Source organism: Microbacterium sp. A93, assembly GCF_051842835.1.
The window spans coordinates 512,781-569,829 of record NZ_JBPXMT010000001.1 but is presented as its reverse complement, the minus strand read 5'-3'; the positions used below and the strand labels follow the sequence as shown (position 1 = coordinate 569,829).

The 57,049-nt window shown below is 62.6% G+C and carries 54 protein-coding genes and 1 tRNA gene (2 of these 55 only partly in view); 38 read left to right on the top strand and 17 right to left on the bottom strand.

Going from position 1 to position 57,049, the window contains the following annotated elements; translation table 11 throughout:
- On the bottom strand, nt 1-62 hold the start of the coding sequence (locus ACSU1G_RS02840; protein WP_439278373.1) for a GNAT family N-acetyltransferase. Its footprint begins 478 nt before the window's first position; the window shows 62 of its 540 coding nt (coding positions 1-62); it begins with the start codon at nt 60-62; its stop codon lies off the left edge, out of view.
- Nucleotides 59-697 (bottom strand): MBL fold metallo-hydrolase, encoded by a 639-nt coding sequence (locus ACSU1G_RS02835; protein ID WP_439278372.1) that lies wholly within the window; start codon nt 695-697, stop codon nt 59-61. Before ACSU1G_RS02835 ends, ACSU1G_RS02840 begins: the two co-directional genes overlap by 4 nt.
- Nucleotides 698-850: 153 nt before the next feature.
- Here ACSU1G_RS02835 and ACSU1G_RS02830 point away from each other — a divergent pair.
- The 5 genes from ACSU1G_RS02830 (at nt 851) to ACSU1G_RS02810 (ending at nt 5,395) form a co-directional block, all read left to right on the top strand.
- Nucleotides 851-923 (top strand) — tRNA-Glu (locus ACSU1G_RS02830).
- A gap of 558 nt (nt 924-1,481) precedes the next feature.
- Entirely contained in the window at nt 1,482-2,723 is a 1,242-nt protein-coding gene (locus ACSU1G_RS02825; protein WP_439278371.1) for an ABC transporter substrate-binding protein, read from the top strand.
- A gap of 94 nt (nt 2,724-2,817) precedes the next feature.
- A complete protein-coding gene (locus tag ACSU1G_RS02820) occupies nt 2,818-3,750 on the top strand; it encodes a carbohydrate ABC transporter permease (protein ID WP_439278370.1) in 933 nt (310 codons plus the stop codon).
- On the top strand, nt 3,747-4,574 hold the full coding sequence (locus ACSU1G_RS02815; protein WP_439278369.1) for a carbohydrate ABC transporter permease: 828 nt from the start codon (nt 3,747-3,749) through the stop codon (nt 4,572-4,574). Before ACSU1G_RS02820 ends, ACSU1G_RS02815 begins: the two co-directional genes overlap by 4 nt.
- Before the next feature lie 71 nt (nt 4,575-4,645).
- Nucleotides 4,646-5,395: a helix-turn-helix domain-containing protein gene (locus ACSU1G_RS02810; RefSeq protein ID WP_439278368.1), complete on the top strand. Its 750-nt coding sequence runs from the start codon at nt 4,646-4,648 to the stop codon at nt 5,393-5,395.
- 23 nt (nt 5,396-5,418) lie between these two features.
- Here the strand turns inward: ACSU1G_RS02810 and ACSU1G_RS02805 are convergent, their stop codons facing one another.
- Together ACSU1G_RS02805 and ACSU1G_RS02800 are read right to left on the bottom strand one after the other, a co-directional pair.
- Entirely contained in the window at nt 5,419-6,138 is a 720-nt protein-coding gene (locus ACSU1G_RS02805) for a ThuA domain-containing protein (protein ID WP_439278367.1), read from the bottom strand.
- Between the two features lie 44 nt (nt 6,139-6,182).
- Entirely contained in the window at nt 6,183-7,136 is a 954-nt protein-coding gene (locus ACSU1G_RS02800; RefSeq protein ID WP_439278366.1) for an aldo/keto reductase, read from the bottom strand.
- Nucleotides 7,137-7,374: 238 nt separating this feature from the next.
- Between ACSU1G_RS02800 and ACSU1G_RS02795 the strand changes: the two genes are divergently transcribed.
- The 3 genes from ACSU1G_RS02795 (at nt 7,375) to arfB (ending at nt 10,103) form a co-directional block, all read left to right on the top strand.
- A complete protein-coding gene (locus ACSU1G_RS02795) occupies nt 7,375-8,592 on the top strand; it encodes a Gfo/Idh/MocA family protein (protein ID WP_439278365.1) in 1,218 nt (405 codons plus the stop codon).
- Nucleotides 8,582-9,439, top strand: a complete 858-nt coding sequence (locus tag ACSU1G_RS02790; RefSeq protein ID WP_439278364.1) for a sugar phosphate isomerase/epimerase family protein — start codon at nt 8,582-8,584, stop codon at nt 9,437-9,439. The genes ACSU1G_RS02795 and ACSU1G_RS02790 overlap by 11 nt, the downstream gene beginning before the upstream one ends.
- A 241-nt stretch (nt 9,440-9,680) precedes the next feature.
- Entirely contained in the window at nt 9,681-10,103 is a 423-nt protein-coding gene (gene arfB, locus ACSU1G_RS02785; RefSeq protein WP_439278363.1) for an alternative ribosome rescue aminoacyl-tRNA hydrolase ArfB, read from the top strand.
- A gap of 23 nt (nt 10,104-10,126) precedes the next feature.
- On the opposite strand, the gene ACSU1G_RS02780 is transcribed toward arfB, so the two are convergent.
- Nucleotides 10,127-11,137, bottom strand: a complete 1,011-nt coding sequence (locus tag ACSU1G_RS02780) for a LacI family DNA-binding transcriptional regulator (protein ID WP_439278362.1) — start codon at nt 11,135-11,137, stop codon at nt 10,127-10,129.
- A gap of 155 nt (nt 11,138-11,292) precedes the next feature.
- On the opposite strand from ACSU1G_RS02780, the gene ACSU1G_RS02775 reads away from it, so the two are divergent.
- The 4 genes from ACSU1G_RS02775 to ACSU1G_RS02760 are packed head-to-tail and all read left to right on the top strand — an operon-like array spanning nt 11,293 to nt 16,377.
- Nucleotides 11,293-12,567 carry a sugar ABC transporter substrate-binding protein gene (locus ACSU1G_RS02775; protein ID WP_439278361.1) on the top strand — a complete coding sequence of 425 codons (1,275 nt, stop codon included), beginning with the start codon at nt 11,293-11,295 and terminating at the stop codon, nt 12,565-12,567.
- Between the two features lie 34 nt (nt 12,568-12,601).
- On the top strand, nt 12,602-13,561 hold the full coding sequence (locus ACSU1G_RS02770) for a carbohydrate ABC transporter permease (RefSeq protein WP_439278360.1): 960 nt from the start codon (nt 12,602-12,604) through the stop codon (nt 13,559-13,561).
- Nucleotides 13,558-14,433, top strand: a complete 876-nt coding sequence (locus ACSU1G_RS02765) for a carbohydrate ABC transporter permease (protein ID WP_439278359.1) — start codon at nt 13,558-13,560, stop codon at nt 14,431-14,433. Before ACSU1G_RS02770 ends, ACSU1G_RS02765 begins: the two co-directional genes overlap by 4 nt.
- 39 nt (nt 14,434-14,472) lie before the next feature.
- A complete protein-coding gene (locus ACSU1G_RS02760) occupies nt 14,473-16,377 on the top strand; it encodes a glycoside hydrolase family 127 protein (RefSeq protein WP_439278358.1) in 1,905 nt (634 codons plus the stop codon).
- A gap of 40 nt (nt 16,378-16,417) precedes the next feature.
- Here the strand turns inward: ACSU1G_RS02760 and ACSU1G_RS02755 are convergent, their stop codons facing one another.
- Entirely contained in the window at nt 16,418-17,788 is a 1,371-nt protein-coding gene (locus ACSU1G_RS02755; RefSeq protein WP_439278357.1) for a PLP-dependent aminotransferase family protein, read from the bottom strand.
- Between the two features lie 194 nt (nt 17,789-17,982).
- Here ACSU1G_RS02755 and ACSU1G_RS02750 point away from each other — a divergent pair, with 194 nt between their 5' ends.
- The 9 genes from ACSU1G_RS02750 to ACSU1G_RS02710 all read left to right on the top strand — a co-directional run bounded on the left by ACSU1G_RS02750 (nt 17,983) and on the right by ACSU1G_RS02710 (nt 27,994).
- Nucleotides 17,983-18,831 (top strand): nitrilase-related carbon-nitrogen hydrolase, encoded by an 849-nt coding sequence (locus ACSU1G_RS02750; protein ID WP_439278356.1) that lies wholly within the window; start codon nt 17,983-17,985, stop codon nt 18,829-18,831.
- Nucleotides 18,832-18,836: 5 nt separating this feature from the next.
- On the top strand, nt 18,837-20,258 hold the full coding sequence (gene hydA, locus ACSU1G_RS02745) for a dihydropyrimidinase (protein ID WP_439278685.1): 1,422 nt from the start codon (nt 18,837-18,839) through the stop codon (nt 20,256-20,258).
- A gap of 28 nt (nt 20,259-20,286) precedes the next feature.
- Nucleotides 20,287-21,303, top strand: a complete 1,017-nt coding sequence (locus ACSU1G_RS02740; RefSeq protein ID WP_439278355.1) for a TIGR03842 family LLM class F420-dependent oxidoreductase — start codon at nt 20,287-20,289, stop codon at nt 21,301-21,303.
- Nucleotides 21,304-21,316: 13 nt separating this feature from the next.
- Nucleotides 21,317-22,240, top strand: coding sequence for an ABC transporter permease (locus ACSU1G_RS02735; protein WP_439278354.1), 924 nt, complete (start codon nt 21,317-21,319; stop codon nt 22,238-22,240).
- Nucleotides 22,237-23,073: an ABC transporter ATP-binding protein gene (locus ACSU1G_RS02730; RefSeq protein WP_439278353.1), complete on the top strand. Its 837-nt coding sequence runs from the start codon at nt 22,237-22,239 to the stop codon at nt 23,071-23,073. The genes ACSU1G_RS02735 and ACSU1G_RS02730 overlap by 4 nt, the downstream gene beginning before the upstream one ends.
- Nucleotides 23,070-23,837, top strand: coding sequence for an ABC transporter permease (locus ACSU1G_RS02725; protein ID WP_439278352.1), 768 nt, complete (start codon nt 23,070-23,072; stop codon nt 23,835-23,837). Before ACSU1G_RS02730 ends, ACSU1G_RS02725 begins: the two co-directional genes overlap by 4 nt.
- A 76-nt stretch (nt 23,838-23,913) precedes the next feature.
- Nucleotides 23,914-25,062 carry an ABC transporter substrate-binding protein gene (locus ACSU1G_RS02720; RefSeq protein WP_439278351.1) on the top strand — a complete coding sequence of 383 codons (1,149 nt, stop codon included), beginning with the start codon at nt 23,914-23,916 and terminating at the stop codon, nt 25,060-25,062.
- A 63-nt stretch (nt 25,063-25,125) separates the two neighbouring features.
- The gene (locus ACSU1G_RS02715) at nt 25,126-26,460 is read left to right on the top strand and encodes an aspartate aminotransferase family protein (protein WP_439278350.1); all 1,335 of its coding nucleotides are present in this window, start codon (nt 25,126-25,128) and stop codon (nt 26,458-26,460) included.
- Nucleotides 26,461-26,500: 40 nt separating this feature from the next.
- The gene (locus ACSU1G_RS02710; RefSeq protein WP_439278349.1) at nt 26,501-27,994 is read left to right on the top strand and encodes a CoA-acylating methylmalonate-semialdehyde dehydrogenase; all 1,494 of its coding nucleotides are present in this window, start codon (nt 26,501-26,503) and stop codon (nt 27,992-27,994) included.
- Nucleotides 27,995-28,015: 21 nt separating this feature from the next.
- Here the strand turns inward: ACSU1G_RS02710 and ACSU1G_RS02705 are convergent, their stop codons facing one another.
- The 4 genes from ACSU1G_RS02705 to ACSU1G_RS02690 are packed head-to-tail and all read right to left on the bottom strand — an operon-like array spanning nt 28,016 to nt 31,501.
- A complete protein-coding gene (locus ACSU1G_RS02705; protein WP_439278348.1) occupies nt 28,016-29,248 on the bottom strand; it encodes an MFS transporter in 1,233 nt (410 codons plus the stop codon).
- The gene (locus ACSU1G_RS02700; protein WP_439278347.1) at nt 29,245-29,793 is read right to left on the bottom strand and encodes an ArsR/SmtB family transcription factor; all 549 of its coding nucleotides are present in this window, start codon (nt 29,791-29,793) and stop codon (nt 29,245-29,247) included. The genes ACSU1G_RS02705 and ACSU1G_RS02700 overlap by 4 nt, the downstream gene beginning before the upstream one ends.
- Before the next feature lie 59 nt (nt 29,794-29,852).
- The gene (locus ACSU1G_RS02695) at nt 29,853-30,947 is read right to left on the bottom strand and encodes a DUF4349 domain-containing protein (protein ID WP_439278346.1); all 1,095 of its coding nucleotides are present in this window, start codon (nt 30,945-30,947) and stop codon (nt 29,853-29,855) included.
- Nucleotides 30,944-31,501 carry an RNA polymerase sigma factor gene (locus ACSU1G_RS02690; protein WP_439278345.1) on the bottom strand — a complete coding sequence of 186 codons (558 nt, stop codon included), beginning with the start codon at nt 31,499-31,501 and terminating at the stop codon, nt 30,944-30,946. Before ACSU1G_RS02690 ends, ACSU1G_RS02695 begins: the two co-directional genes overlap by 4 nt.
- 222 nt (nt 31,502-31,723) lie before the next feature.
- On the opposite strand from ACSU1G_RS02690, the gene ACSU1G_RS02685 reads away from it, so the two are divergent.
- The 7 genes from ACSU1G_RS02685 to ACSU1G_RS02655 all read left to right on the top strand — a co-directional run bounded on the left by ACSU1G_RS02685 (nt 31,724) and on the right by ACSU1G_RS02655 (nt 39,279).
- Entirely contained in the window at nt 31,724-32,740 is a 1,017-nt protein-coding gene (locus tag ACSU1G_RS02685; protein ID WP_439278344.1) for a TerC family protein, read from the top strand.
- A 154-nt stretch (nt 32,741-32,894) separates the two neighbouring features.
- A complete protein-coding gene (gene leuC, locus ACSU1G_RS02680; protein ID WP_439278343.1) occupies nt 32,895-34,355 on the top strand; it encodes a 3-isopropylmalate dehydratase large subunit in 1,461 nt (486 codons plus the stop codon).
- A 2-nt stretch (nt 34,356-34,357) separates the two neighbouring features.
- Nucleotides 34,358-34,954, top strand: coding sequence for a 3-isopropylmalate dehydratase small subunit (gene leuD / locus ACSU1G_RS02675; RefSeq protein ID WP_439278342.1), 597 nt, complete (start codon nt 34,358-34,360; stop codon nt 34,952-34,954).
- Between the two features lie 79 nt (nt 34,955-35,033).
- Nucleotides 35,034-36,401 carry a UDP-N-acetylglucosamine 1-carboxyvinyltransferase gene (murA, locus tag ACSU1G_RS02670; RefSeq protein ID WP_439278341.1) on the top strand — a complete coding sequence of 456 codons (1,368 nt, stop codon included), beginning with the start codon at nt 35,034-35,036 and terminating at the stop codon, nt 36,399-36,401.
- A 5-nt stretch (nt 36,402-36,406) separates the two neighbouring features.
- Nucleotides 36,407-37,162, top strand: a complete 756-nt coding sequence (locus ACSU1G_RS02665; RefSeq protein ID WP_439278340.1) for a lysophospholipid acyltransferase family protein — start codon at nt 36,407-36,409, stop codon at nt 37,160-37,162.
- A complete protein-coding gene (locus ACSU1G_RS02660; RefSeq protein WP_439278339.1) occupies nt 37,152-38,285 on the top strand; it encodes an NAD(P)H-dependent glycerol-3-phosphate dehydrogenase in 1,134 nt (377 codons plus the stop codon). Before ACSU1G_RS02665 ends, ACSU1G_RS02660 begins: the two co-directional genes overlap by 11 nt.
- Complete coding sequence (locus ACSU1G_RS02655; RefSeq protein ID WP_439278338.1) at nt 38,191-39,279, top strand: D-alanine--D-alanine ligase family protein; 1,089 nt, start codon at nt 38,191-38,193, stop codon at nt 39,277-39,279. Before ACSU1G_RS02660 ends, ACSU1G_RS02655 begins: the two co-directional genes overlap by 95 nt.
- A gap of 8 nt (nt 39,280-39,287) precedes the next feature.
- Here ACSU1G_RS02655 and ACSU1G_RS02650 read toward each other — a convergent pair whose 3' ends face one another.
- On the bottom strand, nt 39,288-39,800 hold the full coding sequence (locus ACSU1G_RS02650) for a DUF3515 family protein (protein ID WP_439278337.1): 513 nt from the start codon (nt 39,798-39,800) through the stop codon (nt 39,288-39,290).
- 23 nt (nt 39,801-39,823) lie between these two features.
- Here ACSU1G_RS02650 and thiL point away from each other — a divergent pair, with 23 nt between their 5' ends.
- Nucleotides 39,824-40,819, top strand: a complete 996-nt coding sequence (gene thiL, locus ACSU1G_RS02645; RefSeq protein ID WP_439278336.1) for a thiamine-phosphate kinase — start codon at nt 39,824-39,826, stop codon at nt 40,817-40,819.
- On the opposite strand, the gene rsmD is transcribed toward thiL, so the two are convergent.
- Complete coding sequence (gene rsmD, locus ACSU1G_RS02640) at nt 40,789-41,367, bottom strand: 16S rRNA (guanine(966)-N(2))-methyltransferase RsmD (protein ID WP_439278335.1); 579 nt, start codon at nt 41,365-41,367, stop codon at nt 40,789-40,791. The two genes, thiL and rsmD, sit on opposite strands and share 31 nt — an antisense overlap.
- Before the next feature lie 44 nt (nt 41,368-41,411).
- Here rsmD and ACSU1G_RS02635 point away from each other — a divergent pair, with 44 nt between their 5' ends.
- The 6 genes from ACSU1G_RS02635 to mutM all read left to right on the top strand — a co-directional run bounded on the left by ACSU1G_RS02635 (nt 41,412) and on the right by mutM (nt 46,531).
- Nucleotides 41,412-43,592, top strand: a complete 2,181-nt coding sequence (locus ACSU1G_RS02635; protein WP_439278334.1) for an ATP-dependent DNA helicase RecG — start codon at nt 41,412-41,414, stop codon at nt 43,590-43,592.
- Nucleotides 43,593-43,619: 27 nt separating this feature from the next.
- Nucleotides 43,620-44,120 (top strand): pantetheine-phosphate adenylyltransferase, encoded by a 501-nt coding sequence (gene coaD, locus ACSU1G_RS02630; protein ID WP_439278333.1) that lies wholly within the window; start codon nt 43,620-43,622, stop codon nt 44,118-44,120.
- A gap of 135 nt (nt 44,121-44,255) precedes the next feature.
- On the top strand, nt 44,256-44,753 hold the full coding sequence (locus ACSU1G_RS02625) for a YceD family protein (RefSeq protein WP_439278332.1): 498 nt from the start codon (nt 44,256-44,258) through the stop codon (nt 44,751-44,753).
- A gap of 2 nt (nt 44,754-44,755) precedes the next feature.
- The gene (rpmF, locus tag ACSU1G_RS02620) at nt 44,756-44,965 is read left to right on the top strand and encodes a 50S ribosomal protein L32 (RefSeq protein WP_439278331.1); all 210 of its coding nucleotides are present in this window, start codon (nt 44,756-44,758) and stop codon (nt 44,963-44,965) included.
- Nucleotides 44,966-44,982: 17 nt separating this feature from the next.
- Nucleotides 44,983-45,675, top strand: coding sequence for a ribonuclease III (gene rnc, locus ACSU1G_RS02615; RefSeq protein WP_439278330.1), 693 nt, complete (start codon nt 44,983-44,985; stop codon nt 45,673-45,675).
- On the top strand, nt 45,668-46,531 hold the full coding sequence (gene mutM / locus ACSU1G_RS02610; protein WP_439278329.1) for a bifunctional DNA-formamidopyrimidine glycosylase/DNA-(apurinic or apyrimidinic site) lyase: 864 nt from the start codon (nt 45,668-45,670) through the stop codon (nt 46,529-46,531). Before rnc ends, mutM begins: the two co-directional genes overlap by 8 nt.
- A 51-nt stretch (nt 46,532-46,582) precedes the next feature.
- Here the strand turns inward: mutM and ACSU1G_RS02605 are convergent, their stop codons facing one another.
- Nucleotides 46,583-47,146, bottom strand: coding sequence for a DUF6434 domain-containing protein (locus ACSU1G_RS02605; RefSeq protein ID WP_439278328.1), 564 nt, complete (start codon nt 47,144-47,146; stop codon nt 46,583-46,585).
- Between the two features lie 80 nt (nt 47,147-47,226).
- On the opposite strand from ACSU1G_RS02605, the gene ACSU1G_RS02600 reads away from it, so the two are divergent.
- Both ACSU1G_RS02600 and ACSU1G_RS02595 read left to right on the top strand, forming a co-directional pair.
- The gene (locus ACSU1G_RS02600; RefSeq protein ID WP_439278327.1) at nt 47,227-48,120 is read left to right on the top strand and encodes a hypothetical protein; all 894 of its coding nucleotides are present in this window, start codon (nt 47,227-47,229) and stop codon (nt 48,118-48,120) included.
- A 127-nt stretch (nt 48,121-48,247) separates the two neighbouring features.
- Complete coding sequence (locus tag ACSU1G_RS02595; RefSeq protein ID WP_439278326.1) at nt 48,248-49,381, top strand: hypothetical protein; 1,134 nt, start codon at nt 48,248-48,250, stop codon at nt 49,379-49,381.
- Between the two features lie 20 nt (nt 49,382-49,401).
- On the opposite strand, the gene ACSU1G_RS02590 is transcribed toward ACSU1G_RS02595, so the two are convergent.
- From ACSU1G_RS02590 to ACSU1G_RS02575, 4 genes are all read right to left on the bottom strand, one after another.
- The gene (locus tag ACSU1G_RS02590) at nt 49,402-50,721 is read right to left on the bottom strand and encodes a permease (protein ID WP_439278325.1); all 1,320 of its coding nucleotides are present in this window, start codon (nt 50,719-50,721) and stop codon (nt 49,402-49,404) included.
- Complete coding sequence (locus ACSU1G_RS02585; protein WP_439278324.1) at nt 50,718-51,413, bottom strand: ABC transporter ATP-binding protein; 696 nt, start codon at nt 51,411-51,413, stop codon at nt 50,718-50,720. The genes ACSU1G_RS02590 and ACSU1G_RS02585 overlap by 4 nt, the downstream gene beginning before the upstream one ends.
- A gap of 86 nt (nt 51,414-51,499) precedes the next feature.
- Nucleotides 51,500-52,576: a GNAT family N-acetyltransferase gene (locus ACSU1G_RS02580; RefSeq protein WP_439278323.1), complete on the bottom strand. Its 1,077-nt coding sequence runs from the start codon at nt 52,574-52,576 to the stop codon at nt 51,500-51,502.
- Nucleotides 52,573-53,667 carry a GNAT family N-acetyltransferase gene (locus tag ACSU1G_RS02575; RefSeq protein WP_439278322.1) on the bottom strand — a complete coding sequence of 365 codons (1,095 nt, stop codon included), beginning with the start codon at nt 53,665-53,667 and terminating at the stop codon, nt 52,573-52,575. The genes ACSU1G_RS02580 and ACSU1G_RS02575 overlap by 4 nt, the downstream gene beginning before the upstream one ends.
- A gap of 798 nt (nt 53,668-54,465) precedes the next feature.
- Here ACSU1G_RS02575 and smc point away from each other — a divergent pair.
- Nucleotides 54,466-57,049, top strand: partial view of a chromosome segregation protein SMC gene (gene smc, locus ACSU1G_RS02570; protein WP_439278321.1) — the 5' portion only. 980 nt of this gene lie beyond the right edge of the window; only the first 2,584 of its 3,564 coding nucleotides appear in the window; its start codon is at nt 54,466-54,468; its stop codon lies beyond the right edge, outside the window.

The window sequence follows — 57,049 nt, the reverse complement described above, 5'->3', positions numbered from 1 at the left end:
GTGTCGACCATCTCTCTGAACCGCAGTCGTTCGGTGGGACCTGGCAGTAGGCGTCGGGTCACAGGTCGATGGTGTCGCCGGGATCGAGCTCGAAGAACTCCCCGCCGTTCTGTTCGGTCGCCCACTTCAGTCGGGCGCGGTGCATGTTGCGTCCGATCACCGAGAGCGTCATATCGTGCACGCCGAAGGCGCGGCGAGGCTTCACCGCGAGTACGAAGTCCATGGCCTCGCCGATCTTCAGCCACGGAGCGCCCAGGGGAGCGGCCAGCGTATCGACGTCGACTCCCTCCGGTGCCGCGTAGGAATCTCCGGGGTAGTACAACTCGTCGTTGATCAGTACACCCACGTTCTGCACTGCGGGTAACGATGAGTGGATGATGGCGTGCTCACCGCCGAAGAAACGCAGGGTGAATCGCCCGGCGGTGACGGTATCGCCGGGGGAGACGACGCTGATCTCGTAGTCAGTGGCCGCTGCTGCGACGCCGGCCGGCGCGTAGATCGGGATTCCGGGGGCAGCGCGGAGGATGCGTTCGAGATGCTCCGGGGTCCAGTGGTCTGGGTGCTCGTGAGTGATGACAAGGCCCACTACGTTCGAGAGCTCATCGAGCGGCGTGGTGAATGACCCGGGATCGATGATCAGTGCGTCTCCGCTCTCATCGATTCGGAGGGCGGCATGTTCGTGCTTCGTTACGCGCATAGTGAGAGTCAACTCCTTCGAGAGCTGTCCGGCAAACCTGCTTCTCGGATGACGCGCCCGGGATCCGACTTCTGACCGCCTCGATTTGGCGGAGCAGAAAACCTCGTGGCATACTTGAACAGTTGTCGCGGGACGGAAACGTTCCGCAAGCCTGGCCCCATCGTATAGCGGCCTAGTACGCTGCCCTCTCACGGCGGTAACACGGGTTCGAATCCCGTTGGGGTCACAACACTGAAAAGCCCTCGATTTCTGAACTCTCAGAAATCGAGGGCTTCTTCGTTTCTCAGCGCGACCAGCGCCGCGTCCGTTATCGGCGGCTTATCGGCCAAAACGGGGCACCCGCCGCGATCGGCACATTTTGGATCGAGCGAGGCCTCCGAGCCAGAGCGTTAACTCATGCGTCCGACGACCTCAACCATGCGCTGCACAACGATACCCGGAGCAGGCTATTTACACCGGAATAGCGCCACCGAACAGTACAGAATGCAGGCATCTGACCCACCATCGAGGACGAGGCAATCGATACAGCGCAGAACGCACAATGGCAGAGCGCCTGTCGCCCGGTTCCCTCGAATGGTGGATGATCGCGATCGGTGCAGGTGGATGAGCCTGCACGTCCAACAATTCGCTTTTCACCTTTTTTGAGGCGGGAATAGCCAATCAGTGCAGCGACCACCGAGATTAGATTCGAACGGAACCGAATCGCACCACACCGAGATGCGATGTCCCGCTTAGCGGCTTCGGGGGAACGGTACTCACGCAATCACAAGGACGAGGAAGTCACATGAAGATTATGAGGAAAGCGGCTGTGGCCGCTCTGGCGGTTTCTCTTGCTGTCGCCATGACCGGCTGCCAGGCGGGGGCCGATGAAGGGAAGACCACTCTGAGTTGGTTCTCCTGGGACTCGGAATCCGAGGTTGTTGGCGTGATCGAGGAGTTTGAACGACAGAACCCCGATATTGTGATCGATTTCTCACACGCGCCGCCAGCCGTTGAATACAACGACACCCTGCAGAAGCGCCTCCTCGGCGGAACGGCAGCTGATGTTTTCATGATCAACGGTGAGAACCGGGGCGACCTCATCGCGGGCCAGTTCGTTCTGGACCTCACCGACCAACCGTTCATGGACCTCCAAGCACAGCGAGACAATGGCTACAGCGCCGAGGGACACGATTTCGGGCTCACGACGTTCTCCTGGGGTGCCGGTCTCGTCTATAACGTGGAGATGCTGGAGTCGGTCGGCATGACTACTCCGCCGCAGACATGGGACGAGTTCATCGCGCTGTGTGACAGCTTGAAGGCCGCCGGGTACACGCCGTTCTACGAATCGCTCCCCGGTTCAGTTTCCTACTTCCTGGCAGCGATGATCGGGCAGGACTTCTCCCAGAAGGGCGGCGACGTGGATGCTCGGATCTTCGACGGTACGAGCACTTTTGAGGAAGAACTGACCGATGTCTTCACGCTGTACAGTGACTTCTACGCGGCTGGTCTCGGCTCTCAGGCCAACGTTGGACTGAGCCAACAGGAGGCGTTGACGGCATTCGCTACCGGACAGGTGGCTATGATCCCCACAGGACCGTGGGATGTCGCGACCATCGAGGAGGCCGCGCCCGACATGGCCTTTGACATGATGGGAACGCCTGGCGTAGTCGAAACTCAGGCGTTCTTTGCTGGTTCGTCGGGTGCGTCATACGCGATCAATGCCAAGACGAAGAATCTCGAAGCTGCCGAGACCTTCCTCACCTTCTTGTCCAGCGCCAAGGGCGCGGAACTGTACAACGAGGGCGCGGGCGAGATCACCACGACAACAAACTTCGAGGCAGTTGTCGACCCCAGGGTTGAGCCGCTTGCAGAGGCACTGCGTGAAAGTAACGTCTACTGGCCGGTCATCGGGTGGAAGAGATTTCAGGGCGAGCTGAATACCGTGTTCATGGCCGTGACGCAGGAGCTTGCAATGGGTAAGATCACTCCCGCCGAGGCGGCGAAGGCACTCGACGAAAAGCTGACAACGCTCGACGCTGAGTAATTGCGCTCATAGGGTGACTCTGCAGTGTGTGGGTGGAGCGATCCTCCCCACACACTGTGGATCACCATTCTGGCCATGGAAAGGTCACAGAGTAATGCTGAAAGATTTCGGCCGCACGCGAACACATATCGTCACACCGCGGAACACCCAATGGCGAAGCATCGCCGCCAACCAATCGTTCCTCATTCCAATCACGATTGTGCTAATCGGCCTTGTACTGTTGCCGCTCGCGCAGACCTTTTATTACAGTCTGACAAACTTCAACGGGTACTCAACAGAGATGGACTTCGTCGGTTTCAGGAACTATCTGCGACTCTTCTCTGACCCCGCGATGACCTCATCGCTGTGGTTCACCGCCCTATACACGATCGGGTGCGTTGTCATTGTAACGGCGCTGGCTGTCCCCACCGCGGTTATCCTCAACAACAACTTCGTCGGCCGAAACTTCGTTCGTTCGGTCTTCTTCTTCCCTTCGATTCTCAGCATTGCCATCCTCGGTCTGGTGTGGGGATTCCTTTTGTCTCCACTGGCATCCGGTTTGATCAATAACATCCTGGGCACGATTCTCGACATCACGCCGATCCCATGGCTATCCGAGACCGCGCTTGCTCAAGCTTCGGTTATCTTCGTTGGAGTGTGGGTGCAAACGGGATGGCACGCCATCTTGTATCTGGCATATCTTCAGTCGATTCCTACCGACTACTACGAAGCGGCCACACTTGACGGGGCAACTCCGATCCAACAGTTCTTTAGCATCACCGTTCCGCTGCTGGTGCCCGCGATCTCGATAAGCTCACTGTTGCTCGTGACGGCGGGGCTCAAGGTGTACGACCTTCCATACACCCTCACGAACGGCGGACCCGGATACTCGACGTTCACCGTCACCCAAGCGATCATCCAAAACGGAATCAGCCAAGGGAAGGTCGGCCAGGCCTCCGCGCTCTCGATCGTATTCATGCTCGCTGTCGTACTCGTGGTTGCGGGCCAACTCTTCTTCTCGCGGCGTTTGGAAGGTCGTCTCAAGTGAAAAAGTCGCAGCGTCTGCGCTCAGCCGTCCTGAGCATCGTCATGATTCCTATTGCATGCGTCGTAGGGATCCCGTACTACTACATCTTGATCAACACGTTCAAGACCCAGCAGGAGACGGCTGCATCGCCCTTGGGCCTGCCGTCAGGGTTGAATTTCGAAAACTACCGCACGGCATTCGAAACGGTACCGATCGCCCAGAGCTTCGCGAATACGGTCTATGTCACCCTCTTCTCAATCCTTCTCATGCTAATCGTCGGTTCGATGGCAGCATTTGCCCTCGTCATGCGCAAGTCTCGGTTTAACAAGCTTTTCGGATTCCTCCTACTCATCGCATTCACCGTTCCATTCCAAACGATACTCATCCCGATCTATCTCTCCATTGCCAAACTGGGGCTGGTTGACTCGCTCAACGGTCTCATCGTGGTATATAGCGGAGGATCGATCTTCTGCTACTTCCTTATTCAGGGATACATGAGAACGGTGCCGCACGAGATTATCGAGGCTGCCAGGATTGATGGTGCCGGAACATTCGCTATCTTCTGGCGAATCATGCTCCCGTTGATCAGGCCGATCCTCGTTACGGTGGCGGTATTCCAGGTGATGTGGGTGTGGAATGATTTCCTCACACCCCAGGTCTTTTTGACTTCGTCAAAGAACAACACTCTCGTGCTCGAGGTATATTCGGCGGTGGGAGAGTTCTCCGTCAACTGGCCGCTGTTTCTGACGATCAGTGCAATTGCCCTTATCCCGATGGTCATCTTCTTCGTATTTATGCAGAAGCACATCATCAGCGGTCTGGTCAGCGGGGCGGTTAAAGCATAGCCGCGAAGGGCTCCAACGCTGGAAGGCTAGGCTCATCCTTAGCGGAAGCAGATGATCCGGAGGTTTCCTTGTTGGAGAGGGTACGTAACGACGAGCGGCGTAAGGCCCTCTTCCGGAGCCTTGACGAGCATTCGCACTTCAACCAGCTCTTCGACCATTTGCCAGGCGTGCACTTCTTCGCCAAGGATGTTGATGGGCGGATCCTGTTCGCCAACCGAGGCCTTCTGAACCTGTACGGATACGAGTCAGAAGCTCAGTTCATTGGCCGCACCGACTTTGACATTCTTCCGGTGCGGTTGGCCGAGAAGTTCAGACTCGATGATTTACGCGTGATGGAAACAGACCGTCCGCTGCTGGGTATCGTTGAACTTTTCTTGAACCCCCAGGGGATTCCCGATTGGTACATCACCGACAAGCTTCCACTGCGTTCGAGCAAGGGGGAGGTGCTTGGAGTCATGGGAACGATCCGCGTTCACCGCGAATCAAAGGGTCAGCAGAAGGCGGTTCTGGATGTTGACACGGCCGTCGCTCATCTTCGGGACACCTTCATGGAGAACGAGCCGATGTCGAGTCTTGCTGAACGTTGTGGGCTGTCCACGAGGCAATTCGAGATCAAGTTCAAAGCGGTGTACAACACGTCTCCGAGCCAGTTTCGCATTAGATTGAGAGTGATGCGGGCCTGCGAACTTCTTCGTGAGACGCATCTCAGCGTCGCGGACGTCGCCATCGGGAGTGGCTTCTATGACCAGAGTGCTCTTGCCCATCATTTCAAGACCATCATGGGCTACACGCCGCTTCAGTACCGTAAACGGTACAGCTGATCCCGCGTCAGAAATTCACGTTCTCAGTATTGATGGCGATCGCGCCGAAGTAGCCACTGCACCGCGTTCTCGAGTAACTGGCGATGGCCAGGAGAATCGAACGAACGCCGGTCGTGTCCGAGCGCGTCGTAGACAACGCGCGCGCCCGCATTCTCACGGGCCCAGATGAGCGGGTGCGTCGATCCTTCGTAGTCGTGGGAGGCGAGCGCAACGACATCCTCCGCCACACGAAGGTATGTGTAGAACTCGTCATCCACACTGAAATCGGCTATCCCGGCGACCAATGCATGCTCTCCCCCGTGGATCAGTACGGTCCCCGGGCCATACTCCGGGTGCATCGTGGTGCCGGGAATCCACCTAGCGCCGACGAGCTTCTCCCAGTCTTCGTTCTCGGCGAAGCTCGCGGCTGCAGCGTGCATCACCAGCATTGCGCCACCCTTCGACAGAAAACGAGCGACACCGGCCTGCACATCGGCTACTGAAATGTCGTTATGGCCCGGGACCGGTGATTCGCCGAAGTTCACGACGAGGAGATCGACATCCGGGGCTACGTTAGCGAGCACACTATGCACCTCTTCGGTGATTTTGACGTCGAGGCCGAGGGTCTTCATTATTCCTGACAGGCGTTGTGTGGTCTCGGCGAACGGGTGCCACGGGTCGGCATAAGCTCCCGCACCCGAGACGATCAGTGCTCGTGCCCGATCCGTCTCGTTGGCTCCTACAGTGTCCTTGTGCTGGCGCATTCTTGATCCTTCAGAAGGCTGGGTCCGGGAAGATGGAGCGCCCATCACCATGGTGCGTCAAGCTCCTTGCGCAGCTCGGGAGGAAGTACGATCCGGCTCCCTCGCAGAGCGATGTCCAATTGGTCTACCGTGCTGGCACCGATTATTGGCAGAACTCGAGGTGTGCCACCGGACAGCCACGAAGTGACCAGTTGGGTGCGGCTTATCCCGAGACGTTGCGCGACATCGCTGAGCACGCTGAGGCGGCGCGTCGTTCCGGGGTGCTCGAATGCATCGGAGATTGCGCGGTCTGCTCGGTCGTAAGCGCCGGAGAGTAGCGGCGAATACGCCCACAGCACTATCTCGGGATTATCGTCGACATAGTCAAGCACGTCATCGGTAACCCACCCGAAACGGTGGTCGTGGTCGTGGTCGCGCACGAACGGTCGCGGTTGCAAGTAGCTGTATCGAAGCTGAAGCGCTGTCGGAGGCAGCTTTTCGGCGGCAAGTGCCAGTCCTCGCGCCCGCTCAACACGCCAGAGAGCCGTGTTCGAATAGCCCCAGCCGAGCGCTTTGCCGTTGGTAACTAATCCGCTGAACGCGGCCACCGTTTCCGGCTGATCAGCGAGACGGTCATCGCGATGAGCCCAGAAGAGGTCGACGTGGTCGGTACCCAGGCGCCGCAAGCTTTGGGCCAGCCCGTCGGCAATAGTTGCCGCACTTAATCCTTCGGTTGTGAACGGCTCGCCAGGCGAGGTGATTGGTTCGCACCCAACTTTTGTCGCAATCTTCACCCGCTCCCGCATCCCAGGGCGTTCGGCCAACCAGCGGCCCAGAGTCGATTCGCTCTGCCCACCATGACCGTGCGCCTCGTTCCAATAGGAGTAGCAGTTGGCGGTATCGATCCAGCTGCCACCTTCATCGACGTAGCGGTCAAGAATTCTGAAGGCGGTCGCCTCGTTGACTGATGTTCCATAGTTCATTGCTCCGAGCACGATAGGTGGCGTCGTCGGTGTCATCGAGCGTTCCAATCTTCCAAGTCGACGGTTCGAAAGGCGATTCGTCGTGTTCCCAAACTACGCGTTGAGGTCACATGCCGGATTGGTTGTTAGCGGTGTAAATCAGGCGAATCACGGTCTCGAACAAGACGCATTTCACCTTTTTTACGGTGACTTCAGCCAAGCTCTGGCGAGGGCCTGCTACTAGCTTCAGAGATGGCGCGAGAACAGCTGGCGCGAAATGAAGAATGGAGCTGGAATGGTGTCGGGGAAGAAACTGCGAGTAGGAATTGTCGGCCTCGAATTTGGTGCCGAGTTTATTCCGATCTACCAACAGCACCCGAATGCCGAAATGTACGCGATCTGCCAGCGCACGCAATCCAAACTCGACGAGGTCGGCGACAAGTTCGGGGTCGAGACTCGCTACACCACTTACCAAGACATGCTTGATGACAAGCTCGTCGACGTTGTGCACGTTAATACTCCGCTGCAGAATCACGCCGATCACGTCGTCGCTGCCCTTCGGGCCGGCAAGCACGTGGGCTGTACCATCCCGATGGCTACGAGCGTCGAAGACTGCAAGCGAATCGTTGACGCGCAGCAGGAAACTGGCCTCACCTACATGATGATGGAGACGGTCGTGTATAGCCGTGAGTTCCTCTTCGTCAAGGAACTCTATGAAGCTGGTGAGCTTGGAAAGCTGCAGTTCGTCCGTTCCTCGCACCACCAAGACATGACCGGATGGCCGGAATACTGGGACGGCATGCCACCGATGTACAACGCAACGCACGCGATTTCGCCGGCGTTGGCAATCGGCAACAATCAGGCAGCGGCTGTGCAATGCCTCGGGTCGGGAACGGTATTTGAGCGGATGCGTGAGCGCTACGATTCGCCGTTCTCTGTGGAGAGTACGCACATTACGTTCAAAGATAGCGACGTTGGTGCCGAAGTGACCCGAAATCTATGGGCCATGGCTAGAGAGTATCGCGAGAGCTTCGATGTGTACGGTGCCACTCGATCGTTTGAGTGGACGCAGATCGCGGACGAGAACCACGTCATCCATACAGGTGAGACCCCTGTGCGCGTTGACGTGCCGGACTACGCGCACCTGCTGCCCGAGGAAATCCGATCTTTCACCACGGCGGGCGTTTACACGGCCGAAGGAGAGGAAACTCACCGTTCATTCGTGCAGGGTGGTGGTCATGGTGGTTCTCATCCTCACCTGGTGCACCAACTGCTGATGTCGATCCTGGGTGAACGCGAGGCATACCCGAACGCACGCCAGGCCGCCAACATCACGTGTGCAGGTATTCTGTCCCACGAGTCGGCTCTTCAGGGGGGCGTGCGCATTGAGCTCCCCGAGTGGACTTTCGAGCCTGACTCGAACCCCATCGTGATCCCGCTCGATGAAAGCATTGAGCCGCAGTGGGCGAACGCACCGCTACCCAATTCAACGGGAGGATTCCATGTTGACTGACCTTCCAGTGGGTATTAGTACCTTCGTGCTCGCCTCTCCGTTTGACGAGAAGCACTTCGCTCTTTTCAGCGATGTCAAGGCGATGGGCTACGACCTTGTCGAGGTGTGCATCTCGGACTTTGATCTCTCAGCCGACGCACTCGCTGCTGCCGCGACTGATGCGGGGCTTTCGCTGTCGATCAGTGCCGTCTTCGGAGAGGGAAGGGACCTCTCCCACTCTGATCCGGACCAGCGCGCGGCAGGCGTCACTCATCTGCTCGATGCGGTGAGATTTGCCGCGGAGGTGGGCGCTCGCATCGTCTCTGGGCCTCTGTATGGGAGGCCGGGGCGGAGCCCCGCGCGCTCGGAGAACAAACGAGTCTTGCAACGGGAGTGGGCTGCTGAAGGAATCCGCGTCGCTGCCGATGTGGCTCGAAATTCCGGTGTCGTACTCGCGATTGAAGCTCTGAACCGGTTCGAGACTGATCTGGTCAATACTGTGGCTCAGGCGCTTGAGCTCTGTGACTTGGTGGATCGCGACAACGTTGGACTGACTCTCGATACGTTCCATATGAATATTGAAGAGAAGAATCTTGGGGACGCCATCCGCGTGGCAGGAGACCGGATCTTCAGTTTCCAGGCATCGGAGAGCGACCGGGGAACGCCAGGAACCGGTCTCGTTGATTGGTCGGATGCCTTTGCTGCACTGGTCGAGATCAACTACCACGGGCCTATCGTCGTCGAGTCGTTTCGGTCGGATGAGCCTGAAACGGCTCGTGCAGTCGCCATCTGGCGTCCGGTGGCCGAGTCGATGGACAGTCTTGCCCGCGAGTCGGTGCGGTTTGTGCGCCAATCGTTAACGCATTAGTACTCGGTCGGCACGAATACTCACACCGCCGCGCAGGGGGCCGCGCTTGTCGCCGAACTCGCTCCGTCCGGCGCAGCGGCTGCCGTCCTCACGGCATCCTCTGGCGGTAAAGTGATGGTCGAAGCTCGCGCCGTCCTCGATTCTCTCGTCACACGTCTGCGCGCGTGTAGCGAGTGTCGGTGAAATCGAGGGCTTCTTCGTTTCTCAGCGCGACCAGCGCCGCGTCCGGCATGCTTGATACATGGATCTGGAGATTTCACCCGCCCTCACGATTCCGGCGTCGGAACTCGAGTGGCGATTCTCCCGGTCGTCCGGCCCCGGCGGTCAACATGTCAACACCTCAGACAGTCGCGCCGAGCTGCGCTGGAGCGTTACGGATTCAGTCGTGCTCTCTGACGACCAGCGGATGCTGCTGCTCAGCCGGCTCGGGAGACGCCTGATATCCGGGGCGATCGCCGTGACGGCATCCGAGCAACGCTCTCAGTTGCGCAATCGCGAGATCGCTCTGGACAAGCTCGCCGAGCTCGTCAGGGCGGGGCTCGCTCCGGCGCCTGCCCGCCGTCGTGCGACGAAGCCGACCAAGGGCTCGGATCGGCGTCGCTTGGCAGCCAAAGAACAGCGTTCGGCCACGAAGCGGCAACGGCAGCGCCCGAACGCTGAGTGATACAGCCCGCGGGGCGGACAGGCTCAGGTGGTCTCGCGCGGAACGACCCGGCACGACAGTGACTCGATGCCGGAACGGGAATCGCCGTTGATCGCTTCGAACAGGCGACGGGCGGCGAGGGCACCGAGGGCTTCAAGATTCATATCGACGCTGGTCAGGTGCGGTCGTGCCCCGGTCGTGAATACCTCCCAGTTGTCGTACCCCATGACGGAGACCCGTTCGGGTACTGCCCAACCGGCCTCACGCAGGGTATCGAGAACACCGCGCGCGATCTGATCGTTGCCGCACAGAATTCCGTCGATATCGGGGTGGTGCTCGATCAGTTGTGCCGCGGCATTACGACCCCATTGCTCGGTCCAGGAGCCGAACTGCGCGTGCCCGATCAGCGACAGGCCATGCTTGTGCAGGGCTGACTCGATCCCGCTGACGCGATCGTGCGATGCCGCGTAGCCATGCTCCCCGGTGATGTGCGCGATCCGGCGGCGACCACGGGCGACGAGGAAGTCCACGGAATCGGCGCCTCCCTGCACATTGTCCGGGACGAGCGAGAGGTCATTGCTGTCAGTGGAGGGGGCGTAGGCATATACAACCGGAACAGGCAGATCGCCTCCCAGCGATGGGCGGGGGTCTGTGCGCGGGCCAACCACGATCAGGCCATCGACTCTGCGGCTCAGCAGTGCGTCCAGGTGGTGCTGCTCGCGGATAGCATCGCCTCGGGCATCGCAGAGGAAGACCGAGGTCTTGCCCTTGCCGAACGCATCTTCGGCGCCCATCAGGATCGGCAGCGAGAAACGTCCGTCGAGGTCTCCGGTGATGAGGCCAACGGTTCCGGTCTGGCCAGCGAGCAAACCGCGAGCAAGCGCGTTTGGAGTGAACGAAATCTTCTCGGCAGCGACGAGCACGCGTGCTCTGGTGTCGGGATGTACCTGATCGCGGCCATTCAGTGCCTTCGAGGCAGTGGCGACCGAGACTCCGGCAAGGGCTGCGACATCGCGGAGGGTGGCGCGGGGTGCTCGTTTGTCACCAGGACTCACTACGCCACTCCTTCGTTTCGGTGTAGTCGACAATACACGGATTGACCAGAATAGAAGACGGTGATATGTTCGCCGAAAACCTTTTCGGTAAGTTTCGTGAAGGTTGCTCTCTTGAGTACTCATCGATCAATGACGATTCCAGACAAGGAAGTCACATGCCAGTGAAATTCCCGCGCATCAGCGGTGTCCGCTCACGATCCGTCGCTACCGGAGCGATCGCCGTCTCGGCAATGCTCGTGCTCGCCGGCTGCACGCCGAGCGCATCGGGCGGAGCATCCGGAGATGGCGAAACCATCACCGTTTGGCACTACTTCAGCGATGAGAACCAGGTCAAGGTTCTCACCGATTACAAAGAACTCTTCGAGTCGAGCAACGACACGGTCACCGTGGAGAACGTCTTCGTTCCTTACGATCAGCTGAACTCGAAGTTGATCACCTCCGTCGGTTCGCAGACCGGCCCTGACGTCGTCGTGTTCAACGGTGCCGACGCCTCGACGCTGGCACTTGCCGGTGCGCTCGCGCCGATGACCGAGCAGTGGGATTCCTTCTCCGACAAGGCCGAGTTCCCCGAGTCGGTCGTGCATTCTCTTGAGGATGACGTGTACGCCGTTCAGGGCTACGTCAACCTGCTCGGGCTCTGGTACAACCAGGACGTCCTCGACGAGCTCGGCGTGACGCCGCCGACGACCTTGGATGAGCTCAACGCAGCCCTCACTACCGCGACCGCTGCTGGCAAGGGCGGGATCACGCTGTCCGGGCTTCCGCAGTCGCAGGGTGAATGGCAGGCCTACCCGTGGTTGTCGAGCTTCGGCTTCAGCTATGACGATCCGCAGGCAGCTCCTTTGGAAGAGGCCTTCACGATGGTGCAGTCCTGGACCGAATCCGGCGCGCTCACCCGTGAGTCTGTGACGTGGGACCAGACGGTCCCGTTCCAGACCTGGGCAGCAGGAGATATCGCCTTCGCGCAGAACGGCAACTGGCAGCTGGGAACGGCCCGCAGCGATGCGGACTTCGAGTTCGGCGTCGTCCCGCTCCCGGTCGGTTCCGACGGCCAGGTGTACCTCGGCGGCGAAGGCGAAGCGATCGGTGCGTTCAGCAAAAACCCCGACCTGGCATGGAAGTACCTCGAGGAGACGTACTTCAGTGCAGAGGGCCAGGCCATCGCGCTGGACGGTGTCGGCAGCATTCCGGCACGTCTGGATGCGGCATCCGCACCCGAGGTGACCGAAGACCCGATCCTTGCAGCCTTCGCGCAGTCGCTCGAGAAGAACGGCGCGAACTACCCGGCACCCGCCGTTCCCGCAGAGGCCGTGGCCGACCAGCAACTCGTCGTCGGACAAATCTGGAGCGCCGTCATCGGTGGCCAGCTGACTCCAGCAGAAGCGGCGAAGAAGCTCGTTGCCGATCTCGAGCCACTGCTCGCCAAGTAATCCAGTAGTCCAACGAGAACGAGGCAGGAAGCCCATGTCAGCACAACTGACGGCCGCAGAGCCGTCCGCGCGCACTACGGCGTCGCGGAGTCGGCCACCCCGATCCGCATGGCACCGCAGCGCGGCGCGCCGGAAGAAGCTCGGCTTCGCCGTACCGGCAGGGGTCTTCCTCCTCGTTTTCTCGTTCTTCCCTCTCGCCCAGCTGGGGCGTATGAGTCTCAGCGATGTGAACTCACGTACCCTCAACCAGCCATGGAAGTTCGTCGGCACCGACAACTTCGCAGGAAGTGCTGCACAGGGCTCGCTCCTGCCAGCGCTCGGCAACACGGTCGTGTTCGTCCTCATCGTCACGCTGATCGGATTGATCGGCGGTCTTGCCGCGGCAATCCTGCTGAGCACGAGCACCTGGCTGAGCGCCTTCGTGCTCGGACTGATGGTCTTCATCTGGGCACTGCCACCGGTTGTCAACGGCAGCGTCTGGAAGTTCCTTTTGGGGGATGCGGGCCTCATCAACTCGGTCATCACCGGGATCGGGCTGTCCGCCGATGCGGTTCCGTTCCTGTACGACGAGCGATTCGCCTTGCTCTCGGTCGCGATCGTGAACTCCTGGGCTGTCGTGCCCTTCAACGCTCTCGTGTACCGCGCGAGCATCCTCGGCATCTCCGCTGAGACGTTCGAGGCCGCACGAATCGATGGCGCGAACCGCTGGCAGGAGATCTGGCACATGATCGTCCCCGCGGTGAAGCCAGCAACGCTCGTGCTTACGGTGCTCACGATCGTGTACGCATTCCGTTCCTTCGACTTCATCTTCGTGATGACGTATGGGGGACCGGGAATCTCGACCAACACCCTGCCGTTCCTGAGCTACCTGCAGGCGTTCGTCCGGTTTGACTTCGGAATGGGAGCGGCCACCGCCGTCATCTCTGTCCTGCTCGTCCTTGTCCTCGCCGTCATCTATGCACGCAACGTTCGCAAAGAGGAGGCCAGCTCGTGAGCACTCTGACACCCACCGTGCTGCTCGTTACCGGGGGCAAGACTCCGCGTCGGCCTCGCCGCAAGTTCGAGCCCGTCGCAGGTCCCCTGCGAATCGTGTTGCTGCTGATCTACGCGGTGCCGATCCTCTTCATCGTGCTGACCTCGTTGAAGAGCTCGAGCGATGTGATCTCTTCGCAGTCATCGTTCCTCTTCACCCCGACCTTGGATGCGTACACCTCGGTGTTGCAGAACCAGGGCCTGTTCGTGGCAATGCAGCAATCAATCGTGATTGCTGCCGGAACCACCGCACTCACCCTGCTGATCGCGATTCCGGCCGGCTACGGGCTTGCCCGCGTTGATTCGCGAATCACGACCATCGGTCTCGGACTTCTGATCGTGCTGCAGATGGTGCCACAGACAGCTAACGTCATCCCGCTCTACCAGATCTTCGGTTCTTGGGGCCTGCTGGATCAAAACATCGGTGTGATCGTGGCGGACACAGCCATGCTCGTTCCTTTCGCGATCTTGCTGCTGCGCCCGTTCTTCCGGGCTGTGCCGGAAGCGCTGGAGGAAGCCGCATCCATCGATGGCGCGAGCACGATCCGCACTTTCTGGTCGGTGATGTTGCCAATCGCGCGTAACGGTGTCGCCACGACCGGAACCCTCGTCTTCCTGATGTCGTGGGGCGAGTTCCTCTACGCAGTCAACTTCTTCCTCTCGCCTGGCAACTACCCACTGAGCGCCTTGCTCGCCCAGCAGGTCTCTGCCTTCGGCATCAACTGGCCGGGGCTGATGGCACTCGCCGTCATCACCTCGATCCCGATTCTCATCCTCTTTGTCTTCACCTATCGGCTGCTGCGTGAAGGACTTACGCTCGGCGCCGTCAAGTAGACGCCCTTCTTCTTCAATCATCTTCAGCTGGAGACCACTATGCCCATCAGTACCGCACACGCTGCCGCTGCCCTCCCCGTCGCCCCCTCCCACGGCGCACTTCGCCCGCTCGCGCTTTCACAGGTGCGCATTGACAGCGGATTCTGGGCCGACAGGCAGGAGCTGAATGCATCCGCCATCATCGAACACTGCGAGAACTGGATGGAGAAGGTCGGCTGGATCGGCAACTTCGACGCAGCTGTTGAAGGCCGTCTTCCGGCGGACCGGAGAGGACGCGAGTTCTCGGACTCCGATGTCTACAAACTGATCGAGGCGATGGCATGGGAGTTCGGCCGCACGCAGAACGATCGTCTGGATGCGCGCCTGCGCGCTCTGGTCGCTCGTATTGAGCCGGCCCAGGAGTCTGATGGCTACCTCAACACCCGGTTCGGTCGGGTCGGTCAGGAGCCGCGCTACTCCGATCTGCAGTGGGGCCACGAGCTGTACTGCTACGGACACCTCCTGCAGGCAGCTGTCGCACGCGGCCGTACGGTGGGCGAAGATGCGCTGGTACAGATCGCTCGCCGCGCCGCAGACCACCTCTGTAAGGTGTTCGGCGTCAACGGTATCGAATCGGTCTGTGGACACCCCGAGGTCGAAATGGCCCTCGTCGAATTCGGTCGTTACACGGGAGAGACCCGCTACATCGACCAGGCCCGTCTTTTCGTGAACCGACGTGGGCACGGGGTGTTGGGTGACATTGAGCTCGGGCGCAGTTACTACCAGGACGACACGCCGGTGCGTGACGCAGAGGTGCTGCGTGGCCACGCAGTGCGGGCCGTTTACCTCGCAGCCGGCGCCGTCGACCTCGGCATCGAAGACGAAGAACCCGGGCTGATCGACGCAGTCGCAGCCCAGCTCGATCGCACCGTCGCCCGGCGCACGTACCTGACCGGGGGCATGGGCGCGCATCACGAGGGCGAATCGTTCGGAGCGGACTTCGAACTTCCCAGTGACCGCGCGTATTCCGAGACCTGCGCAGGCATCGGTTCGATCATGCTCAACTACCGGCTTCTGTTGGCGACCGGTGAAGAACGTTACGCCGATCTGATTGAGCGCACACTGTTCAACGTCGTCGCCACATCGCCGGCCGCCGATGGCCGGGCCTTCTATTACACGAACACGCTGCATCAGCGAGAGCCCGGATCAACCCCGGCACTCGACGAAGCGAGTCCGCGTGCCTCCTCGAGCCTTCGTGCGCCATGGTTCGATGTCTCCTGCTGTCCCACGAACGTTGCGCGCACCCTCGCATCCCTCGGCTCATACTTCGCCACCTCCACGGACCAGGGCGTGCGGATTCATCAGTATGCGAGTGGTGTCGTCGAAGCATCCCTTGAAGGTGGCACCGTTGCAGTAACGGTGGAGACCAACTACCCCCACGACGGTGAGATCAAAGTCGTCGTGACCCAGTCGATCGATGCGGAATGGGAACTCTCGCTGCGCGTACCAGGGTGGGCACATGCAGGCGCAGCGCTAAGAGACGGCGTTCAGGACAAGCCCGTCCGCCCAGGCTCGGCGAAGATTCGACGCGTGTTCGCCGTCGGCGACGAGATCGTACTCAGCCTCCCGATGACCGCACGCTGGACTACACCCGATCCTCGCATCGACGCGCTTCGTGGCCAGCAGGCGGTCGAGCGGGGTCCCGTGGTGATGTGCCTTGAATCGACGGATGCCGCCTTTGCCGCCAGCGTCGACGAAGTGCGTGTGACCGGGGAACTGACCGAGGTCGACGGTGTGGTGAGCGTCGGCGTGCGACACATGATCCCGGCGGACCACGCCTGGCCCTACGAGGTCGCCTCCGTGGAGATCTCGGCGGAGACGCACAGCGTGCCACTGCTGCCCTATTACTCCTGGGCCAACCGGGGACCCTCATCGATGCGTGTGTGGCTGCCGACCGTCGCCTGATCGACCGGCACGTAAGTGAAGTCCGGGGGAGCGTGCCGGGTCACGCCCAGCGCGCGGTGAGCGTGTGCACGCCGTTCGCACTCGATCTCATCGCCGACCCGATGGCATCGGCGATTGGGGAGACATCCTCACGAATCGCTCCGGCCGTGACACGGATGTGAGCGGGCTGAAACTCGTTGCGCGGCAGGAATGGCGTACCCCCAGCGACGCGGATGCCGGATGCGGCGAGCTGCAAGATGGCATTTTGTTCGTCGTCGACCGCCAGCCAGGTGTTGATGCCGTCGGCTGCGGGGGATGTGACGCCGACAGCGGCGAGGGCGCTGGACAGCTCGCGCTGGCGTCGTGCGTATTCGGCTCGGGCGGCGTCGACCTGGGCGATGCTGGTCTCGTCGACGAGCAGCTCGTGGAGGATGGTCTGCAGCATGCGGCTCGTCCAGCCGGGGCCGAGCATCCGGCGCGCCACGATCCGGTCGATGATCTTCGTAGGCCCTCCGAGAGCCGCAATGCGCAGATCGGGACCGTGCGACTTGGAGTAGCTGCGCACATGCAGCACCTGATCGGGGATCCATCGGCCCAGGCTGACGTCATCGGCCAGGCTGATCTCACCCGAATGGTCGTCTTCGATGACGATCATTCCGCTCGCCGTCGGACTGTCTCGCAGCAGTAGGGCGAGTTCCCGGGCCCGATCCTCGGTCATCGATGCGCCGGTCGGGTTGTGCGCTCGAGGCTGCAGTACGGCGGCGACCGGCGACTGAAGGAGAGCGGCCGCGAAGGAGCTGGGCACGGGCCCGTGAGCGTCGACGGCGACGGGAACAACGGCCAGGCCGAGCTGATCGAGGAGGTCGAGGAACGGCGGAAATGTGGGACTCTCCACGATAATCCTGTCGCTGAAACGAGCGATCTGCTCGAGACTGCGGGAGATCGCATCGAGGGCACCGTTGACCACGGTGAGCGACTCAGCGCGATACGGCCATGAATTCTCGAGAACAGCGAGCAGTTCCGGGATGACCGGAAGATCCTGATAGCTGGAGGTCACTGCACGTTCCGACACCCGTGCGAGTGCGGGGCCGAGCGCGGGGAGAAGATCGGGGTCGGGGGTACCCCGGGATAGGTCGATGCGCGTCGGTAGGTCACGACCCGCCATCACTTGACTCCGCGCGGGGAGCCAGTCGTGCCTCGGGCCGAGCACGAACGTACCGCCGCGGCCGCGCGAGACGATCAGGCCTGCGGCGCCCGCCGCTCGCCACGCATGACTGACAGTGGCCGGGCTCACGCCCAGTGCTCCGGCAATCTCGCGCACCGTTGGGAGACGCTCTCCCGGGGCCAGGCGTCCCGTCGTGACCAACCGGCCGAGGGCTGCGGCGATGCCCGCGGGGTTGCGCTGTTCGATCTCATCGATCAAAGGATGCATGGGGCAAAGCTCGCATATCTCTTGCTTGGAAGCTGCTTGCACGACAGGATCATTAATACTTGCGTCACGCGAAGTAACAGAACAGAAATGTTCAGGTCTAAGAATAACAAAACCGGACGACGTCGTCTGGGATTCGACTTAACCGCATCGGTGCCGGCTGGAATGGCCGTCCCGAGCTGAACGTGGAGGTCACGATGACCGTTGTACGAGCAGCCATTACACAGACGACATGGACGGGCGACAAGCCGTCCATGCTCGACAAACACGAGAAATTCGCGCGGGATGCCGCGGCCGACGGAGCGCAGGTCATCTGCTTCCAGGAACTTTTCTACGGTCCGTACTTCGGCATCACGGAGGACATCAAATATTACGACTACGCCGAACCGGCGGACGGACCCATCGTGCAGCGATTCGCCGCGCTCGCGAAGGAACTGAAGCTGGTCATGGTTCTTCCCATCTACGAGGAAGACCAGCCGGGGGTCTACTACAACACCGCAGTCGTCGTGGATAACGACGGAACAATCCTGGGCAAGTACCGCAAACACCACATCCCGCACCTGGAGAAGTTCTACGAGAAGTTCTATTTCCGCCCGGGAAATCTCGGCTATCCGGTGTTCGACACAGCGGTCGGACCCATCGGGGTCTACATCTGCTACGACCGGCACTTCCCCGAGGGATGGCGTGAACTCGGCCTGGGAGGAGCCCAGATTGTGTTCAACCCGAATGCGACCAAGCCGGGTCTCTCGAACCGGCTGTGGGACCTGGAACAGGCGACTGCGGCCGCCGCGAACGGCTACTTCGTTGCGGCCGCCAATCGTGTCGGGCGTGAGGACAACGAGTACGGCGACGAAGCTGTCACCTTCTACGGCACCAGCCAGTTCGCCAATCCGCAGGGGAACTTCGTCGGAGAGCGCGGCAGCAGCGAGCACGAAGAGATCGTCATCCGCGACCTTGACCTGGACATGATCCGCGAAGTGCGCAACAACTGGCAGTTCTATCGCGATCGTCGCCCAGACAGCTACACCCGGATCACGGCACCGTAGGGAGAATCATGAAGACACTCATCAAGAACGGAACCGTGGTCAACGCCACGGGAACATCGATCGCCGACGTGCTTATCGACGGTGAGACGATCGCCGCCGTGCTCGCGCCGGGGTCCACACTGCTCGGCTTCGATATCGAGCGCAATGTGGACACCGTCATTGATGCGACCGGCAAGTACGTCATCCCGGGCGGCATCGATGCGCACACCCACATGGAGATGCCCTTCGGCGGAACGTTCGCGAGCGACACCTTCGAGACCGGGACTCGAGCTGCGGCCTGGGGCGGTACGACGAGCATCGTCGACTTCGTTGTGCAATACCCCGACGAGAACGTGATCGATCGCTACCAGGCCTGGCAGGAGAAGGCCGCAGGCAACTGCGCGATCGACTATGGCTTTCATCAGATCCTCTCGGATGTTCAGGACAGCTCGCTCACGGCGATGGATGAACTCATCGAAGAAGGTGTCACGAGTTTCAAGCTCTTCATGGCGTACAAAGGTGTGTTCCTCTCGGACGACGGACAGATCTTGCGCGCGTTTCAACGCGGGGCCTCCAACGGCGCGATGATGATGATGCACGCCGAGAACGGTGCCATGATCGACGTTCTCGTCAAGCAGGCTCTCGAAGCAGGAAACACCTCGCCGTACTTTCACGGCGTCACGCGCCCGTGGCAGGCCGAGGAGGAAGCCACGCATCGTGCGATCATGATCGCCGATCTCACCGGCGCACCCCTCTACGTCGTGCACGTCTCCGCGAAGCAGGCCGTCGAACAGATCGCCGCTGCGCGCGACCGCGGGCTCAACATCTTCGGCGAGACCTGCCCGCAGTATCTCTATCTCTCGCTGGAGGATCAGCTGGGTGCCGAGGGCTTCGAAGGCGCGAAGTGGGTGTGCTCGACGCCACTGCGCTCGAAGCATGAGGGCCACCAGCATCACATGTGGCAGAGTCTGCGCACGAACGACATCCAGATGGTCTCCACCGATCACTGTCCGTTCTGCATGAAGGATCAGAAGGAGATGGGCATCGGAGATTTCTCCAAGATCCCCAACGGCATCGGCTCCGTCGAGCATCGCATGGACCTGATGTACCAGGGCGTGGTGACCGGGCAGATCTCGCTGCCGCGCTGGGTGGAGCTGACGTCAACGACTCCTGCGCGCATGTTCGGCATGTACGGCAAGAAGGGTGTGATCCAGCCAGGTGCCGATGGTGACGTCGTGATCTACGACCCGAACGGGCATACCTCGATCGGGCTGAACAAAACCCATCACATGAACATGGACTATTCCGCATGGGAGGGCTTCGAGATCGACGGCCACGTCGACACTGTCCTCTCGCGGGGCCGGGTCATCGTCGACGACAAGCAGTACATCGGATCGAAGGGCGACGGCAGGTACATCAAACGCGGACTCTCGCAGTACCTGATCTGACCTTCACTCCCTTACCCGAAGGATTCGCATGGATTTCGGAGCAGTACTCCAGACCAACCCGCCGTCCGCACGTACTGTGCAGCTGGCGAAGCTCGCCGAGGCGCACGGATTCAGCCACGTCTGGACCTTCGACTCGCATCTGCTGTGGCAGGAGCCGTACGTGCTTTATAGCCGCATCCTGGCGGAGACGAACAAGATCATCGTTGGTCCGATGGTCACCAACCCGGCGACGCGCGACTGGACGGTCACCGCATCGACATACGCAACCCTCAACGAGATGTACGGCAATCGCACGATCTGCGGCATCGGCCGCGGGGACTCCGCTGTTCGGGTGATCAACGGCGCTCCGACGACGCTCAAGACGCTGCGGGAATCGATACATGTCATCCGCGAACTCGCGAACAGCAGGGCAGTCGAGTACAACGGCGTCACTCTGCAATTTCCGTGGAGTAAGGGCTCAACACTCGATATGTGGGTTGCCGCGTATGGTCCGCTCGCGCTCAAGCTCGCCGGCGAAGTCGGTGACGGGTTCATCCTGCAGATGGCCGATCTCGATGTGGCCGAGTGGATGATCAAGACGGTACGCGCTGCCGCGGAGAAGGCCGGTCGGGATCCGCTGGCGGTGAAGTTCTGCGTCGCAGCTCCGATGTACATCGGTGAGGACTGGTCGCATATGCGCGACCAGTGCCGCTGGTTCGGCGGGATGGTCGGCAACCACGTCGCGGACATTGTCGCCAAATACGGCGAGGGCTCGCCCGTGCCGAAAGCGCTCACCGACTACATCAAGGGTCGGGAAGGATACGACTACAACGAGCACGGTCGCGCGGGCAACACGCACGCCGACTTCGTGCCGGACGAGATCGTCGAACGATTCTGCTTGCTGGGCACGGCCTCCGATCATGTGGAGAAGCTCAAGGCGCTCGCCGAACTCGGTGTCGACCAGTTCGCCGGCTATCTGCAGCACGACAGCAAAGAGGAGACGCTCCGCGTCTACGGCGAGACGGTCATCCCGGCGCTCTCCGAGCACATCGTGGCGACGGCATGAGGCAGACGCGGCAATGACTGACGTTCGTACCCTGACACCGGCGCTGCGCCGGACCCGAGGCCGACCAGCACGCGAACTCTCGCGCTGGGGAGCAGGAGTGCTCGGGATCGTCGCCGTCGCACTCATCTGGGAGCTCATCAAGCTACTCGGTCCGCCCGATGGACTCGTGCTGTTCGGGGTTCGGGTGCTTCCTCGAACGAGCGACCTGGCGATGCCGCACATCTGGGACATGCTCACCCGGCTCTTCGAACCCGTCACCGCAGCAGCCGGTGCGCGTCCGCTCTGGCTCGAGGTCGTTGTCGCGGCGACTCTGACCCTGGGCATCGCGGCCGCCGGCTGGCTCGTCGGGCTGGTTGTCGGCGTCGCGCTCGCGCTCGTCATGCAGCGCTGGCGGCTGGCGGAGTGGGGCTTACTGCCGTGGATCGTCCTCAGCCAAACGATTCCGCTCATCGCCTTCGCTCCCGTGGTACGAAGCTGGGGATCGCGTATCGAGATTGGTGCGTTCGAGTGGCAGGACTGGATGTCTGTGGCACTCATCGCCTCCTATCTCGCGTTCTTTCCCATCGCCGTCGGCGCGCTCAAGGGCTTGCAATCACCGGACACTATTCATGTCGAGCTCATGCACAGCTATGCCGCAGGGTGGTGGGCGACGCTCTTTCACCTCCGCCTCCCGGCGGCTGTCCCATATCTACTGCCGGCCCTGCGGCTTGGCGCCGCGAACGCCGTCATTGGTGCCGTCGTCGCCGAAGTATCGACCGGCCTCCAGGGTGGCATCGGCCGCATTCTCATCCAGTACGCAGGACAGGCCAGCGGCGATCCTGCCAAGGCATGGGGGCCGATCTTTGGGGCCGTCGTGCTCGGGCTCGTCGCGGCCGGATCGATCGCCATTCTCGGTGCGTTGCTGGGTCGCTACACAAGAGTCGAGGTCAACGCATGATAAAAACCGAGCACGCAGCGAAGGGCACCAGCGTGACGGATGCGGTCCGCATCACCAGCGTCGACAAGGTCTTCGAGACCCGCAGCGGTCAGGTGAAGGCCCTCGACGAGATCGACCTGACTGTGGCGGCGGGGGAGTTCGTCTCGCTCATCGGGCCGTCCGGGTGCGGAAAATCAACGCTCATGCGCCTGATCGCCGACCTCGACCAGCCCACGAACGGCAGCGTGTCCGTCTTCGGTAAATCCGCGCGGGACGCCCGTATCGCCCAGGACTACGGCATCGCCTTCCAACAGGCAGGTCTGCTGCCGTGGCGCACCGTCGCGGAGAACATCGAACTGCCGTTGTCCCTGCACGGCAAGGGAAAGGCCGAGCGCTCAGCACGGGTGACGGAACTCATCGAACTCGTCGGCCTCGGCGACTTCGCCGATCGCTATCCAGACCAGCTCTCAGGAGGAATGCAGCAGCGCGTCGCGATCGCTCGCGCGCTTGCGGAGAAGCCGAGCCTTCTGCTCATGGACGAGCCGTTCGGCGCGCTCGATGAGATGACGCGGGAACGGATGCAGTCAGAGCTCGTGCGGATCTGCGACGAGACAGGCGCGGCTGTCGTCTTCGTCACGCACTCGATCCCCGAGGCTGTGTTCCTGTCGGATCGGGTCGTCGTGATGTCGCCGCGTCCTGGACGCATTCAGCAAGTGCTCTCGATGACACTGGCCGACGACCGGTCAGAGGATCTGCGCGAGCAGCACGAGTTCTTCGACATGATCACCGCCGTCAGAGAAGCACTGCACGACGGCTCACCCGTGGTGACCGTCCGCGGCGTGGAGAATCGATGAAGAGCCAGCAGGCCGAGCTCGCCGCCCGCACAATTGCGCCGATTGTCGTCGGACTCCTCGTATTGGGGGCGTGGCAGTTCGCCGTGACGTTCGGCGGCGTTGACGACTATCTGCTGCCGAGTCCCGCCTCGATTCTCGACCAGTTCGTCGAGTTCGCGCCATCCATGCTTTCGGCAGGTCTCGTGACAGGTACGAACGCGCTCGTCGGGCTCATCGCGGGTTCGATCCTCGGCATCCTGGTCGCACTGCTCGCGGCCGCGGCCCGTGTCACGGACTGGATGGTCGCGCCGATCGTCGCAGCTCTTGCCGTCGTCCCCATCGTGGCATTGGCACCCGTCCTCAATACGATGTTCGGCGCTGACTCGCAGTTCGGCCGCCAGGTGATCGCCGGACTCGCCTCCTTCGTGCCTGTCTTCATCAACTCGCTGCGAGGCCTACGCCAGACGCTGCCAGTGCACCGTGACCTCATGACGGTGTACGCAGCACGACCGGGCCAGGTCATGCGCACCGTCACGCTGCCGACGGCGACGCCGTTCGTGTTCACTGGCATCCGCATCGCTTCTTCTCTTGCCGTGATCTCTGCTCTCGTCGCCGAGTACTTCGGCGGACCGCGTGGCGGCCTCGGCGGGCTCATCTCGACCTCCGCAGCATCCAGTGCATACCCGAGAGCCTGGGCATATGTTCTCGTCTCGATTGTGCTTGGTCTGGTGTTCTACCTCGTGACACTCGGTGCTGAGCGGATCGCAGTGAGAAAGCGCGGCTGAATCCACCCCCACGTCCTCACGTCCGCCGGACGAGATGGCAATCACAGCAATATCAGCACTTCAGAAAGGGACCGACATGAAACACAGCACACGTCGCGGCGTCACCTTCGCGGCAGCGACAATTGCGACTGCGCTCGTCCTCTCGGCTTGCTCATCGACACCGAGCGATGAAGGCGCTGGGGCCGACGGTGAGTCGCTCACCGAGGTGAAGCTGCAGTTGCAATGGTTGCCGCAGGGCCAGTTCGCCGGGTACTTCGCCGCCGCAGAGCAGGGCTATTTCGAAGAGGCGGGCCTTGACGTCGAGATCATCCCCAGCGGTGGCGACATCGTGCCGCAGGATGCTCTGGCCAACGGCGATGTCGACTACGCCATCGCCTGGGTGCCCAAGGTACTCGGCTCGATCGAGGCCGGCGCGAACGTCACGAACATCGCGCAGATCTTCCAGCGCTCGGGAACGCTGCAGGTGTCATGGGCCGACTCCGGAATCGACTCCGTCGCCGACTTCGAAGGCAAGAAGATCGGCAGCTGGGGGTTCGGAAACGAATGGGAGATCTTCGCCGCGATGGCAGCGGAGGGCCTTGATTCTTCGACCGTGGAGATCATCACACAAGACTTCAACATGAACGCGTTCCTGTCGGGAGATATCGACGCGGCCCAGGCGATGACCTACAACGAGTATGCGCAGCTGCTCGAGACGGTGAACCCCGACACCGGCGAGCAGTACACGCCGGAGGACTTCACTGTCATCAGCTATGAAGACACGGTCGGTGCGATGCTGCAGGACGCGATCTGGGCCGATACCGAACGACTGGACAGCGACGCTGAGTACCAGGAGACGACCGTCGCATTCCTTAAGGCGGTCATCAAAGGTTGGATCTACGCCGCTGAGAACCCCGAGGAGTCCGCACAGGCGATTATCGACGCCGGATCGGGCTGGGGTCTGAGCCACGAGCTCTGGATGGTCAATGAGACCAACAAGCTCATCTGGCCCGCCGAGAACGGCATCGGACACATCGATGAAGCGGCTTTCTCCGCGACGGTTGATGGCGCACTGAGCGCCGTCAACGAGACCGGTGCCACCCTCATCACCGAGCAGCCGCCAGCATCCGCCTGGACGAACGAGTACATCGAGCAGGCCCTTGCCGAGCTCGAGGAGGAAGGCGTCGATGTGAAGGGCGAGAGCTTCACTCCGATCGAAGTTGATCTGCTCGAGGGCGGAGCTTGAGCATCTGTGGTCGGGCGAGGCGAGTCGTCCGACCACACCACCACTTCAGCCACACCACACCCTATGAAAGGACGCGTGATCGCAGTGAATGACCGCACCACCACGTCGAATGAGCGCGTGACCGCGCTCGATCGTGCCCATGTGTTCCACTCCTGGTCGGCCCAGGCTGGCCTCGCACCGCTCGTGCTCACCGGTGGTTCCGGCTGTCGAGCCTGGGACGATGAAGGGGCCACCTACCTTGACTTCTCGAGTCAGCTGATCAATCTCAACATCGGGCATCAGCACCCGGCGGTCACCGCGGCGATCGCCGAGCAGGCCGCGGTGCTCACGACGGTCGCGCCGGCGGCCGCGAACCTGGCGCGTGGCGAAGCAGCCCAGCGCATCGTGTCGCGCGCGCCTGAAGGCTTCGAGAAGGTGTTCTTCACGAACGGTGGTGCGGACGCCAACGAGAATGCCATCCGTCTGGCGCGACTGCACACTGGACGCGACAAGGTGCTGTCGACCTACCGCTCGTATCACGGGAACACCGGCGCGGCCATCGTGGCGACTGGCGACTGGCGCCGGATGCCCAACGAGTACGCGCGCGGACACGTGCACTTCTGGGGACCCTACCTGTATCGCTCCGAATTCTGGGCGACGACGCCAGAGGAGGAATCGGCGCGCGCGCTGCGGCACCTGGAGCGGCTGATTCAGGGCGAGGGGCCCACCACGATCGCCGCAGTGCTCCTCGAAACAGTGCCAGGCACCGCCGGGATCCTGCCGCCGCCGCCTGGCTATCTGGCCGGTGTCCGTGAACTGTGCGACCGCTACGGCATCGTGCTCATCCTCGATGAGGTCATGGCGGGATTCGGGCGCACCGGACGCTGGTTCGCGTTCGACGGCTACGACGTCCGTCCCGACCTGATCACCTTCGCCAAGGGCGTCAACTCGGGCTACGTGCCCGTCGGCGGGGTCATCATCTCTGACGACATCGCCGCAGAGTTCGACGATGTCGTCTTCCCAGGTGGGCTCACCTACAGCGGACATCCGCTCGCGATGGCATCCATCATCGCCGCGCAGGACGCCATGGCGAGCGAGGGCATCGTCGACAATGCCGCACGCATCGGCACCGATGTGCTCGGGCCGGCGCTGGACGAGCTCGCGCAGAAGCATCCGATCATCGGAGAGGTACGAGGCGAAGGAGTCTTCTGGGCCCTCGAACTCGTGGTGGATCGCCAGACGCGCGAGCCGCTCCCGGCCGAGCAGATGGCGCGGATCAAGTCCGAGTTGCTCGCGCGCCGACTGCTCGCCATCACGCAGGACAATCGCATCCACGTCGTGCCGCCGTGCATTGTCACGGATGACGAGGTCGCCGAGGCCGTCGCCGTATACGACGAGGTTCTCAGCCTGCTCGCCTGATCCCGCGCACCTCACTTGTTTTCTCAACAAAGGAATGATCATGACCACGACCCTCAACCACTGGATCAACGGCGTCGAGAGCGAGGGCGCGTCGACCCGCACGTCCCCGGTCTACAACCCCGCTCGCGGCGAAGTCAGCAAGCAGGTGCGACTCGCAAGCACTGCGGATGTCGACACCGCCGTCGCATCCGCAGCCGCGGCCTTCCCCGCCTGGCGCGACGCCTCACTCGCGAAGCGGCAAGGCGTCATGTTTACCTTCCGTGAGCTGCTCAATCAGCGAAAGGGGGAGCTGGCTGACATCCTCACTGCAGAGCACGGAAAGGTCACCTCGGATGCTCTCGGCGAGATCGCCCGCGGGCTCGAGGTGGTCGAGTTCGCGCTCGGCATGCCGCATCTACTTAAGGGCGATTACAGCGAAAACGTCTCCACCGACGTCGACGTCTACACGATCCGGCAGGCGCTCGGTGTCGTCGGCATCATTAGCCCATTCAACTTTCCGGCCATGGTGCCGCTGTGGTACTTCCCCATCGCGATCGCCGCCGGGAACACGGTCGTGCTGAAGCCGAGCGAGAAGGACCCCACTGCGGCGAACTGGATGGCGGCGCTCATGACCGAGGCCGGGCTCCCCGACGGAGTCTTCAACGTCGTGCACGGCGACAAGGAATCAGTCGACGCACTGTTGGAGCATCCCACCGTCCAGGCGATCTCGTTCGTCGGATCCACTCCGATCGCCAAATACATCTACGAGACCGCTGCAGCGCACGGAAAGCGAGTGCAGGCGCTCGGGGGTGCGAAGAACCACATGCTGGTGCTGCCGGATGCCGACCTGAACCTGGCCGCGGATGCCGCCGTGAATGCCGGTTTCGGATCGGCAGGTGAACGGTGCATGGCGATCAGCGTCATCGTCGCGGTCGAACCCGTCGCCGACGAACTCATCGAACGCATCACTGCCCGTATGGCAGGGCTCCGGGTCGGCGATGGAATGCGCGGGTGCGACATGGGACCACTCATCACCGAGGCACACCGCGACAAGGTGGCGTCGTACATCGACATCGCTGCATCCGATGGTGCCACGGTGGTGGTGGACGGGCGTGGAGTGGACGTTGACGGCGAGGCATCCGGATTCTGGCTCGGCCCCACCCTGTTCGACCGGGTATCAACCGACTCGGCCGTGTATCAGGATGAGATCTTCGGGCCGGTGCTGTCGATTGTGCGGGTGGACAGCTACGAGGAGGGCCTCGAGCTGATCAATGCCTCGCGCTATGGCAACGGCACTGCGATCTTCACCAATGACGGTGGCGCGGCGAGACGGTTCCAGAACGAGGTTCAGGTGGGTATGGTCGGCATCAATGTGCCGATCCCTGTGCCCGTCGCGTATCACTCGTTCGGCGGATGGAAGGATTCGCTCTTCGGCGATGCGAAGGCCTACGGTCCGGCGGGAATCGCGTTCTTCACGCGTGAGAAGGCCGTCACTTCACGTTGGCTCGATCCCTCCCACGGCGGGATCAACCTCGGGTTCCCGCAGCACGATTGAGCAGGTGTCCGGGTATCGGGATCACGCCCGCAGGGTCATGGTGCGGAACTGCTGGTTACGCAGCGGAAACGTCATCATGACCATGAGCGCCCCGCCGAATACGACGAACGGCACCCAGGTCGCAGTGACGGATGCCAGTGCGCCGAACGCGGCCATTGCGAGTGGCATCAGGACGTCGTCCCCGAGACGGGTGATCGAGCTCATCCGGCCCAGGTATGCGGTGTCGATTGTCGCGGCGAACGTCGCGCCCAGCAGTACGGATGCGAAGCCAGCGGTCAGCCCGACCACGAAACAGCCCGCGCCGGCAAGCCACGCAGGCCCGACGCCGATCAGTACGATTCCCACGCCCTGCACCACGAGCGCCCAGAACCCTCCGAGTGCTTCGTGTTTTGGACGCCATCGCGCGACGGAGATCGCGCCGAGTGCGGCACCCAAGCCGATCAGAGCTTCGAAGAGTCCGACGGCGCTCGCACCCCAGCCCTCGTCGAATGCGCGCAGGGCGATGCCGATTCCGACGGCGGGACCGACCGCAAGGTTCAGCCCTGAAAGCGCGATCACGAGTGTGCGTGTGGTCGGGGCATCCTTCATATGAGTGAATCCGTGCAGGATGCCACGAAGCGCCGACTCCCGCTCGGCTCGGGGGAGTGCGAATCGCGGGCGCAACCAGACTGCGATGAACGCGATGACGAAGGTGAACGTCAGCGCGTTGATCGACGCGCTTCCGCTGAGCCCCGCGTAGGCGACGAGGAACCCGCCGAACGCTGCTCCGCCCATCGTGCCCAACCGGGTTGCCGTCTGCATCACGGCGCTGTACGAAGGCAGGTCTGAGGTGCGCACCAATTGCCGGCCGATCGTGGCGGCCGACGGTTCATAGAATGCGTCGCATGCGCCGAATGCGATCGCCGCGAGCATGAGTACCAGCACCGACGGTGGGGATGCCAGTACCCACAGTGCGACGAAAATCAGCACGCCGACGCGCAGGGCGTTGAACAGCATCATCACGTGGCGGGCATTCGCGCGGTCAGCGAGCACGCCGCCGAACAACAGGATGACGGCGCGGGGAAGCGTTCCGGCGGCGACGATGAGCCCGGCGAGCGCGGGGGACGTGATCTGCACGGCAGTCCAGGCGAGCGCGATCGACCAGATCGCGTCACCGGCATCCGAGAGCGCCTTGACGGCGATCCAGGCGTGCACGGCCGTGTCGCGCGAGAACCGCGGTGGCTCGCGCAGCAGCGTGGGTTCGAGAGCACTCATGGTTTCGTGGGGAATCCGTGGGTGAACACGAAGACCGGTTGGCGCGCGGTGCCGTCTGAGGCGTCGATCTCGTCGCGCCAGAGATCCAGCGTTTCGCCCAGCTTCTCTGACAGCCTGGCGAGCTCTTCGGGTGTCGCCCAGGTGAGTGTGTCGGTACTGAACGCAGCACGACTCCACTCTTTCGCAGGAGCAGCATTACGGCGCCAAGCCTGCAGCCGTGCCAGCTGAGTATTGATGTTGACGCGTTCCGCACCGCGGGCGAGCATCGCGTCGGCGGGTGAGTCGGCGAAGTCGTTGACCGACCAGCTGAAGCCGCGTCGCGTCGGCTGCCACCAGCTCGTACGTCGATCTCCCGTCGGATCATCCGCTCGCTCGATGATGCCGGCGCGTTCCAGCATCCGCAGATGATGGCTGATACTGCCTACCTGCTGATCGAGGGCGCGAGCCAGCGTCGTGACCTGGCTCGCGCCGTACAGCCCGAGATAGTCGACGATCCTCCTGCGCACCGGATGGTGGACAGCGGTGATCGCTTCGATCTCTTCCATGCCATCCACGCTAAATCCGGATGGTCAGTTACACAAGACTTCTTGTATACCCCGGAAAATCAGGAAATCTCAGGCTGTGAAGAGCGCCGGCGGTGGCGGCGGCGGATCAGCCAAACGATGATCACAACGGCGCCGGCGATCACGATCCAGGGGAGGAGGAACCCGACAGAGATCACCAGCGCGTTCAGCGACACGATGAACCCGTTCCATCCCGCGAGCAAACCGTCGAGGAAAGCATTTGGTTCGGGTGCGCTTGCCGAAGTCTGCTTCGTGAGTTCGACCTGCAGCGACGACATCGCGACCTGGTCCTCGAGAGATGCCAGCTGCTGCGTGTACGACTCCAGCTGTCCCTGGCGATCGGTCAGGGCGACCTCCGCCTCAATGAGCTCGGAGACGCTGCCTGTTTGCGACATCAGCTCTGTGAGCCGGTTCACCGATGCCTGCGTGGCCGCCAGGCGGGCTCGCAGATCGATCGCGGTCGATGTGACGTCCTGCTGAGAGACCGACGACGACAACACATCGCCGAGGCCACCCAACGAATCGATCACGGATGTCAGATCTGCGGATGGTACTCGGATGCCGATCCACCCGTATCCCGATCGCGGCTGTTCCGGCATGCTCGTGTCGGAGCTCAGGGGATCGGCGCTGATGTCAGTGCTCTCGACATAGCCGCCTTTCTCTTCTGCAATCGCGGTCACCGCATCTACGGCCGTGTCGATATCGTCGACCCGAACCGTTGCCTGCGCATTGGCAATGATCTCGCGGGCAATGCTGTCGGAAGTGGCACCGGTGATGGCGTCCGTGACGACGTTGGAGGTAGCAGACTCGGCAGAGCTCAACGCGCTTTCCTGCGTGATCTCGGCGACCTGCGCGGACGGCGCACCATCGGCGACCGAGGAGTCGCCGCGACCCGAACCCGCGGTCGTGCTGATGTCCAGCAGCGGTGGTGTGATGAGCACGCCAGTGACGAAGGCGGCTGCAACTCCTATACCCGTCAGCCAACCACGACGGCGTTTCTTGCGCCGGGCTGATGCGCTTGTTGTCGCGGTCGCTGTGCGGTCTTGGCCGATCTCTGCGAACACTGCGTGCTCGATACGATCGATGCTCTGCTGCGAAAACTCGGGCAACGTGTCTGTGGGTGTCTGATCGTTCATGCGTCTCTCACTTCCTCCATAGCGCCTCGCAATTGCGTGCGCACCCGCGAGAGACGATTGCGAACCACAGCATGACTGACTGCGAGCTCTTCGGCCGCGGCCTGATACGCGTACCCTTCGGTGGCGCAGAGCCGGAAGATCTCCTGATCCAACTCGCTCAGCGTGCCGATCTCCTCAGCGATCCTGTCGGCAAGCGCGGCCGTGATCACCTGGTCCTCGACGTTCACCGTGTCGGCGAGCATCTCGTCTGCCGCATCGGTCGTGTGGGCTTGATCGCGCCGACGCGCACGAAACCGATTCGCCGCTTGGAAGCGGCAGATGGTCGCCAGCCACGGCAGGATTGATTCGCCGACCAGGTCAAGGCCCGGAAGTTTGCGCCAGGCGACGACGAACGTCTCCTGAACCACGTCCTCGGCATCCGCGGGCGAGTTCAGGATGCCGTGCGCGATCCAATAGACCGGACGAACGTACGCGCGGTATAGAGCGCGGAAAGCGCTCTCATCGCCTGCCGCTGCGCGCGCCGCCAGATTCTGGTCTTCAGATCGTTCAGGCATCCAGTTCCCTTCACTGTCTCTCATCTTGGAGTGTCAGAGGATGTCCCATCGTCTCAGATCAATTTCATCCGGTAATATCGATCCAGCGAGAGGGAGTATCCCACTTCTCCGCGTTCGTCATCACGAGCACCAACACTGTTGCTCCGGACGCGGGCCGCGCGTATTGTGCGGGGGAGAGACTTTCGGCCCTTTTTCCGACCTCTCGAAAGGTGCTGAGCACCCTTGAATATCCCTGTCTGGTTTGAGATCACCGCATTGGCGATCTTGGTCGCCATTCTCATCGGCGACCTATTGCTGGTTCGTATGCGACCCCACATCCCCTCGACGAAAGAATCCAGTCTCTGGGTCGCCTTCTACGTCGGGCTCGCTCTGATCTTCGCCGTTCTGCTCTATTTCATCGCGGGTGGTCAGTTCGCTGGCGAGTTCCTCACCGGCTGGGCGCTCGAGTACAGCCTGTCGATCGACAACCTCTTCGTATTCGTACTGATCATGGCCCAGTTCTCGGTCCCGAGGCGTCTGCAACAGCAGGTGCTGATGGTCGGCATCCTCATCGCAATTGTCCTGCGCGGTATCTTCATCGTCGCGGGCGTCGCGATCATCGAGAACTTCTCGCCGATCTTCTATCTGTTCGGTGCCTTCCTCATCTGGACTGCGATCCGCCAGGCCATGCCAGAGGGCGACCACGAGGGCGAAGCCAAGCGTGAGAACTTCATCGTTCGTCTGCTGCGACGCCGCATCGACATCAGCGATGAGTATGACGATGGCAAGCTCCGCACGGTCGTGGGAGGCAAGCGCATGTGGACCCCGATGATCATCGTGTTCGTGGCTATCGGCGTGACCGACCTGATGTTCGCGATCGACTCGATCCCCGCGATCTTCAGCATCACGCAGAACACCTTCCTCGTGTTCACGGCGAACATCTTCGCTCTGATGGGTCTGCGCCAGCTTTACTTCCTGCTCGGGGATCTGCTCGATCGCCTGCGCTACCTGCACTACGGCATCGCGGTCATCCTCGGCTTCATCGGCGTCAAGCTGATCCTGCACGCAATGCATGTGAACGAGCTGCCCTTCGTCAACGGTGGACAGAGCATCGAATGGGCACCAGACATCCCGATCTGGCTGTCGCTGACGGTCATCGTCGCCGCGATGGGTATTGCCACCATCGCCAGCCTGATCGCATCGTCCAGAGATCGACGTCGGGCACCTGAGCAGCTGCATCCTGGGCCGCCCACACACTGAGCGTCATGGGCTGACCACCCGCCGCGCCGGTGTAAACTGACCGACATGCGGCGGGTGGTTCTTCTTCTTAGCGGCCGCGACGAGACCTCGATCTAGGCCTTCTCGTCGCGGCGTTCAGTGTGTGGCCGAACCACCGACATCTGGAGATATCGACATGACCTCAGCTGACACTTCTGTTTCTTCGAACAGTCCCCGCACGCTCGCCGAGAAGGTCTGGGATGACCACCTCGTCGTCAAGGGCGAAAACGGTGAGCCGGACCTCATCTACATCGACCTGCACCTGGTGCACGAGGTGACGAGCCCGCAGGCCTTCGACGGTCTGCGATCAGAGGGACGACCGCTGCGCCGCGTCGACCTCACGATTGCCACTGAGGATCACAACACCCCGACACTCGAGATCGACAAGCCCATCGCCGATCTCACCAGCCGCACACAGATCGAGACACTGCGTCGCAACGCCGCAGAGTTCGGGGTGCGCATCCACTCACTTGGTGACGCCGAGCAGGGAATCGTTCACGTGGTCGGCCCGCAGCTGGGCCTCACGATGCCGGGCATCACCGTCGTGTGCGGTGATTCGCACACCTCCACCCACGGCGCTTTCGGTGCCATGGCGTTCGGTATCGGCACCAGCGAGGTCGAGCACGTGATGGCGACCCAGACGTTGCCGTTGACTCCGTTCAAGACGATGGCAATCACCGTCGATGGTGATCTCAAGCCCGGGGTCAGTGCGAAGGACATCATCCTCGCCGTGATCGCGAAGATCGGAACCGGTGGCGGTCAGGGCTACGTGCTCGAATTCCGCGGCAGCGCCATCCGCGCTCTCTCCATGGAGGGACGCATGACGATCTGCAACATGTCGATCGAGGCCGGCGCGCGCGCCGGCATGGTGGCGCCCGACGAGACTACTTTCGCGTACCTCAAGGGTCGTGCGCACGCCCCTGAAGGGCAGGACTGGGACGATGCGGTCGCTTACTGGCAGACGCTCCCCACTGACGATGGCGCGAGTTTCGATGCCGAGGTGTTCCTCGATGCGAATGAGCTCGAGCCGTTCGTGACCTGGGGCACCAACCCCGGTCAGGGCAGCTCGCTTTCCGCGTCTGTACCCAACCCCGCCGATATCGCCGACGCCAACGAGCGCGCGGCAGCGGAGCGCGCGCTGGAGTACATGGATCTCACACCGGGTACGCCGCTGAAGGAAGTACCAGTGGATGCCGTATTCATGGGCTCCTGCACGAACAGCCGTATCGAAGACCTGCGGGCATTCGCATCGGTCATCAAGGGTCGGAAAAAGGCCGAAGGCGTGCGGGTCATGGTCGTACCAGGCTCGGCTCGCGTGCGCTTGGAAGCCGAGGCTGAAGGCATCGACCAGGTCGTCAAAGACTTCGGCGCCGAGTGGCGATTTGCCGGATGCTCGATGTGTCTGGGTATGAACCCAGATCAACTGGCACCGGGCGAGCGTTGCGCCTCCACATCGAACCGCAACTTCGAAGGACGTCAGGGTAAGGGCGGACGCACTCACCTCGTCTCCCCGCTGGTCGCAGCTGCCACAGCAGTGCGTGGCACGCTGTCCAGCCCGAGCGATCTCGACGCCGCACTCGAACTGGTAGGAGCCTGACCATGGAGAAGTTCACCACCCACACGGGTATCGCCGCTCCGATGAAGCGCTCGAACGTTGACACCGACCAGATCATCCCCGCGGTGTTCCTCAAGCGCGTCACCAAAACCGGATTTGAGGATGCGCTCTTCTACTCCTGGCGCCAAGACCCGGAATTCGTGCTCAATCAGGAGCCATTCCAGGGCGCGTCAGTGCTAGTCGCCGGCGCCGATTTCGGCACCGGGTCGAGCCGTGAGCACGCCGTCTGGGCGCTGCGCGATTTCGGCTTCCACGTCGTGCTCTGCACTCGTTTCGGAGACATCTTCCGAGGAAATGCGGGCAAGCAGGGACTGCTTGCTGCGACTATTTCTGAAGAAGACCTTGAGCGCATTTGGGCCGAGATCGACGCCAATCCCGGTACTTCCATCACGGTCGACCTCGAGGCACGCACCGCCACGATTGGCGACTTCCAGGCCGAGATCGGCATCGACGATTACACTAGATGGCGGCTCCTCGAAGGGCTCGATGACATCGGGCTCACACTTCGCAACGAAGACAAGATCGCGCAGTTCGAGGCCCGTCGCGAATCGTGGCGGCCACGTACGCTGCCAGTCCGCTGAGACTGAGCAGACCGTGAGCCTGGGGCAACCGCCCCAGCGGCTGATGCCGCAACCGTGAATTTGAAGTGAGGCCCATCGAATGACGACAACCGTGCGCGCTGAACTTCAGAATGGAGCTGCTGCTTTGACCGGAGATGTACTGGCGATTCGAGGCGGCCGAGCGCTGCGCGGCCGTGTGGATGTGACCGGTGCGAAGAACCTCGCTACCAAAGCGATGGTTGCTGCTCTCCTCGGTGAAGACGCGAGCATCCTGCGCGATGTTCCGAAGCTCAGTGATGTTGCCGTGGTGCGTTCTCTGCTCGAGGTTCACGGCGTGCGCGTGAGCGAGGGTGACGAACCTGGCTCACTGCACCTCGATCCCAGCGACGTCGAGTCGGCACACATTGAAGAGATCGACGCACACGCCGGCGCATCTCGCATCCCGATCCTTTTCTGCGGCCCGCTCCTGCACCGGTTGGGTCAGGCGTTCATCCCCGACCTCGGCGGATGCCGCATCGGCGACCGTCCGATCGACTTCCACCTCGATGCACTCCGCAAGTTCGGCGCCGTCGTGGAGAAGCTGCCCAGCGGCATCCGTCTTTCGACACAGGGCGGACGACTGCACGGTGCGAACATTCACCTCCCGTACCCGAGCGTCGGTGCCACAGAGCAGGTATTGCTGACCGCTGTGCGGGCAGAGGGCATCACGGAGTTGCGCAACGCGGCCATCGAGCCGGAGATCATGGATCTCATCGCCTTGCTGCAGAAGATGGGCGCGATCATCTCCTACGAGCCCAACCGCGTCATCCTCATCGAGGGCGTGGAGAAGCTGCGCGGTTACGATCACCGTTCGATCTTCGATCGCAATGAGGCAGCGTCATGGGCGTCTGCGGCACTTGCCACCGACGGAGAGATCTTCGTCGGCGGTGCGAAGCAGCCAGAGATGCTGACCTTCCTCAACGTTTTCCGTAAGGCCGGCGGCTGGTTCGACATTCAGGAAGACGGCATCCTATTCCGACGCGATGGTGAGATCCGTCCTGTCGTAGTGGAGACCGACGTGCACCCCGGCTTCATGACCGACTGGCAGCAGCCGCTGGTGGTTGCGCTTACCCAGGCGCACGGCCGTTCCATCGTGCACGAGACCGTGTACGAGAACCGGATGGGCTTCACGCAGGCGCTCGTGAAGATGGGCGCCGACATCGTCGTTCACCCGCACGGACTGCAGGACGGACCGCGACGCGTGCCGCGCCGCGAACTCGAGCAGGCTGCGGTCATCACCGGCCCGACACCGTTGCATGGAGCGGACATCGTGGTTCCTGACCTTCGCGGCGGCTACAGCCACGTCATCGCGGCTCTCACCGCACAGGGCGAGTCGCAGGTCTCCGGCGTCGACATCCTCAGCCGTGGGTACGAGAACTTCCTCGCCAAGCTGGATTCTCTCGGCGCCGACTTCGACGTCGTTCGGTGAGCCAGATGGGCTCCCGCTCATCTGAGAAGACCCGCCCGACACTGTTCTGGCCGCTCGCGGTGCTCGTGGTGCCGGTGGTCGGCTTCCTCGCAAAGATCGAAATTCAGGGAAAAGAGAAACTTCCGGCGAACGGTGCCTTTGTTTTGGCGCCGAACCACTACTCGGAGCTCGATCCTCTGATCGTCGCGGTGGCCGTATGGCGACTCGGGCGAGCCCCGCGGTTCATGGCCAAGGAGAGTCTGTTTCGTATTCCGGTCCTCGGCTGGCTCTTGAAGAAGACCGGGATGGTGCCGGTGGCGCGTGCGACGTCAGCGGCCGCCGCTAAGCAGACCATTGCGCAGTCGCGAGCGCTCGTGGAGAACAACCGCGGCGTCATCGTCTATCCCGAAGGAACACTGACGAGGGATCCGGAATTGTGGCCGATGCGTGGGAAGTCCGGTGCCGTGCGCCTGGCCTTCTCTGGTGACATTCCGCTGATCCCGATGGCGCAGTGGGGGACGCAAAAGATCATGGGTCGATACCAGAAGGGTCTGAGCCTGTGGCCGCCGCGCAAGCGCGTGCAGATTGTCATCGGCGACCCCGTCAACCTGGATGATCTGAGGGCACGTGCCGGTGAATCTGCGGCGCTGACCGAGGCAACGCATCGGACGATGAGCGCGATCACCGAATTGCTCGAGGGCCTGCGCGGCGAGAAGGCTCCCGCGACGCGCTGGAACCCCAACGATCACGGACAGAAGGAGACCGGGCGCCTTGACTCGTAAGATTCCCGTGTCGGGCGGACCCCGTGTCACCGTCATCGGTGCGGGCAGTTGGGGAACCACCTTCGGCAAGATCCTCGCTGACGGCGGGGCACAGGTGACCATGTGGGCGCGTCGCCCAGAGCAGGCGCTGGAGATCGCGGAAGGTAAACGCAACTCCAAGTATCTGCCAGGCATCAACCTCCCGCGATCGATCACCGCCACACACGAACTCTCAACCGCTGTCGAAGGCGCCGAACAGATTTACCTGTCGGTGCCCAGCCAGTCGCTGCGGGAGAACCTCAAAGCGCTGCGCCCGCTGCTCGCCGACAGCGAGGCGCCACTCATCAGCCTCATGAAGGGCGTGGAGCGCTCCACTGGTCTGCGGATGAGCCAGGTCATCGAGCAGGAGATCGCCTGCGACCCGATGCGCATCGCTGTGGCATCGGGCCCGAACCTGGCGCTGGAGATCGCACGGGAGCAGCCGACTGCCGCAGTGATCGCCTCGCTCAGCCAGGAGACCGCGGAGATCGTCGCGCGAGCCGCCCGCAACTCCTACTTCCGCACTTTTGTGAACACCGATGTGATCGGCACCGAGTTCGGCGGAGTTCTCAAGAACCTCATCGCCGTGGCCATCGGCATCGTCGATGGTGTCGGCTACGGCGAGAACACCAAGGCGTCGATCATCACGAGGGGTCTGGTCGAGATGACCGACTTCGCGGTTGCCAACGGGGCGCAGCGCGAGACGTTGCAGGGACTTGCCGGTCTCGGTGACTTGATCGCCACCTGCCAGTCTCCGCTCAGCCGAAACAACACGGCGGGACGCCTTCTTGGTCAGGGGTACAGCTACCAGGACGTCGTGAAGCAGATGAATCAGACCGCTGAGGGTCTGGCATCCGTCGCTCCGATTCTCAAACTTGCGCACGAATCCGATGTGTACATGCCCATCGTTGAGCAGGTGAAGATGGTGCTCGACGGGAAGATGAACCCACGCGACATCGCACCACACCTGACGACAGCAGACGACACTCCTCAGGAGGAGAGAACCAATCATGGACAAGCAGACGGTGGTGGTGCTCTTCGGAGGGCGTTCCAGCGAACATTCCATCAGTTCCGCAACGGCGGGCGGAGTGCTGCGGGCAATTGATCGCGATCGCTATGAGGTGATCCCCGTGGGGATCACCCGTACGGGTGCCTTCGTCTTGGAAGAAGACAACCCGGCGAAGTTCGCACTGGATGCCGCGAGACTGCCCGAGGTCGTCGACAACGGCACGCGCGTACTCTGGCCACAGCCTGACGGCGATCGCACGTTGCGGGTGGCTCAATCCGATGGATCAGTGACCGAATACGGTGAGATCGACATCGTGCTGCCGCTGCTGCACGGGCTGCACGGTGAGGACGGCGCGATCCAGGGTTTCTTCGATGTCCTCGAGGTTCCCTATGCCGGATGCGGCATTCTCGATTCGGCTATCTGTCTCGACAAACACTTCACAAAGCTGGCACTGTCTGCTGCCGGTATCGCCGTCGCGCCAGGTGTCACGATCCGCCGCCGTCAGTGGGAGTCAGATCCCGCCGGTGTTCGCGCTCAGATCGCATCGCTGGGTTCGGTGGTATTCGTCAAGCCTGCCAGTGCTGGATCGAGCGTCGGTGTGTCACGCGTCGTCGACGGCGAAGGCCTGGAAGAAGCGATGCGTATCGCCTTCGCAGAGGATGTGAAGGTCCTCGTCGAGTCGAAAATCGACGGCCGCGAGATCGAGGTCGGTGTGCTTGCCGGGCGTGATGGGGCACCGGCGCGTGCCTCGCTGCCGGGCGAGGTCGTGCTCACCTCACGCAGCTTCTATGACTTCGAGGGCAAGTACCTCGGCGGCGACGGTGTCGAGATCGTCTGCCCGGCAGAGGTCGACAACGAACTCATCGCGCGGCTGCGTGAGACGGCGCTTCGTGCGTTCGAAGCCGTCGACGCCAAGGGGCTCGCACGTGTTGACTTCTTCGTCACCCCTGGCGGCGATCTCATCGTCAACGAACTCAATACGATGCCGGGCTTCACACCGATTTCGATGTTCCCGAAGTGCTGGATCGCGTCGGGGATGAGTTACAGCGACCTGATCACCGAGCTGGTCGAGATTGGGCTCGGCCGCTGAGCGAACGCTCACTCCAGAAGAATTTGCGCATCCTCGTCGAGCTCATCAGGAGCTGTGCACTTACCGTCGGCGGGGATCGCGGTGATCGCGCCGACGAGAGCGCGCGAGCTGATCACATCATTCGAGCTGACCACGCCGGTGTCGATGCCTAACTGCACGGCCGGGTCGCGTCCGTAGGTCGTCAGACGCAGGAACGGCGTCTCGGATGCATCGACGAGCCAGTCGACGCCCTCCAGGGTCACGCACTGCAGTTCGCTTGTGGGAGCGGGCACCGTGACCCCGCAGCGCAGCAGAATCGCGGAGTCCTCACCCGGCACACCCCAGGCAGCGGTGGCCTGGGCATCGGTCCATCGTCGGTCCATGTCAGCCACGCTGCCTGCGTTGTTCAGCCCCACCGACACCTCGGCGCACAGCGGGTTGTTTGCATCGGCGGCCGGCTCAAGATGCACGGTGGTCGAGCATCCGCTGAGCAGAGCCGTGCCGAGCAGAATAGCGGCGACTGTGGCAACGCGACGAGACATGATTCCAGGCTACCTTTGACAGCATGCCTTCCCGTTCAGCTGACGACGACCCGCGCCTGGGTGACGTCTCCGAAGGCACGATTCTGCGTGCCATCCTCGCCCGCACCGCGCCGGCTACCCACACGATCATCGGACCCGGTGACGATGCAGCGGTAATTGCCACACCGTCCGGCTCCGTTGTTGCGACCACCGACACTCTCGTGCACGGGCCGGACTTCCGCTTGGCCTGGTCGAGTGGATACGACCTGGGCTGGAAGTCCGCTGCGGTGAACCTCGCAGACGTGGCAGCGATGGGCGCGCGTCCGACGGCGTTGCTGGTGGCACTTGCCGTACCTCGTGATCTCCGGCTCTCGTTCGTCGAGCAGATGACCGACGGCCTGCGCGCCGCGTGTGAGGCTCTCGCTCCCGGCTGCGCAGTGGTCGGTGGTGACCTGACGGTCTCCGACGTGCTCACGGTCGCTGTCACCGCGCTGGGTGACCTGGAGGGGCGGGATGCTGTCACTCGATCAGCGGCGAGGCCGGGAGATGTCGTCGCGATCGCCGGCGAACTTGGCCATGCCGCTCACGGGCTCGCCGTCCTGTTCGGTCGCTTCCGCGACGGCGACACACCCGTCCCGATCGACTCGTCTGCGCTGGAGTCGGGGGAGCGCGCAGCGCTGGACGCGCAGTTGCGACCCGCGCCGCCGATCGGACTCGGGGTGATGGCAGCGGTGGCAGGGGCCACGGCCATGATGGACGTGTCCGATGGGCTGGCTCTCGACGCCGGACGACTCGCCGCGGCATCCGGGGTCACGCTCGATCTGGCCCGCGCTGCGCTCGGTGCGAATTCCGAGCGTGCTCTGGCAGGCGGTGAAGATCACGCGTTGCTGGCGACGTTCCCGCCCGGCGTGCTGCCGCCCGGCTTCCGCATCATCGGTGAAGTACTGGAGCAGGGCGCTGAAAGCGTGCTGTGCGACGGTGAGCCGGTGGACGCTGCTGGCTGGGATCCCTACCGCGACTGGGACTCGACGACGGGCTGAGCCCACCACACTGCCGTGTCGCCGTACGTCTTCTCACGGAAGACTTCGAGTCCGGCGGCCGCGACATCTGGCGGAGTCGAGCGGCTCGCGCGCTCGATCACGACGACGGCGTCCTCGGAAAGCAAGGGCGCGAGCGCGACCAGATCGGCCGTCATCGCCGCATCGTCCAGATCGTAGGGCGGATCAGTGAAGACCAGATCGTAGGTTCCGGTGTCGCGCTTCAGGAACGTGAGCACGGCGCTCTCATGCACGCCGGCGGAGGCGACGTTGAGGGCCTTTGCGACGGTGGCCGCATTGCGACGCACGATCGCAGCCGCGGGGCGTGAACGCTCCACGAGATCCACACTGGACGCGCCACGGCTGAGGGCTTCGAGTCCCAGCGCGCCGGATCCGGCGTACAGGTCGAGAACCCGAGCATCGGCGATGGCATCCGCAGACTCCAGCGCGCCGAAGAGCGATTCACGTACCCGATCGCTGGTGGGGCGGGTGCCGCTTCCCGGTACCTCAAGGCGGCGCCCTCGTGCCTCTCCGGCAATGATTCTCGTCACCCGTTCAGCCTAAGACTGTCTGCGACATTCTCTAGACTTCAGGCATGGTCTTCTCCCTCGACACGAGCTTGCCCGATGCCATCGGTCCGGCAGCGGCGAAGAAGGTGGAGCGTGCGTTCGGCATGACGACCGTCGGGGAGATGCTCGCCCACTATCCACGGCGTTACGCGGATCCCGCAGAGTTGACCCCCATCCGCGATCTTCCGGTCGGAGAGACCGTGACCATCGTCGCCGAGGTGCTTTCGTCTTCGGCGCGCACCATGCGCAACCGAACGGGTGCCATGACCGACGTGATCATCGGTGACGAGCACGGGCGTGTCTCGTTGACGTTTTTTGCGAAGAACCTCGCCCAGGCCCAGTGGCGGGCGAACGAGATGCGTCCTGGTCGTCGAGGTGTCTTCTCCGGCAAAGTCGGGATGTACAACGACACGACACAGTTCGCCCATCCACAGGTCGAGCTCTTCGATGATGAAGAGAGCGCACAGGCCCGTGCCGACGATCGTGCACACCGACCGATCCCGATCTATCCGGCCACCTCTGCCGTATCCAGCCAGCAGTTTCGCGAACTCGCGGAGAAGGTGCTGTCGCAGTTGGGCGAAGTGCCAGACCCGCTGCCGGAGGAGATCCGGGTGCGGGAGGGGCTTTTGGGTGCTCGCACCGGACTCATCCAGCTTCATCGACCGCAGACGCTCAACGAGGTTGATCCTGCGGTGCGCACTCTTCGGATGCACGAGGCGCTGGTGCTGCAGACCGCCCTGCTGCAGCAGCGTGCCGCAGTACGCGCCCTGAGCGCCACAGAGCGGCCCGCGAGCGCTGGTGGCCTGCTGGAGCGCTTCGACGCCGCGATGCCGTACACGCTCACCCCGGACCAGCAGACAGTCGGTGATCAGATCGCCGCCGATCTCACCGGTGCGTGGCCGATGAACCGCCTCGTACAGGGCGAGGTCGGCTCGGGAAAGACCCTTGTCGCGCTCCGTGCGATGCTGCAGGTCGCAGAATCCGGAGGACAGGCCGCGTTGATTGCGCCGACCGAGGTGCTCGCCTCGCAGCATCTGCGCTCCATTACGCGGATGCTGGGCCCTGATCTGGCACCGTTGGTGATGCCGACGCTGCTCACGGGGCAGATGTCGGCACCTGAGCGACGCAAGGCGGCCCTGCGAGTCGCCTCCGGCCAGTCGTTGATCGTCGTCGGCACGCACGCGCTGCTGGGGGAGAAGACGACGTTCGCCGATCTCGGACTCGTCGTCGTCGATGAGCAGCATCGCTTCGGTGTCGAACAGCGCGAAGCACTCAGGGCAAAGGGGTCAAGCCCACACGCGCTTGTGCTTACGGCCACGCCGATCCCGCGCACCGTGGCGATGACGGTGTTTGGCGATCTAGACACCTCGGTGATCCGCACGATGCCGGCAGGACGCGCGGGTATCGAGACGTTCGTCGCGCCACTCGCGGAGCGTCCGGACTGGTTCCGGCGGGTCTGGGACCGCGCTGCGGAAGAGGTCGCGCTGGGCAGGCAGGTATTTGCCGTGTGTGCCGCGATCGATACGACCAAGAAGAGCTCTGGGGAAGAAGACGCGACTGCTCTGATGCCTTCAGAAGAAGGCGCTACCGGACCTCATTGGGGTGTCGTGCAGCTCGACGCTGTTCTGGCTACGCATCCGACGGTCGGCGCGCTCCGACGCGCAGTACTGCACGGCAAGATGCCGGCAGACCAGAAGGATTCGGTGATGCAGGCCTTCGCACGCGGGGAAATCGATGTGCTGATCGCCACGACCGTGATCGAGGTCGGCGTCGATGTGCCGAACGCCTCGACCATGATCGTGCTCGATGCCGACCGGTTCGGCGTCTCCCAGCTGCATCAGTTGCGCGGCCGAGTCGGACGCGGCGAGGTTCCGGGCCTCTGCCTCCTCGTGACCGAGGCAGAAGAAGGATCATTGGCGCGTGAGCGTGTGGAAGCGGTTGCCTCGACCCTGGATGGGTTCGCTCTGGCCGAAGTCGATCTCGAACTGCGCGGCGAGGGCGACGTGCTGGGCTCGACACAGTCTGGTGTGCGCTCGTCGTTGAAGCTCCTGCGTGTCGTGAAAGACTCCAAGCTCATCGCCAGGGCTCGCGAGCTTGCGGAGGACATCCTGGTCACCGATCCGCAGCTCGCCTCGCACGAGGGGCTGCGGGAGGTCATCGAACGTCGCGTAAGCGAAGACGATCGGGCCGCGCTCGCGAAAAACTAGCGTCCCGACGTGCAATAGGCTGAAGCCATGAGCAGCCGGATCGCCGTTGTCCCGGGTTCTTTTGACCCACCCACCCTTGGTCACCTCGACGTGATTCGTCGAGCTGCGAAGCTTTACGATGAACTGCACGTGCTGGTGGTGCACAACCCCGGCAAACAAGCGATGCTCCCGATCGCTCAGCGGCTGTCGCTGTTGGAACAGTCCATCGCCGAGGACGGCATGGGCGGGGCAAACATCGTCGTTGGCTCGTGGAGCATGGGCCTGCTGGTGGACTACGCCCGCGATGTCGACGCCGGCGTTCTGATCAAGGGCATCCGTTCTCAGATTGATGTCGCGTACGAATCGCCGATGGCGATCGTGAACCGACACCTTGCGGATATCGAGACGGTCTTCCTTCTGCCGGACCCCTCGCACGCGATGGTGTCGAGTTCGCTCGTGCGCCAGGTCGCCGCCCTCGGAGGTGACGTGACACCGTTCGTGCCGCGCGCCGTTGCCGCGTTCCTCGATACTGGAGCGCGGGGGCTCTGAGCGAAGCCTGGCTGTGTGCTGGCTGAGCAAATTTGACCCGCACTCAGCATCCGCCGGTAGCATGAAGTGGTGAAGACCCGACTAAACGGCCCATTTGTGGTGCCGGTACGTGACATCGTCCGACGCCCGGGAGAGATGCGCGAGCATCAGTTCTCCGTAGCTTTGAAAGAGCAGTGGGGTGAGGGCATCGTCTCGGTCGAAGCCAGTGCTGAGATCGACGTCGAAGTGCGACTCGAGTCGGTCCACGAGGGCATCCTCGTCTCCGGAACCGCGGATGCAGAGTACAAAGGCGTGTGCGGAAGATGCCTGATTGACATCGCCGAGCCTGTCGAAGTCGAGTTCCAGGAGCTTTTCGCGTATCCTGGTGAGGAAGAAACTGACTTTGAGGTTCAAGACGACCACGTGGATCTTGAAACTCTAGTTAGGGAAGCGGTTGTACTGTCGCTTCCATTTCAGCCGGTGTGTCAGCCGGATTGCCCCGGGCTTGACCCGACATCGGGTGTGAAGCTGACCGAAAGCACCGGAGTGGAGTCAGACGCTCCCATCGATCCGCGATGGAGTGCGCTCCAACAGATCACAGACCAGGGGAGTGCGGCAGAGAGCCGTGTTCCTGAGAATACAGAAGAGAGTTAGCCATGGCTGGTAACCCCCCGAAGCGCAAGGTTTCCCGTTCCAACACCCGCTCGCGTCGCGCGCAGTGGAAGGCGGCGCCCGTTGCGCTCGTCAAGACGATTGAGAACGGCAAGACCGTTTACAGCCGCCCGCACCAGGCGAAGGTCGTCACCGACTCGCAGGGCACCGAGCTGTTCATGGAGTACAAGGGCCGCAAGGTCGCCGACGTCTGAACCACGGTCTCACGATCGTGACAGAAGTCCCCGGCGGGGCTGCATCTCTCGCAAGTAAGCTCAGGGTCGATATCGACCCTGAGCTGCTTGCGTTGGCGCTGACCCACCGCTCATACGCATACGAGCACGGCGGTAGCCCGCACAACGAGCGCCTGGAGTTTCTCGGCGACTCGGTGCTGGGGCAGGCCGTGACAGTGATGCTGTTCACGACTCACCCCGACATCGATGAGGGTCAGCTCGCCAAGAGGCGTGCCAGCGTGGTCTCCACGGTCGCCCTCGCAGAGGTCGCGAGAACCATCGGGCTGGGAGAGCACCTTCTGCTCGGGCGTGGTGAGGAACAGACCGGCGGGCGGGACAAGGATTCGATTCTCGCCGACACCATGGAGGCGGTTTTCGGTGCCACATACCTGTCGGCGGGGCCCGAGGCTGCCACCGAACTCGTACTGCGCCTGACCGAACCACTGCTCGACGATCCCGAGCGATACGGTGCGGCCATGGATCCCAAAACCAGCCTGCAGGAACTGGCAGCTCGTCTTGGCTCCACACCCCCGCAGTACTCGGTGTCATCCAGCGGCCCAGATCACGACCGTCGCTTCAGCGCGACGGTGATGGTCGGCGATGTGAGCATGACCGGTGCCGGCACCAGCAAGAAGACCGCTGAGATGGCCGCGGCGCTCAGCGCATGGCGCACACTCGGCGAGAGTGCCTGAGCTTCCCGAGGTCGAGGTCGTGCGCGCTGGCCTCGCACCTGCGGTCATCGGCGCGACGATCACGAGTGTCTCGGTTATCGATGAGCGTGCACTCACGCGGCATCCCGCCGGTGCCGCTGATTTCGTCGGGCGCCTCGAGGGTACTTCCGTCGTCGGCGCGTCTCGGCGAGGAAAGTTTCTCTGGCTTCCGCTGGGAGGCGGTGTCGATGCGATGGTCGCCCATCTGGGTATGAGCGGTCAGATGCTCCTGCGCGCGCCCAATGCGCCGGCCGAGCGGCATGAGCGCATCCGCCTCGGCATCGAGCATCCGCAGCACGGCGAGCTCGCGATCGTGTTCTCTGATCAGCGCACGTTCGGCTCTCTCGCCGTTGACTCGCTCGTGTCTGACGGCCCTGATCTGATTCCCACACAGGTGCAGCACATTGCCCGTGATCCCTTGGATACCGGGTTCGATGATGCGGCGTTCGTCGCCGGAGTGCGCCGACGTTCCAGTGCGATCAAACGTATTCTTCTCGATCAGACCGTCGTCAGCGGAATCGGCAACATCTATGCCGATGAGTCGCTGTGGGCTGCGCGCATCCACCCGGAGACACAGGGCAGTGCGCTGTCAGCGCAGGCTGTGCGTCGGCTGCTCGGCGAAGTGCGCCTCGTGCTGGAGAAGGCTCTCGCTGAAGGCGGCACGAGTTTCGACGCGCAGTATGTGAACGTGAACGGGCAGGCGGGGTACTTCGCACATTCACTGAACGTTTACGGACAGCAAGGGACGCCGTGCCGACGCTGCGGGTCGCCGATCAAACGGGCTCCGTTCATGGGACGCTCGTCGCATTTTTGCCTTGTCTGCCAGCGGTTACGGTGATTTGAAGGATCAATCCGTTATCTCCAGCGCCCCACCTAGTTCTGGCTAGAGCTAGATTCGGCCCCGCTCGTCCACGGGACGACGACGGTAGTCACGCCATGCCTCTAAAAGATCCTCGCGCGAACCTTCCGGGTGCGCCTCGTACCAGGCCCGTGTGAAACGGTTGTACTCGAACTGTGAGCCGATGGCCTTCTGGCCCTGATCACGACTTGCATAGTAATGTTCAAGGGCGTCTTGGAGAGTCTGGGTGCCGTCAGCGTCCGCGAAGAATGCGCGCAACTCGCCGTCAAAGCCGAAAGACTCGCCCACCTGTTCGATGAACCACGCACGCACGGTCTGACTGCACGGCTGGCCTCTTGGGATCACGGTCGAGGCAGAGAGTGGGCCGGAGAGTTGCGCCTTGTTTCCTGAGCGCTGCGTCACCGGCTCTGTAAAAGACACACCGTTGAGAGCCGCGGCTAGACGCTGCGTCAACTCTTCCTTGCTGCCGGTGGCTCGGATACCGAGTGAGCGCGCGAAGTCGGCCAACTCATCCTTGAGCCAGTACCAGCGCAATAGTTCATTTCCGGTCAGGTCGCCAGTCAGGTCAGGGCGCTGCGGATTCGTGGAAGTCACTGTATGTACTCTACGGAAGGGAATGCCGCGGACGAGGCTCGTGCCATGACAGGTGAGCGGGAGAACCAGAGGTTGCTAAATTGATGCATGTGTTTAGACCGATTACTATCGATGTCGACCGAGACAGCGTTGCGATGGGTGACGACATGCAATCCCATGCTCACCAGGTCACGGTTGCGTCCGGCACGCGGCTGAGCGCTCTCTTAGGTCGAGCCTCGCCTGGCATTCGGCAGCATGGCTGGTCTTGGGTCGCTGTCGCGGATGGTCGCGTTGCTGCCGTCTGGTCAGTGGATCACGGCGTACAGCTGCTCGTCCCCGACAGCCGGGTGACATCCAAGGGTGGGCCACACAGCGTACATTTTCGCTACTTTCTCCAGATCGACCCCGCCTGGCTGCATCGCCGTCTTATTGAAGGCGCCGTCCCGAATCTGAAGTCCCTCGAACGTGAGTACCAACCGCTTGCGCGGGTTGCGTGGGAGCAGGAACAGCGTCGACGCGAAAACGAGCTTCCCGATCGACTGCTGACAGCAGAATGCACCTCAGCGCTGCAGTCATTTGGCGCCCAGATCGACCTGCACAACGACCGCACAATCCGGTTTAACCTGTTCGGCACACAGTGGACAGCGAGCGGCTCTGACACCATGATTCAGATCCACAGCGGAGAGGGTGGGCCGGCCGCCTCAATTCGACCGTCGACGTTCGCAGAATGTTGGTTGGTGGCCGCGGTCGGCGCGGAGATGAGGATCTCCCGTGACATCCCTCGCCTGCCTCACTTTCAGCCGCTCCCGGCACCACGGTTAAAGCCGATGACAAGCTGGCCTCCGGGTGTGCAGCGTTGGACGACCAACGGAAACTTGATTGCCCAGCTCTCTGGCGCCGATGCCGTCTCCTACTTTCGGATCGCCGTCGGGCGTTCTATCGCCGAGATTGCTGAGCTCCTCACGGAGGACCTGCCTCTGAGCCACCGTCGCTGATCTCGGAGAACTTGGCCGGGTCATCGCCACAGATTAGGGTTCACGGCTAGACACCGTTTCAGCCTTGGACACGGCATGCTCTCAAAACCGAATTTTGCTCACATATACCGGATGCTGAGGAGCGATCGTGGATTTGCGATGGTTGGGTGCTGCTGAGCACGAAGTCGCCGAGGCAATGGCGCGGGTGCGCCGCACGGCACGGCCGAGTTGGGTGCCGACCAAGCGCCAGGTGCTCGTGCATGTGAATCACTGCCTCATGTTGTGGTACCTGTGCATCGTGTTGATGACACTCGGAATTCGTATCGATACGCTTCAGCAGAATCGCATCGACGCCGTCGATATCCGAGACATGGCGATTTGCACCGCGGTGTTCGTCGCCTGGCTGTATGGGGCTTTCTGGCTGTATCGATGGGCGGCGTTGCCGCCCTCACGCCGATCACGGATGAGCGAGTGGCGGCAGACGCTCACCGCTCTTGCGAACGGGTTCGAGGTCGAGCCGACACAGAGAACAGCGTTTGTGTCGATGATCACCGCGGGTGTGGGCCAGCCCTCCTTCTATCCTCGATTTGCCGCGCCTGGCGTCGAGTTCGGAAACCTGAAGTACCGAAGCCGTCGCTCGGGATCATGGCACTATCTCGCAGTGCAATTGCCGGTTCTGCTCCCGCATCTGCTCTTTGCGACGACGGCGACAGGTGGTCTTTTCGACGAACTTCCGGTTGCCCTCAAGCGAGACCAGCGGCTGTCGCTGGAAGGCGACTTCGATCGTTGGTTCCACCTCTACACTCCGGCCACCTACGAGCGGGACGCCCTCTTTGTGGTCACACCGGACGTGATGGCCGAGTTGATCGACAATGCTCACCAGTTCAACATCGAAATCGTCGATGACCATCTCGTCTTCTTCGCACCTTCGCCTGCAGACTTCACTGCCGCCGAGTCATGGCGAACTGTGGAATCGCTGTTGCAAGCGGCGATACCGGTGATCGCGAACGCGAGCCGCTACCGCGATGAGCGAGTGCCACAGCAGCAACGCTCAGCGGCGATTGCTTCGATCCGCGCATCGACCAAAACACCCGGAGCCACATGGGTCGAACCCGTGCCTCGGATCGACCCCACCGGACACCGACTCGATATGCGCGACCGCCGCACGGGAGCCTGGTCGGTTCTCGGCGCCATCGGCTGGTTCGCGACGCTCGTGTTCCTTTATGCGGTGCCCGGCATCTTCGCCTTCGCTGGCTTCATGTCCATCGTCGACGGCCGTTAGAACATCTGATTCAGAAGCGGTCAGGCTGGCAGAAACGCTCGCCCTAGTAGTGGACGGGTCATGCGTACTCCTGCCCAGACCAGCGCGATTCCGAGTCCGACTACGGCAGCGATCGTCACCAGCGACAGCGGCGCAATGATCATTGCGATTCCGAGCAGGGGAAAGACCAGCGCGGCTGCGCACAGCGCCGACCCGATCGCGGTCACCAGAAGCGGTGCCATGACCGCACGAACGCGTGCGGCTTCGACCGTCGCCATCGGCACGCCGAGGAAGTGCAGACTGCGATGCAACTCCCGTTGGTCGAGAATGCCGGATGCTTGATTCACTCCGACTGAGACGGCGACCATAAGGAAGGACGCGATCAATGTGATGATCAGCCCGGTGCGGATGTCTGTGGCCAGCATCGCATTTTCTGCCGCTTCAGACCCGCTCATCGTATCGATCAACGCCACACCGGTTCCCGCGAACACTGCCATGAAGCTTGCCATCGCGATACCACTGACCTGCCGCCAGGCGGCCTTCGGTGAATCGAGCACGAAGCGCGCGGCGAGCAAACGGGCTGGCCTCTCGGCACGCTTGAGCCCACCCTTCGCATGCACCTTCAGCGCCCACGGTCCGATCAGGTTCAGCACTGCGAGCGCTGCAGCGAACATGCCTGCGATCACGACGATCGTGACGACGAGTCCGGCCATCCCAGGGAATACCTGCATGATCCCGAACGCGGCAACGAGCACAGACACCGCGAGCACCGCACGAATCCAGTGCACCCGTGGCACCTCAGAGCGCGTGCGCACTCCGAGCGGAGAGATGACGACCTGGCGCAAACCCACCGCAGCGCTGACCGCGGCGAGCAGGAGAACACTGGACACGACGGCGACGACGCTCAGCGGTGCGAGCAAGATCGCGTCGAGGCCGAGGGCTTCACCGCGGAATGGAATCATCCCGACCAACGGTGCACACGCGAGATACCCGAGCACCCCTGCGATGGCCCCGGCTCCCGCGACCAGGGTCGACTCAAGCACGGTCGCCCCGACGACGCCGGCGGGCGACACCCCGAGCAGACGCAGCGTCGACAGGCGCTCATCACGACGTCTGGCAGACAAGCGAGCGGCGGCGCCACCAAGATTGGTGAGCGGCACGACGAGAAGGACTAGAGCGATGGCGGCGAGAGCCTGGTAGATCCCGGCATCTGGATCGGTCCACGTCCAAAACGCCTGAGCACCGCCGACCACTGTCAGCACCAGCGCCGTCACTAATGCGAAGGCGATGGCGGGCAACGCCAGGACGCCACCCTGACCCGGCGCAGGTCGTAGCAACAATGCGAACACGTGCGCGTTCATGCGGATACTCCTGCGGTGACGATCAGCCCATCGCGGACGTGCACGGTTCGCGAACAGCGCGCGGCGACATCCCCGTCGTGCGTCACCAGCACGAGAGTGCGCCCCTGGCCAGTGGTCGACCAGAGGAGTGCATCCATCACCTCGCCGGAGGTCTGCGAATCCAGCGCGCCGGTCGGTTCGTCGGCGAAGACGAGCTCGGCGCCGGTCACCTGTGCGCGGGCGATCGCAACGCGCTGCGCCTGACCGCCGGATAGTTCACCGATGCGGCGCTCCTCGAGTCCCGCCAGACCGAGAGATGCCATCCACCCCGAGGCATGCTCCAGCGCAGTTCTACGCGGTGACCCGTTGATCATCAGCGCAAGCGCGATGTTCTCGATCGCGGTGAGCTCAGGAATGAGCAACCCCTGCTGAAACACGAAGCCGAACGATTCCCTGCGCAGTCGCGAGCGCTCCCGCTCGTTCTTCGTCGTGATCTCGACCGCGGCGCCGTTCACGGGCGAGAACACCACGCTTCCGGTGTCGGGGGAGGTGATTCCTGCGAGGGCATGAAGAAGCGTCGTCTTGCCTGATCCGGACGCGCCCATGATCGCGACGGACTCCCCACGCTGCACGGCCAGAGAGACGCCAGCGAGTGCATGAGTCGTCCCGAAGGTCTTGTGCAGGGCATGGGCGTGGATGGCGGTGTCGTTCATGATTCCAGCCTCGCCGGTTCCGTGTCACGGGTCGTCCCTCTCGAGGTGCAGATCCGTGACACGGGGTCATCCCCGAGGATGATCCTTCAATCGAGCTTCTTTTGCCAGCCCGCCGCGTAGGAAGCGGGTACAAAACCGATGGCCTCGTTGATGTCGAGCATCGGCCGGTTTTCCTCGGCGTTGAACGTCGACACCTTCGGAGATTTGGGAGCAATGCCCTGCCATCGCAGCAGGTTCGCGCACTTCACTATCGTGCCCAGACGGTGTCCACGATGCGCCTCGACCACGAGGGTGCCGAACTGATGAGTGACTCCCGTCGGATCCGCTCCGATGAGGAGCTCGTTGAATGCGACCATGTCTCCGGATGCATCATGAATCACTGCGGCAACAGATACCGTCTGCCCGCCCGCGGCGAACAGTCCATCGCGACGGATGACCTTGTCCTCATCCCATGCTTCCTCTTCCATGACGAGCTCTCCGCTGGGCACGTCCGTTGCCATTCGTGCGATCATGCTGCCGTATCCGATGCGCAGATGAGCAGGCGTCGGCAGCGTCCAGGTTTCGACGCGGTACCCGGGGCCGGCGAACGCGGATGCCTTCTGAAGGCGCTTCTCGACGTCGTCGAGCGGGTCTTCGAGCGACAGCACACTGTTACGTTCGACCTGCTCCAGAGCGAAGCCGTTTGCGTGCAGCACGTCGCTGAGCGGGGTGGTGGTCACCGTGCCCCACCCGGTCGCCGGAGTGAGGGTGCTCTCGCCGAGCGCGACCGGATGCAGCGACCAGGTCTGCAGCACGCTGCGCCCGAGCGCATGCGCCTCCTGAACAAGACGGTCGAGCAGGGCCTGACCGACACCGCTACCCATCTCTGCCGGAAGCACCATAAATCCGATCTCCGCAGAGTTTGTACCCGCGGCGTTGGATGTGGTGAGCTCGGCCGCGCCGACGACCTCACGTTCGCGGCGTGCGATGAAACCGCGACGCGTACGGTCAGTCTGATCCAGCCACGACGGCAGCAGTTGTTCTGCGGTGTCCCTGAGATCATTGATGCCGGCGTCAATCTCAGCCATCCGGTTGCCGAGATCAACCATCGCGTGAAACTCTGCCGCGTCCGGCGCATCCACGCCCGTGGGGATCACCAGCTCGGTGATCGTGAGTGCTTTCATGTCAGTACCTTCTTCCATGCGCCTTCATAGGCGATGGCTGCGAAGCCAATCGCCTCGTTGATGGAGAGCATCGGCCGGTTCTCCTCGGCGTTGTAAGTGATCACCCGGTCGGATGCAGGGTGTTGTTCCCGCCACGTCAGGAGACCGGCTGTCTTGACCAGCATCCCGAGGCGGTGACCGCGGTGTGATGCGAGCACGAGAGTGTCCTCCTGATGCGTTGCCGAGGAGGAATCGGGTCCGATCGACAGCTCGTTGTATGCGCACAGCTCGCCGGAATCGATGTGCTGCGCAGCGGTGACCAGCACAGTGTTGCCAGCCTGCAGGTGGCGCTCGTCGTGTCGGGCGATCCGCTCGGCATCCCACTTCTCCGCGGGCATGTCGAGGTCGGCATCGGGTACGTCTGTCGACATGTGCTCTTTCATCCAGGCGTAGCCGGTGATGTACTCGGCCGGTGTGGGGAGCGTCCACTGCACGACGCGATACCCGGATGCATGGCCCTCCGCGTCGGCGAGCAGATCGCGTGCGCGCTGCTGGCTCGCATCCGTCCACGTGAAGGTGCTCACTCGTTCGACCTGTTCCAGTGTGAAGCCGTGCCGCAGTAGGAAGCGTGCGCCGTGACCGTTCGGGATCTCCCCGAAACCGGTCGGTGACGGCAGTGGAGTTTCCGAAGGCGTGGCGGGATGCTCGACCCACACCAGCAGACGCTGGACGCCTGCTTCGCGTGCGGCTGCTTCAATGTGGGGGAGTGCTGCGGAGCCGATGCCGGCTCCCCAGTGCGCGCGGATCAGGCTGATGATCGTGAACCCGGTGCGCCCACCGTCATCAGCCAGGATGTTCAGCGTGCCCACGCCGACCATCTGATCGTCTACGGACACGTACCACTGGCGTCTGGTGAACTCCGGGCTGTCATACAGCAGCGGCAACAACGATTCGGCTGTCATGTCTTCTTCGTCGCGCCCCGTGAGGTCGCTGATCGAGGTGTTTCGTATATTCGCGTACTCGCGAACAAGCGCGGACGGCGCTGCATCCGCCTGTGCAGGAAGCACAAGCGGATGCAGCGTCGCGTTGTCGGTCAAGCGGATGCTGTTCATCGCAGTAACTCCAGGTCAGAACATCTGACGCTGCGCGTGATAGGCGAGCAGCGCCAGAGACTCGCGCTCGGTGGCGTGTCTGGTTTCAAACAGCCGCATCACTTCTTCACTAGTCATGGTCCGCGCAGGTGACCGGCGCGGACGCTGGGACCGCAGTAGCAGCCATACTCCGAGCCGAAGTGACACGCGGTCTGCGAGTGGTAGCTCGGTCCTGTCGGTAGGGACGGTGATCTCGAGAACTTCCTGGTCGTCGGTACATGGTGGGTGGGCGGTGCTGCGAAGCAGCGTGTTCGTATGCACGAGAGTGCTCGTTTCTTGTCGATCTTTGTGAAGGGGCAGTTGCGCAGAGAGTCCGGTGTCACCGGATGCGCGGGCGAGAGGTCTCAGAGAATGGAGACGTTGCCCAGAGATGTGCAGAGGGTCGGAGTCAGAACATCGACCGATGCGGACAGCAGGAAGAACCGAAAGAGATGGCCCGCGAGGAGCCAGAAATCTCAGGTGGTTCTATGAGACCGTGCTGTGACGGATGCCGAAGTACGAGGACGCCTGATCTACACGAGCCGTGGCAGTGCCTGCGGTGTGAGCAAAGTTAATTGAAATGATCATGAGCGTCCTCCTTTCGTGAGCGATCCGATTTGCAAAGTTAGTGCCCCAATAGGTGTGACGTCAAGCATCCTGGTGTTTTCTCGGCGTGTCGCGCGCATGCCGGATCACGTTCTGTACCGCGCGGGATGCCGGAAACTGTGCGGATTTCCGGTAGCGTGGCGGCGTGATTCTCCCTGGACGAACGGTGCCCGCATGCATCTGAAAAGCCTGACGCTTAAGGGCTTCAAATCGTTCGCCCAGCCCACAAGCTTTGTCTTCGAACCCGGCGTGACCTGCATCGTTGGGCCGAACGGCTCGGGAAAATCGAACGTCGTCGACGCCCTCGCCTGGGTCATGGGCGAGCAGGGAGCGAAAACGCTTCGTGGCGGGAAGATGGAAGACGTCATTTTTGCCGGTACGTCGACTCGCGGTCCGCTCGGGCGTGCTGAAGTGCAGCTGAGCATCGACAACAGCGACGGTGCTCTGCCGATCGAATTTGCCGAGGTGACGATCAGTCGCACGCTGTTCCGCAATGGATCCAGCGAGTATGCGATCAACGGGTCCAGCTGCCGGCTCCTTGATGTGCAAGAGCTGCTGAGCGACTCCGGCCTGGGCCGCGAGATGCACGTGATCGTGGGCCAGGGGCGCCTCGACACGGTGCTGCAGGCATCGCCGGAGGACCGTCGAGGATTCATCGAGGAAGCTGCCGGCATCCTCAAACACCGTCGCCGCAAGGAGAAGACTCTTCGCAAGCTCGACGCGATGGAGGCCAACCTCACGCGTCTCAGCGATCTCGCCGGTGAGATTCGCCGCCAGCTCAAGCCGCTGGGCCGTCAGGCCGAGATCGCTCGTGAAGCGCAGACCATCGCGGCGGTTCTCCGCGACGCGAAGGCCCGCATCTTCGCCGACGACGTCGTCGCGCTGCGCACGGCTTTGGCCGACCACGCTCGCACCGAGCGGGAGCGGCACACCGAGCGTCTCGTGCTGACCGACCAGGCCGACACGGTGCGCGCCGGCATCGCGAAGCTCGAAGCCGATCAGAACTCTGCCGCAGTCGATGAGGCGCGGCGGGTCACCTTCGGTCTTGAACAGGTTCAGGAACGGATGCGTTCGCTGTACACGCTCGCGAACCAGCGGCTCGCGTTGCTGGGTTCTGAACAAGACGACGCCGCTGTGACGTCGGTGACGGTCACACAGTCGACGATCGATGAGGCCAAGGACAACATCACCGAGATCTCTGCCGGGCTCGGAGATGCGCAGGATAACGCGGTTTCCGCCAGCCGTGAGGTGGTGAACGCGCGGGCAGAGCTCGACACTTTGGACGTCGATATCGCTGAGCAGAGTGCGCTGGTCTCAGAGCACGACATGCGGCTGACGGCGCTACGGGGGACGGCAGAGGCCGCGGCATCCGCTCTCGCCGCGGTGCGCGGCGCAGTGCTGCGGCAGGAGAACGCTCTCGAAGCGGCGAACGAGCGGCGCCGCGAGGCCGCTGAGGCGTTGGAGTTGCTCGACGAAGCGGAGGCGCCGGAAGGCAGCGCAGCCGAGCACGCCGCGGCCTACGAGACCGCGCAACGAGAGGCCATGGCAGCGGATACCGAGCGGGAGAGCCTGCGGGAGCGCCTGCACACGGTTGAACGTGAAGCCGAATCACTGACGGCGAAAGCATCCGCGCTGAGCAGTGCGCTCTCGTTATCTGGTGGCGCAGCCGAAGTTGTGAAGTCAGGCGCGCCCGGGGTACGTGGACTTGTCGGCGATGCAGTGCAGGTCAAGGCAGGTTTCGAGGCTGCCATCGCCGCAGTTCTCGGTTCTCTCGCCGAAGGTGTGCTGGTCGACGATGCCGACGCGGCCTTCGCCCTTGCCGCTGATTCGACAGCGCAGAAGCGTGGAGTCGTCGATTTCGTGATGGCCGATGCTCTGCGCGACCTCACCGCGCTGCCCGAGATCGCGGGCGTCACTGTCGCGTCCTCGGTCGTCACTGCGCCGGACGGTGTACTCGGGGTGCTCTCGCACGTGCTTATCGCTGATGATCTTCCTGCTGCGCGCGGTGCCCGTGCCACACTCGATGCGCTCGGCGATACCGCGGTGACGATCGTGACGACAGGCGGCGATGTGGTCACCGCGCAGACGTTGCGCACCGGATCTGGTGGCGAACGCTCTCGCCTGGAACTCGCCGCGGAACGCGACGCTGCGCAGGATCGTCTCACCGAGGTGAGGGTGATTGTCGATGCGCTGCGCGAGGAGCGCGAGCACGCCTCGGAGCGTCTTGAGCAGACCAGACGCCGGGCCAAGGACGCGCTGAGCGCACTGCGCGAGCACGACGCCGCGCTGGCGACATACGCGGAACAGGCCAACCGTGTCACCGTTCGGCACGAGTCGGCTGCCGCCGAGTGCGAGCGACTCGAGGCAGGACTTGTCCAGGCGCAGGCAACAGTGGCGGATGCACAGGCCTCTGCGACCGCGGCGAGGACCGCACTCGAAGACGCAGAAGCAACGCCGCGACCGGTTCTCGATGCGTCGGCACGTGATGGCTTGCTTGAGGCGCTCGACGCGGCGCGCGAGACAGAAGTACGTGCGCGTCTGGAGATCGAGACACTGCGCGAGCGGGTGCGGGCAGCCCAGTCGCGAGTCGCGAGTCTGGAGCGTCAGCGTGAACAGGAACGCGATGCCGCGACTGAGGCCGCGCGTCGTGCCGTGATCCGTCGCGCACAGCGCGAAGCGGCTGCCGGCGTCGCGGGGGAGTTGCCCCGCATCCTTGACTCGATCGACCGATCGGTGACGGAAGCGCGCGTGGCCCTGA

Coding starts and splice junctions, on each gene's coding strand:
- ACSU1G_RS02760 (WP_439278358.1), top strand. CDS start 14,473: ATGCCCATCAGTACCGCACACGCTGCCGCTGCCCTCCCCGTCGCCCCC.
- ACSU1G_RS02665 (WP_439278340.1), top strand. CDS start 36,407: ATGGGCTCCCGCTCATCTGAGAAGACCCGCCCGACACTGTTCTGGCCG.
- ACSU1G_RS02705 (WP_439278348.1), bottom strand. CDS start 29,248: ATGAGTGCTCTCGAACCCACGCTGCTGCGCGAGCCACCGCGGTTCTCG.
- ACSU1G_RS02585 (WP_439278324.1), bottom strand. CDS start 51,413: ATGAACGACACCGCCATCCACGCCCATGCCCTGCACAAGACCTTCGGG.
- ACSU1G_RS02580 (WP_439278323.1), bottom strand. CDS start 52,576: ATGAAAGCACTCACGATCACCGAGCTGGTGATCCCCACGGGCGTGGAT.
- ACSU1G_RS02635 (WP_439278334.1), top strand. CDS start 41,412: ATGGTCTTCTCCCTCGACACGAGCTTGCCCGATGCCATCGGTCCGGCA.
- ACSU1G_RS02795 (WP_439278365.1), top strand. CDS start 7,375: ATGGTGTCGGGGAAGAAACTGCGAGTAGGAATTGTCGGCCTCGAATTT.
- ACSU1G_RS02695 (WP_439278346.1), bottom strand. CDS start 30,947: ATGAACGATCAGACACCCACAGACACGTTGCCCGAGTTTTCGCAGCAG.
- ACSU1G_RS02720 (WP_439278351.1), top strand. CDS start 23,914: ATGAAACACAGCACACGTCGCGGCGTCACCTTCGCGGCAGCGACAATT.
- ACSU1G_RS02740 (WP_439278355.1), top strand. CDS start 20,287: ATGGATTTCGGAGCAGTACTCCAGACCAACCCGCCGTCCGCACGTACT.
- ACSU1G_RS02835 (WP_439278372.1), bottom strand. CDS start 697: ATGCGCGTAACGAAGCACGAACATGCCGCCCTCCGAATCGATGAGAGC.
- ACSU1G_RS02790 (WP_439278364.1), top strand. CDS start 8,582: ATGTTGACTGACCTTCCAGTGGGTATTAGTACCTTCGTGCTCGCCTCT.
- ACSU1G_RS02755 (WP_439278357.1), bottom strand. CDS start 17,788: ATGCATCCTTTGATCGATGAGATCGAACAGCGCAACCCCGCGGGCATC.
- ACSU1G_RS02730 (WP_439278353.1), top strand. CDS start 22,237: ATGATAAAAACCGAGCACGCAGCGAAGGGCACCAGCGTGACGGATGCG.
- ACSU1G_RS02715 (WP_439278350.1), top strand. CDS start 25,126: ATGAAAGGACGCGTGATCGCAGTGAATGACCGCACCACCACGTCGAAT.
- ACSU1G_RS02655 (WP_439278338.1), top strand. CDS start 38,191: ATGGACAAGCAGACGGTGGTGGTGCTCTTCGGAGGGCGTTCCAGCGAA.
- ACSU1G_RS02575 (WP_439278322.1), bottom strand. CDS start 53,667: ATGAACAGCATCCGCTTGACCGACAACGCGACGCTGCATCCGCTTGTG.
- murA (WP_439278341.1), top strand. CDS start 35,034: ATGACGACAACCGTGCGCGCTGAACTTCAGAATGGAGCTGCTGCTTTG.
- ACSU1G_RS02725 (WP_439278352.1), top strand. CDS start 23,070: ATGAAGAGCCAGCAGGCCGAGCTCGCCGCCCGCACAATTGCGCCGATT.
- thiL (WP_439278336.1), top strand. CDS start 39,824: ATGCCTTCCCGTTCAGCTGACGACGACCCGCGCCTGGGTGACGTCTCC.
- ACSU1G_RS02735 (WP_439278354.1), top strand. CDS start 21,317: ATGACTGACGTTCGTACCCTGACACCGGCGCTGCGCCGGACCCGAGGC.
- ACSU1G_RS02825 (WP_439278371.1), top strand. CDS start 1,482: ATGAAGATTATGAGGAAAGCGGCTGTGGCCGCTCTGGCGGTTTCTCTT.
- rpmF (WP_439278331.1), top strand. CDS start 44,756: ATGGCTGGTAACCCCCCGAAGCGCAAGGTTTCCCGTTCCAACACCCGC.
- coaD (WP_439278333.1), top strand. CDS start 43,620: ATGAGCAGCCGGATCGCCGTTGTCCCGGGTTCTTTTGACCCACCCACC.
- ACSU1G_RS02700 (WP_439278347.1), bottom strand. CDS start 29,793: ATGGAAGAGATCGAAGCGATCACCGCTGTCCACCATCCGGTGCGCAGG.
- ACSU1G_RS02820 (WP_439278370.1), top strand. CDS start 2,818: ATGCTGAAAGATTTCGGCCGCACGCGAACACATATCGTCACACCGCGG.
- ACSU1G_RS02710 (WP_439278349.1), top strand. CDS start 26,501: ATGACCACGACCCTCAACCACTGGATCAACGGCGTCGAGAGCGAGGGC.
- ACSU1G_RS02770 (WP_439278360.1), top strand. CDS start 12,602: ATGTCAGCACAACTGACGGCCGCAGAGCCGTCCGCGCGCACTACGGCG.
- ACSU1G_RS02690 (WP_439278345.1), bottom strand. CDS start 31,501: ATGCCTGAACGATCTGAAGACCAGAATCTGGCGGCGCGCGCAGCGGCA.
- ACSU1G_RS02590 (WP_439278325.1), bottom strand. CDS start 50,721: ATGAACGCGCACGTGTTCGCATTGTTGCTACGACCTGCGCCGGGTCAG.
- ACSU1G_RS02650 (WP_439278337.1), bottom strand. CDS start 39,800: ATGTCTCGTCGCGTTGCCACAGTCGCCGCTATTCTGCTCGGCACGGCT.
- ACSU1G_RS02775 (WP_439278361.1), top strand. CDS start 11,293: ATGCCAGTGAAATTCCCGCGCATCAGCGGTGTCCGCTCACGATCCGTC.
- ACSU1G_RS02750 (WP_439278356.1), top strand. CDS start 17,983: ATGACCGTTGTACGAGCAGCCATTACACAGACGACATGGACGGGCGAC.
- ACSU1G_RS02625 (WP_439278332.1), top strand. CDS start 44,256: ATGCGCGAGCATCAGTTCTCCGTAGCTTTGAAAGAGCAGTGGGGTGAG.
- ACSU1G_RS02800 (WP_439278366.1), bottom strand. CDS start 7,136: ATGACACCGACGACGCCACCTATCGTGCTCGGAGCAATGAACTATGGA.
- leuD (WP_439278342.1), top strand. CDS start 34,358: ATGGAGAAGTTCACCACCCACACGGGTATCGCCGCTCCGATGAAGCGC.
- arfB (WP_439278363.1), top strand. CDS start 9,681: ATGGATCTGGAGATTTCACCCGCCCTCACGATTCCGGCGTCGGAACTC.
- leuC (WP_439278343.1), top strand. CDS start 32,895: ATGACCTCAGCTGACACTTCTGTTTCTTCGAACAGTCCCCGCACGCTC.
- ACSU1G_RS02805 (WP_439278367.1), bottom strand. CDS start 6,138: ATGCGCCAGCACAAGGACACTGTAGGAGCCAACGAGACGGATCGGGCA.